The organism is Pseudoalteromonas sp. NZS71_1 (assembly GCF_015864305.1).
GTDB classification, from domain to species: domain Bacteria; phylum Pseudomonadota; class Gammaproteobacteria; order Enterobacterales; family Alteromonadaceae; genus Pseudoalteromonas; species Pseudoalteromonas arctica.
The window spans coordinates 115,344-173,014 of sequence record NZ_JADYXM010000006.1 but is presented as its reverse complement, the minus strand read 5'-3'; the positions used below and the strand labels follow the sequence as shown (position 1 = coordinate 173,014).

At 38.5% G+C, this 57,671-nt stretch carries 48 protein-coding genes (1 of these 48 only partly in view); 29 read left to right on the top strand and 19 right to left on the bottom strand.

Annotation, left to right across the window (positions count from 1 at the left end; all coding sequences use genetic code 11):
• Positions 1–213: 213 nt before the first annotated feature.
• Together I6F43_RS11390 and I6F43_RS11385 are read left to right on the top strand one after the other, a co-directional pair.
• The gene (locus I6F43_RS11390; protein WP_197102387.1) at positions 214–1,488 is read left to right on the top strand and encodes a sugar MFS transporter; all 1,275 of its coding nucleotides are present in this window, start codon (positions 214–216) and stop codon (positions 1,486–1,488) included.
• Positions 1,488–4,040 (top strand): glycoside hydrolase family 3 protein, encoded by a 2,553-nt coding sequence (locus I6F43_RS11385; protein ID WP_197102386.1) that lies wholly within the window; start codon positions 1,488–1,490, stop codon positions 4,038–4,040. The genes I6F43_RS11390 and I6F43_RS11385 overlap by 1 nt, the downstream gene beginning before the upstream one ends.
• A gap of 189 nt (positions 4,041–4,229) precedes the next feature.
• On the opposite strand, the gene I6F43_RS11380 is transcribed toward I6F43_RS11385, so the two are convergent.
• Positions 4,230–5,183 carry a GGDEF domain-containing protein gene (locus I6F43_RS11380; protein WP_002959792.1) on the bottom strand — a complete coding sequence of 318 codons (954 nt, stop codon included), beginning with the start codon at positions 5,181–5,183 and terminating at the stop codon, positions 4,230–4,232.
• A gap of 354 nt (positions 5,184–5,537) precedes the next feature.
• Entirely contained in the window at positions 5,538–6,428 is an 891-nt protein-coding gene (locus tag I6F43_RS11375) for a TIGR01777 family oxidoreductase (RefSeq protein ID WP_197102385.1), read from the bottom strand.
• A 170-nt stretch (positions 6,429–6,598) separates the two neighbouring features.
• On the opposite strand from I6F43_RS11375, the gene I6F43_RS11370 reads away from it, so the two are divergent.
• A complete protein-coding gene (locus I6F43_RS11370; protein ID WP_170070738.1) occupies positions 6,599–7,636 on the top strand; it encodes an AI-2E family transporter in 1,038 nt (345 codons plus the stop codon).
• A 69-nt stretch (positions 7,637–7,705) separates the two neighbouring features.
• Here the strand turns inward: I6F43_RS11370 and I6F43_RS11365 are convergent, their stop codons facing one another.
• The 6 genes from I6F43_RS11365 to I6F43_RS11340 all read right to left on the bottom strand — a co-directional run bounded on the left by I6F43_RS11365 (position 7,706) and on the right by I6F43_RS11340 (position 12,194).
• Positions 7,706–8,785: a flavin monoamine oxidase family protein gene (locus I6F43_RS11365; RefSeq protein WP_197102384.1), complete on the bottom strand. Its 1,080-nt coding sequence runs from the start codon at positions 8,783–8,785 to the stop codon at positions 7,706–7,708.
• A 280-nt stretch (positions 8,786–9,065) separates the two neighbouring features.
• A complete protein-coding gene (locus tag I6F43_RS11360; protein ID WP_007585278.1) occupies positions 9,066–9,476 on the bottom strand; it encodes a hypothetical protein in 411 nt (136 codons plus the stop codon).
• On the bottom strand, positions 9,463–10,800 hold the full coding sequence (locus I6F43_RS11355; RefSeq protein WP_010552535.1) for an ATP-binding protein: 1,338 nt from the start codon (positions 10,798–10,800) through the stop codon (positions 9,463–9,465). Before I6F43_RS11355 ends, I6F43_RS11360 begins: the two co-directional genes overlap by 14 nt.
• Positions 10,794–11,468 (bottom strand): response regulator transcription factor, encoded by a 675-nt coding sequence (locus I6F43_RS11350; RefSeq protein ID WP_007375447.1) that lies wholly within the window; start codon positions 11,466–11,468, stop codon positions 10,794–10,796. Before I6F43_RS11350 ends, I6F43_RS11355 begins: the two co-directional genes overlap by 7 nt.
• Before the next feature lie 3 nt (positions 11,469–11,471).
• Positions 11,472–11,729, bottom strand: a complete 258-nt coding sequence (locus I6F43_RS11345; protein WP_002959808.1) for a PepSY domain-containing protein — start codon at positions 11,727–11,729, stop codon at positions 11,472–11,474.
• Positions 11,730–11,891: 162 nt separating this feature from the next.
• Positions 11,892–12,194: a YciI family protein gene (locus I6F43_RS11340; RefSeq protein ID WP_010552536.1), complete on the bottom strand. Its 303-nt coding sequence runs from the start codon at positions 12,192–12,194 to the stop codon at positions 11,892–11,894.
• Between the two features lie 189 nt (positions 12,195–12,383).
• Here I6F43_RS11340 and I6F43_RS11335 point away from each other — a divergent pair, with 189 nt between their 5' ends.
• On the top strand, positions 12,384–13,808 hold the full coding sequence (locus I6F43_RS11335) for a sodium-dependent transporter (RefSeq protein WP_010552537.1): 1,425 nt from the start codon (positions 12,384–12,386) through the stop codon (positions 13,806–13,808).
• Positions 13,809–14,083: 275 nt separating this feature from the next.
• Entirely contained in the window at positions 14,084–14,536 is a 453-nt protein-coding gene (locus I6F43_RS11330) for a DUF1311 domain-containing protein (protein ID WP_165726361.1), read from the top strand.
• A gap of 53 nt (positions 14,537–14,589) precedes the next feature.
• On the opposite strand, the gene moeA is transcribed toward I6F43_RS11330, so the two are convergent.
• Positions 14,590–15,807, bottom strand: a complete 1,218-nt coding sequence (gene moeA, locus I6F43_RS11325; protein ID WP_197102377.1) for a molybdopterin molybdotransferase MoeA — start codon at positions 15,805–15,807, stop codon at positions 14,590–14,592.
• Positions 15,808–15,852: 45 nt separating this feature from the next.
• Between moeA and modA the strand changes: the two genes are divergently transcribed.
• The 3 genes from modA to I6F43_RS11310 are packed head-to-tail and all read left to right on the top strand — an operon-like array spanning position 15,853 to position 18,299.
• A complete protein-coding gene (modA, locus tag I6F43_RS11320; RefSeq protein ID WP_197102375.1) occupies positions 15,853–16,605 on the top strand; it encodes a molybdate ABC transporter substrate-binding protein in 753 nt (250 codons plus the stop codon).
• Positions 16,592–17,269, top strand: coding sequence for a molybdate ABC transporter permease subunit (modB, locus tag I6F43_RS11315; RefSeq protein WP_002959821.1), 678 nt, complete (start codon positions 16,592–16,594; stop codon positions 17,267–17,269). Before modA ends, modB begins: the two co-directional genes overlap by 14 nt.
• 1 nt (position 17,270) lies before the next feature.
• On the top strand, positions 17,271–18,299 hold the full coding sequence (locus tag I6F43_RS11310; protein ID WP_197102372.1) for an ATP-binding cassette domain-containing protein: 1,029 nt from the start codon (positions 17,271–17,273) through the stop codon (positions 18,297–18,299).
• Here the strand turns inward: I6F43_RS11310 and moeB are convergent, their stop codons facing one another.
• Positions 18,300–19,058: a molybdopterin-synthase adenylyltransferase MoeB gene (gene moeB, locus I6F43_RS11305; protein ID WP_197102363.1), complete on the bottom strand. Its 759-nt coding sequence runs from the start codon at positions 19,056–19,058 to the stop codon at positions 18,300–18,302.
• Between the two features lie 288 nt (positions 19,059–19,346).
• Between moeB and I6F43_RS11300 the strand changes: the two genes are divergently transcribed.
• The 12 genes from I6F43_RS11300 (at position 19,347) to I6F43_RS11245 (ending at position 33,177) form a co-directional block, all read left to right on the top strand.
• Positions 19,347–20,816, top strand: coding sequence for a NarK family nitrate/nitrite MFS transporter (locus I6F43_RS11300; protein ID WP_007585259.1), 1,470 nt, complete (start codon positions 19,347–19,349; stop codon positions 20,814–20,816).
• Positions 20,817–20,829: 13 nt separating this feature from the next.
• Positions 20,830–22,587, top strand: coding sequence for a bifunctional protein-serine/threonine kinase/phosphatase (locus I6F43_RS11295; RefSeq protein WP_197102361.1), 1,758 nt, complete (start codon positions 20,830–20,832; stop codon positions 22,585–22,587).
• Positions 22,588–22,596: 9 nt separating this feature from the next.
• Positions 22,597–23,790 (top strand): alginate export family protein, encoded by a 1,194-nt coding sequence (locus I6F43_RS11290; RefSeq protein ID WP_197102359.1) that lies wholly within the window; start codon positions 22,597–22,599, stop codon positions 23,788–23,790.
• Between the two features lie 227 nt (positions 23,791–24,017).
• Entirely contained in the window at positions 24,018–25,541 is a 1,524-nt protein-coding gene (locus I6F43_RS11285) for an FAD-dependent oxidoreductase (RefSeq protein WP_197102356.1), read from the top strand.
• Between the two features lie 26 nt (positions 25,542–25,567).
• Positions 25,568–28,264, top strand: coding sequence for a nitrate reductase (locus I6F43_RS11280; RefSeq protein ID WP_197102354.1), 2,697 nt, complete (start codon positions 25,568–25,570; stop codon positions 28,262–28,264).
• 16 nt (positions 28,265–28,280) lie between these two features.
• Positions 28,281–29,252 carry a GTP 3',8-cyclase MoaA gene (moaA, locus tag I6F43_RS11275; protein ID WP_197102352.1) on the top strand — a complete coding sequence of 324 codons (972 nt, stop codon included), beginning with the start codon at positions 28,281–28,283 and terminating at the stop codon, positions 29,250–29,252.
• Between the two features lies 1 nt (position 29,253).
• Positions 29,254–29,964 carry a molybdenum cofactor guanylyltransferase gene (locus I6F43_RS11270; RefSeq protein WP_197102350.1) on the top strand — a complete coding sequence of 237 codons (711 nt, stop codon included), beginning with the start codon at positions 29,254–29,256 and terminating at the stop codon, positions 29,962–29,964.
• On the top strand, positions 29,961–30,500 hold the full coding sequence (gene moaB, locus I6F43_RS11265) for a molybdenum cofactor biosynthesis protein B (RefSeq protein ID WP_024607910.1): 540 nt from the start codon (positions 29,961–29,963) through the stop codon (positions 30,498–30,500). Before I6F43_RS11270 ends, moaB begins: the two co-directional genes overlap by 4 nt.
• Before the next feature lies 1 nt (position 30,501).
• Positions 30,502–30,972: a cyclic pyranopterin monophosphate synthase MoaC gene (gene moaC, locus I6F43_RS11260; RefSeq protein ID WP_197102441.1), complete on the top strand. Its 471-nt coding sequence runs from the start codon at positions 30,502–30,504 to the stop codon at positions 30,970–30,972.
• Positions 30,950–31,249, top strand: a complete 300-nt coding sequence (locus tag I6F43_RS11255; RefSeq protein WP_197102348.1) for a MoaD/ThiS family protein — start codon at positions 30,950–30,952, stop codon at positions 31,247–31,249. The genes moaC and I6F43_RS11255 overlap by 23 nt, the downstream gene beginning before the upstream one ends.
• Complete coding sequence (gene moaE / locus I6F43_RS11250) at positions 31,249–31,707, top strand: molybdopterin synthase catalytic subunit MoaE (RefSeq protein ID WP_197102346.1); 459 nt, start codon at positions 31,249–31,251, stop codon at positions 31,705–31,707. Before I6F43_RS11255 ends, moaE begins: the two co-directional genes overlap by 1 nt.
• 150 nt (positions 31,708–31,857) lie before the next feature.
• Positions 31,858–33,177: a hypothetical protein gene (locus tag I6F43_RS11245; RefSeq protein WP_197102344.1), complete on the top strand. Its 1,320-nt coding sequence runs from the start codon at positions 31,858–31,860 to the stop codon at positions 33,175–33,177.
• A gap of 143 nt (positions 33,178–33,320) precedes the next feature.
• Here I6F43_RS11245 and I6F43_RS11240 read toward each other — a convergent pair whose 3' ends face one another.
• Both I6F43_RS11240 and I6F43_RS11235 read right to left on the bottom strand, forming a co-directional pair.
• Positions 33,321–34,490 (bottom strand): zinc-binding metallopeptidase family protein, encoded by a 1,170-nt coding sequence (locus tag I6F43_RS11240; protein ID WP_169044822.1) that lies wholly within the window; start codon positions 34,488–34,490, stop codon positions 33,321–33,323.
• Positions 34,491–34,559: 69 nt separating this feature from the next.
• Complete coding sequence (locus I6F43_RS11235) at positions 34,560–35,333, bottom strand: SHOCT domain-containing protein (protein WP_169044821.1); 774 nt, start codon at positions 35,331–35,333, stop codon at positions 34,560–34,562.
• Positions 35,334–36,354: 1,021 nt separating this feature from the next.
• Between I6F43_RS11235 and I6F43_RS11230 the strand changes: the two genes are divergently transcribed.
• The 6 genes from I6F43_RS11230 to I6F43_RS11205 all read left to right on the top strand — a co-directional run bounded on the left by I6F43_RS11230 (position 36,355) and on the right by I6F43_RS11205 (position 46,698).
• A complete protein-coding gene (locus tag I6F43_RS11230; RefSeq protein ID WP_197102342.1) occupies positions 36,355–39,666 on the top strand; it encodes a transglutaminase family protein in 3,312 nt (1,103 codons plus the stop codon).
• A 112-nt stretch (positions 39,667–39,778) separates the two neighbouring features.
• Positions 39,779–42,298 (top strand): circularly permuted type 2 ATP-grasp protein, encoded by a 2,520-nt coding sequence (locus tag I6F43_RS11225; protein ID WP_024611321.1) that lies wholly within the window; start codon positions 39,779–39,781, stop codon positions 42,296–42,298.
• A complete protein-coding gene (locus I6F43_RS11220) occupies positions 42,295–43,173 on the top strand; it encodes a transglutaminase family protein (protein ID WP_024590933.1) in 879 nt (292 codons plus the stop codon). The genes I6F43_RS11225 and I6F43_RS11220 overlap by 4 nt, the downstream gene beginning before the upstream one ends.
• A gap of 46 nt (positions 43,174–43,219) precedes the next feature.
• Complete coding sequence (locus tag I6F43_RS11215) at positions 43,220–44,674, top strand: circularly permuted type 2 ATP-grasp protein (RefSeq protein ID WP_007585223.1); 1,455 nt, start codon at positions 43,220–43,222, stop codon at positions 44,672–44,674.
• Position 44,675: 1 nt separating this feature from the next.
• Positions 44,676–45,608, top strand: a complete 933-nt coding sequence (locus tag I6F43_RS11210) for an alpha-E domain-containing protein (RefSeq protein ID WP_007585221.1) — start codon at positions 44,676–44,678, stop codon at positions 45,606–45,608.
• A gap of 436 nt (positions 45,609–46,044) precedes the next feature.
• Positions 46,045–46,698 (top strand): MOSC domain-containing protein, encoded by a 654-nt coding sequence (locus tag I6F43_RS11205; protein WP_197102340.1) that lies wholly within the window; start codon positions 46,045–46,047, stop codon positions 46,696–46,698.
• 6 nt (positions 46,699–46,704) lie between these two features.
• Here the strand turns inward: I6F43_RS11205 and I6F43_RS11200 are convergent, their stop codons facing one another.
• A complete protein-coding gene (locus tag I6F43_RS11200) occupies positions 46,705–47,613 on the bottom strand; it encodes a LysR family transcriptional regulator (protein ID WP_197102338.1) in 909 nt (302 codons plus the stop codon).
• Between the two features lie 129 nt (positions 47,614–47,742).
• Here I6F43_RS11200 and I6F43_RS11195 point away from each other — a divergent pair, with 129 nt between their 5' ends.
• From I6F43_RS11195 to I6F43_RS11185, 3 genes are all read left to right on the top strand, one after another.
• Complete coding sequence (locus tag I6F43_RS11195) at positions 47,743–48,180, top strand: PACE efflux transporter (RefSeq protein WP_007585216.1); 438 nt, start codon at positions 47,743–47,745, stop codon at positions 48,178–48,180.
• Between the two features lie 290 nt (positions 48,181–48,470).
• Complete coding sequence (locus I6F43_RS11190) at positions 48,471–49,925, top strand: sensor histidine kinase (RefSeq protein WP_197102335.1); 1,455 nt, start codon at positions 48,471–48,473, stop codon at positions 49,923–49,925.
• Positions 49,922–50,371 (top strand): response regulator, encoded by a 450-nt coding sequence (locus tag I6F43_RS11185; protein WP_010552557.1) that lies wholly within the window; start codon positions 49,922–49,924, stop codon positions 50,369–50,371. Before I6F43_RS11190 ends, I6F43_RS11185 begins: the two co-directional genes overlap by 4 nt.
• 153 nt (positions 50,372–50,524) lie before the next feature.
• On the opposite strand, the gene I6F43_RS11180 is transcribed toward I6F43_RS11185, so the two are convergent.
• From I6F43_RS11180 to nirB, 6 genes are all read right to left on the bottom strand, one after another.
• Complete coding sequence (locus I6F43_RS11180; RefSeq protein WP_197102333.1) at positions 50,525–52,243, bottom strand: two-component system response regulator; 1,719 nt, start codon at positions 52,241–52,243, stop codon at positions 50,525–50,527.
• A gap of 58 nt (positions 52,244–52,301) precedes the next feature.
• Positions 52,302–53,492, bottom strand: a complete 1,191-nt coding sequence (locus tag I6F43_RS11175) for a sensor histidine kinase (protein WP_197102331.1) — start codon at positions 53,490–53,492, stop codon at positions 52,302–52,304.
• Positions 53,493–53,771: 279 nt separating this feature from the next.
• The gene (locus I6F43_RS11170; protein WP_007585210.1) at positions 53,772–55,034 is read right to left on the bottom strand and encodes a nitrate regulatory protein; all 1,263 of its coding nucleotides are present in this window, start codon (positions 55,032–55,034) and stop codon (positions 53,772–53,774) included.
• A 274-nt stretch (positions 55,035–55,308) separates the two neighbouring features.
• Entirely contained in the window at positions 55,309–56,172 is an 864-nt protein-coding gene (cobA, locus tag I6F43_RS11165) for a uroporphyrinogen-III C-methyltransferase (protein ID WP_197102329.1), read from the bottom strand.
• Between the two features lie 9 nt (positions 56,173–56,181).
• Complete coding sequence (gene nirD / locus I6F43_RS11160) at positions 56,182–56,535, bottom strand: nitrite reductase small subunit NirD (RefSeq protein WP_002959861.1); 354 nt, start codon at positions 56,533–56,535, stop codon at positions 56,182–56,184.
• Positions 56,522–57,671, bottom strand: partial view of a nitrite reductase large subunit NirB gene (gene nirB / locus I6F43_RS11155; protein WP_197102327.1) — the 3' end only. Its footprint extends 1,424 nt past the window's final position; only the last 1,150 of its 2,574 coding nucleotides appear in the window; its start codon lies off the right edge, out of view; its stop codon occupies positions 56,522–56,524. The genes nirD and nirB overlap by 14 nt, the downstream gene beginning before the upstream one ends.

The window sequence follows — 57,671 nt, the reverse complement described above, 5'->3', positions numbered from 1 at the left end:
TTTTTACTGACTTTCAGCGGGTACAAAACATTATTAAAAATAAAAGTTGTTGAAATATGTAACATGTTCGTATTTAATTAGCCGTGAAAGCGCTTACATTTTTAGATTAATGTTAATTAATCTTCAGGTCAACTCTTAAATACTGCGCCTTAGCGGGGGTTGTATTAATTACTTACTGAAGATCAATTTATAATAATAAATTGCGGAGAGCACATGGCTAGTTCAGCACCACTGACATCACACACACAGTCGCAAAACCACCAAGATAAAAACTATGGTTTTGCACTTACATCTTTAACTTCACTGTTTTTTATGTGGGGTTTTATTACCTGCTTAAATGATATTTTGATTCCGCATTTAAAAGCGGTTTTCGATTTAACGTATGTACAAGCAATGCTTGTGCAGTTTTGCTTTTTTGGCGCTTACTTTTTAATGTCACTCCCTAGTGGACACATTGTTAAAAAGCTTGGTTATAAAAAAGGAATCGTGGTTGGGCTTTTAATTGCGGCAGTAGGGTGTGTCTTATTTTACCCAGCAGCGTCTTTACATAGTTATCCTGTATTTTTATTCGCTTTATTTGTACTTGCCAGTGGCATAACGTTATTACAAGTATCTGCAAATCCTTATGTAAGTTTGTTGGGTTCAGCAAAAACTGCGTCGTCTCGTTTAACGCTTACTCAAGCTTTTAACGCGTTAGGTACTACGGTTGCGCCATCATTTGGTGCTCTGTTAATTCTGGACTCAGCGTCAGAAGCCTTTTTAACACCTGCACAAAATGCAGAGTCAGTTCAACTTCCTTACCTCCTTTTAGCTGCAATGCTTATTTTACTAGCCGGTATTTTTGCTTGGCTTAAATTACCAGACATTATGAGCGAGCAAAAAGAAGCGGCTAAAAACTCAGAAAAAATTGAAGGCAGTGCATGGCAGTATCGCCATCTTGTATTAGGTGCTGTGGGTATATTTATGTATGTTGGCGCAGAAGTGGCAATTGGTAGCTTTTTAGTAAGCTTTTTAGCGCAAGAACATATTGCAGGACTAAAAGAGCATGCTGCAGCTCATTACATCACTTATTATTTTGGTGGTGCTATGGTTGGGCGTTTTATTGGTGCTGCTGTAATGCAAAAATTACCCGCTGGTAAAGTACTTGGCTTTAACGCGACCATGGCTATTATCTTAGTCGTTATTGCCATGAGCACGTCGGGTCAATTAGCAATGTGGTCAATACTATTGGTTGGTTTATTCAATTCTATTATGTTCCCCACTATTTTTAGTTTAGCGTTAAATGGACTTGGTAAGCATACCGCTCAAGGCTCTGGTATTTTGTGTTTGGCGATTGTAGGTGGTGCAATAGTGCCACTTTTACAAGGTGCACTTGCTGATAGTGTGGGTGTTCAACTTTCGTATGTTTTACCTATTTTATGTTACATATTTATCGTGTTCTATGGTTTAAGCGGTAGCAAACCAGTTCAAGCGCAGGAGACTCTATAATGAAAACCCCTTTTACACTTAATAAAATAGCCTTAGCAACATTAATTGCATCAGTAGGTACTTTATCGGCTTGTTCAAACGACGCAGTAACATCGGTTGAAACTAATGAAACGTTATCTAAAACAGCGCAAATTTGGCCAAAACTTAATATTGCCGTTAAAAAAGATGCCGATATTGAAGCTAAAATAGTTAACTATTTAAAAGCCATGACACTTGAGCAAAAGGTTGCTCAAATGATTCAGCCAGAAATTCGTGATATTACCGTTGAAGACATGCGTAAATATGGCTTTGGTTCATATCTTAATGGCGGTGGTGCATTCCCTAATGGCGACAAACATGCAACACCAATGGACTGGGTAGCCTTAGCAGAGAGCTTTTATCAAGCTTCTGTCGATGACTCAGTTGATGGCAGTAGTATCCCAACTATGTGGGGCACCGATGCAGTACATGGCCATAATAATGTAATTGGTGCCACGTTATTTCCGCACAACATTGGTTTAGGCGCGGCGAATAATCCTGATTTAATCGAGCAAATAGCATCGATTACTGCAGTAGAGGTAATGGCTACGGGGATAGATTGGGTATTTGCACCCACAGTTGCCGTAGTGCGCGACGATCGCTGGGGCAGAACGTACGAAGGCTACTCAGAAGATCCAAAAATTGTACATGATTACTCAGCAGCCATAGTAAATGGCTTACAAGGTAAAGCCGATGGCGACTTTTTAAGTGACAAGCGTGTAATTAGTACCGTTAAACACTTTATTGGCGACGGTGGCACGGTTGATGGGGATGATCAGGGAAATAATATAGATAGCGAACAGTCGCTATTTGATATTCATGCCCAAGGTTATGTAGGTGGCTTGTCTGCAGGTAGCCAATCGGTTATGGCATCGTTCAATAGCTGGAATGGCGTTAAAAATCACGGCAATAAATATTTACTTACTGATGTATTAAAAACACGAATGGGTTTTGATGGATTCGTAGTAGGCGATTGGAATGGCCATGGGCAAATTGAAGGCTGTACTAACGAAAGTTGTGCACAAGCCGTTAATGCTGGCCTTGATATTTTCATGGTCCCAACAGGTGCCTGGAAGCCTCTTTATAACAACACAATTGCGCAAGTTAAGTCAGGCGAAATTAGTATGTCGCGTATTGATGACGCAGTGAGCAGAATATTACGCGTAAAACTTCGCGCTGGTTTATTTGATAAACCAAGCCCGGCTAAGCGTCTTTACTCTGGAAAAACAGAGCTAATTGGTGCCCAAGAGCACCGCGAAGTAGCACGTCAAGCTGTGCGCGAATCGCTTGTATTACTCAAAAATAAAAATAACCTATTGCCTATCGCAGCTAATCAACGCGTACTTGTTGCAGGTGATGGTGCTGATAATATAGGTAAACAGTCGGGTGGTTGGAGTATTACGTGGCAGGGGACTAATAATAAAAATGCTGATTTCCCTGGAGCAACGTCAATTTACAAAGGGCTTGAAGAGCAAATATCTGCAGCAGGTGGAAGTGTTACTTTAAGTGCTGATGGTACGTTTGAACAACGTCCTGATGTTGCTATTGTTGTATTTGGTGAAGAACCTTACGCAGAAGGGCACGGCGATAAAGATAACCTTGAGTTTGAGCGCGGAAATAAAAAGTCATTAGCACTTTTAAACTCGCTAAAAGAGCAAGGCATTCCTGTTGTATCGGTGTTTATATCAGGTCGACCTATGTGGGTTAACAGCGAACTTAACGCATCTGACGCGTTTGTAGCTGCATGGTTACCAGGTACAGAAGGCGCAGGTATTGCTGATGTTTTATTAAAAGCGGCAGACGGCACCATTCAAAATAACTTTAAAGGTAAATTATCGTTTTCTTGGCCTAAATCAGCGGTACAAACTGCGGTTAATAAAGGCGATGAAAATTACGACCCATTACTCCCTTATGGTTTTGGTTTAACGTACGGCGATAAAAACGTGTTAGCTGACGACCTTGATGAAGACTCTAAACTTGATAACTCAGGGCTTACGAGTATGGATATACTTGTTGGTGCACCTGTAGCACCATGGCGCTTATTGTTAAAATCGGGCAATGAGCTTTTAGATGTATCGAGTAGTACTCATGAATTTGGTGCAATTAAATACCGAACTGAGGACAAAATAGTACAAGAAGACGCGCGCCAATTTAACTTTAGCGGTGCAGAAAAAGCCAGTGCTGAAATAGTAACAAGCTTTGCAGAAGATACCATTGCCTACGTTGAAGCCGATAGTGTGATTAGCTTTGATATTAAATTAAACGAAGCACTAACGAGCGATATAGCACTTGCTATGACTTGCTCGGGCGAATGTGGTGCAAGCATTGATTTAGCAAACGTTGTAGATAAAAGCATTGAGAATAAATGGCAGTCAGTATCAATCGATTTAGGTTGTTTTGCTGATAAGGGTGTTAATTTTGCAAACCTAACAAGCCCATTTAGCTTACGCAGCAATGGTAAAGCGTCAATTTCTGTGGCTAATATTCAGTTTGTGCCAAATAAGGCAGGCGAAGCTACACTGTCTTGTAAGTAGTTTATTAACTCTATTGTGTGTATACCAAAGCCCTTCGAATGAAGGGCTTTTTTTATGTAGAGGATTAATACTAACCTGCATAAATACTTGAGCTAATTGATATAACTAAATAGGAACAAGTCGCTATAAATACAAAGGGTTACCACGTTTTTATAGGAGGAACCTTTTTTATAATAGCTTGTAAAATAATTAGCACTGCATTAAGAGGTTTTTTTCGTCAAAGCTAACTACTTTATCTCTGCCGGTTTCTTTAGCAAGATAAAGGCGTTTATCAGCCAACGACAGTAAGTCTTTTACACTCATTTTACCATTTACAGAGTGACTCACTCCCGCGCTCACAGATAGTTTTATATGCGCGTTTTGATAATAAAACGGATGCTTAGAAATATTTTCACGTAAGTGCTCTGCATATTCTTTAGCTGCTCGTAGGGAATAGTCTGGTAGTAATATTGCAAATTCTTCACCGCCTATTCTGGCGCAAATACCCTCATCAATAAATTGCTCTTTTATGTGCTGCGCAATCCATTTAATTGCTTGATCGCCCGTGTCGTGGCCGTACTTATCGTTTACATGCTTAAAAAAGTCAATATCTAGAATAATTATAGATACATTTATATCATTGTTATTAGGTTGTTTAAGGACTGCTTTGGCGTTATTAAAGAAACCTCTGCGATTAAATAACTGTGTAAGAGAGTCGGTATTGGCAAGGTTCGATAGCGTATATTCACTATTAGAAAATAACAAAAATGGCAGTATAAGAGCACTCAGTGTGGCTAATAGTAAATGACTAATAAGCACAATTTGCAAAGGGGTTGCTACATCTTGAATACTCGAACTAAGTACCGGTATTGATAGAAATATAGCATTTAAAAACATAACTCCACTGTGCACTAAAAAGCAGGTAATTAACGCCTTTTTCTGGGCTTTAGCAACAAAGCTCATGCTTTTGATTAAATACGCTGTGTAAATAAATAATCCGGCAATTACTAAACTCGTTAGCATTTTTGCTGCACCGAAAGGATAAATTGCCAATAACAATAAGCTAGAAAAACCAAATATGCAGTAAAGAGGCATTAAGCTAATATTTTGTACGTTTTTGTATTTATATAGTCCAACAATAATTAAAAGTGGGCTAGTAATCATTGAAACACTAGCTAAATAGTGGGTTATTAAAGGAAGATCTATGTATAAGCGCAAACATGCCAGTATTTCGGCTAATGCAAATGTGGCACAGGCTAAACCAAATAATAAAAAAGATGTTTGTTTTTTATATTTATAAATTGAGAGAAAAAATAAGCTTATGAACAAGTTAAGGATAAAAGAGAAGAAGATCACAGTAGGCAAATGAAACATGATTTATTCTCTTTATTATAAAATGATGAAATATATATTTAACTAACTGTTGTAATTATTATGTATTAATAAGAAAAGGTCAATTCAGTTAAAAGGATTGCTTTTTCAATTTTTATATTTTACCTCAAGAATTATTAACGCCCGCTAAACCAAACTCTCTAAAGCTGATTTAATATCAGGATGATGAAAATGATAATTATGAACGAGTGCTTTTTTAGGGACTACAAATTGCCCCGTTGTTAGTAAGTCTGACATTTCACCCATTAATAGTTTAAGTGCTGCAGTGGGCATAGGGATAAATGCAGGTCGTGATAACGTCTCGCCTAAGCTTTTACTAAATTGAGCGTTGCTCACAGGGTTTGGTGCAGTTGCGTTAACAGGACCTGATATTTCAGGATGTCTAATAATAAAAAGTATTAGCTGAATCATATCGTCGATGTGTATCCACGACATACCTTGCTCGCCATCACCAATAGGGCCGCCTAAACACAATTTAAAAGCGGGTAGCATTTTACTTAATGCCCCACCTTTTTTGGCCAAAACAATACCCGTGCGTAATAGGCACACTCTGGTTTGTTCTGATTGCGCAAGTAGCGCTGCATTTTCCCAGTCTTTACAAAGCTGGTGGCTAAATTCATCATGCGGATTTTCACAGGTTTCATCAATAGGGTTACTATTTTGTCGACCATAAAAGCCAACAGCACTTCCAGAGATAAAAGTATGCGGGGGAGTGCTACAAGCTTTAATAGCTTCGCTAATTTGTTGTGTAATACCAATACGGCTGTCGCGTATTATTTGCTTTTGCTTGTCGCTCCAGCGTTTATTTACAATTGGTTCGCCAGCTATATTAATAACAATATCAACGGTGTTAAAATCTACTGTATTAACATTGCTTACGGCTTTAACTTTATGTCCCAGTAATACGTTAGCTTTAGTTGGATTTCGGCTAAGCACAGTAACAGTATTATGATGAAGTAAAAAAGGGCATAAGTGCTTACCAATTAATCCCGTCGCGCCAGTAACAAATATATGCATTATTAATCCTTACAATAAAATAGTAGCAAGTGATTAAAAAACATACTCGCTAGCAAACAGCTTTGCAAATTTATACGTAAAACAGGCTTTTATGATCACTTCGTCATTATTTCATTTAATTACCTTTTGCCTTACACTAAGGCCATATAATTAATAAAAGGATTAATAAATTGGCAAGTTTAACTGGAGTAAATAAAAGCTTAATAGTTTTTGCTTCCTTAGTGGTCGTACTCGCGGGGATAAAAGCAGCAAGTGTAATTATTATTCCGTTTATTTTGGCAGCGTTTATTGCCATTATTTGTAATCCGCTAATCAAGTTTTTTGCGCGCTACCGAATTCCTAAAGGCATTGCTGTTATGTTGGTGGTGCTTATTATAGTTGGCTTAGGTGTGAGCCTTGGCGGGCTTGTAGGGCAGTCAATAAATGATTTTTCGCAGCAACTTCCTGAGTATAAAACACAACTCAAAGAAGAATTTGTATGGCTGGTAGATTTAGCATCTCAATACAATATATTGATCAATAAAGATCAGTTAATCAATATGTTCGACCCAGGTAAAATGGTTGATGTAGCCACCAATATGCTCACCGGTTTAGGTGGCGTAATGGCAAACATGTTTTTAATTATTTTAACTGTTGTTTTTATGCTGTTTGAAGGGCCAATGCTGAGCAAAAAAATACACATGGCACTTGAAGATCCTGATAGCAAAATGAAGCAAATTGACCGCTTTTTAGAGTCTATTAATTCATATTTGGCAATTAAAACGCTAGTAAGTTTAGGTACGGGTATTATTGCTGCGTTTTACTTATGGATTTTGGATGTAGACTACTTTGTGCTTTGGGGCGTATTGGCGTTTATGTTCAATTACATTCCTAATATTGGGTCAATTATTGCGGCTGTACCGGCAGTATTACTTGCACTTATTACTCAAGGCCCGTTAATTGCGGGATTGGTTGCTGCAGGCTATTTAACAATAAATACGGTAATGGGTAATATTGTAGAGCCTAAATTTTTGGGCAAAGGGCTAGGTCTTTCAACGCTAGTAGTATTTTTATCATTAATATTTTGGGGCTGGTTATTAGGTACTGTAGGTATGCTTTTATCTGTGCCATTAACGATGATTGTAAAAATAGCCCTAGAAGCCAGTGCAGAAGGTAAGTGGGTTGCCACTCTACTAGGCAGTGGCGAAGACGTTGCTAAAAATAACTAACATCTATAACCATCAAGGGCTGTAAAATTAAAGCCCTTGATGGCTACGTTAACAGTAAATACAAGACTATTAATTAACAAACAATTTAATAGCGTCATCCACCGCGTTTATTGCGCCTTCTAAATATCCCGCTTCTTGTTTTGCAAACTCACTCGCTACAAAATGAATATTTAGGTTATTTAATTGCTCATCCAAGCCAGAAAAATCAAATTCTGGGTGCTGTGAAGGCTGAGTTTGATCGTCTCTATTCGCTACAAACTTATCGTCTGCCCAGTCTTTAATAAAGTACCCCGTTGCCTTTTCTGCATCTTTACCATAAAAGTAGCTAAGCTGCTGGGCACAGGCTTGAATTAATTGCTCTTGAGTTACTTGGTTTCGTGATAAGTAGGGCACACCTATAAAGCCAAATAATGCGGCGTAATTGCCATCTTCAGCACTGGCGTCGTGAATTTCGACCATAGGGCCTACGCGGCTAAAGCACTGCCCTGATAAGTTTTTATCACGCCAAAATGCATGTTCAAAAGTAGCTATAAATTTGGCTTGTCCTGCCATCCATGTAGGTACACTACTAAGGCGGTTTATGAGTGCTGGAGTCGCCCATAGTTCAGGTGTTAAGTGTGTTGTAACCATACGAGCAGGAACTGCTGAAATTAGTTTTTCAGTAGTAAAGTGCTTAATATTACCTAAGTGATTAACCGTAATTTGCCAGTTGTTATCACCTTTTTTAAGCTCAGTGACATTGTGTTCTAATAACACAGAATCAGGATTAAGTTGCGCGTATAAGGCAGTTATTAAGGTATTCATGCCGTGCTTAAGCCTAAATAACTGCATATCTCCAGCACCTGCAATTTGTTGAGGCTGCTTGGAATTAGGTGCTTGATATAACACATCACCTTTGTTGTATTGCTCAAATATACTCAAGTTGAGTGACTTTACTAAAGCTTGAATTTTTGGTTGGTGGGGAAATATCCACGTAGGGCCCAAATCAAAACTAACATCGTTATTTATTGGTGATTGCGCGGCAAAAATTCGACCGCCTAATTGCGATTTAGCTTCCAGTAATAAGAACGGAATATTAAGTTGTTGTAATTTATACGCACAGTATAAGCCGGCAAGTCCGCCACCTATAATTATTACTGGTTTAGTCATTTTTATTACCCATTTAGCAATCTACTAGTAGGTAGTTTGTTTTGATATGAATAAATTGTCAAGTAGACTAAAGGGAACTAGTAGTGAAACGTAATACCAATCTGCTTATATACGAGGTCTATTTAACGTTAAGAAAATTACGCTAGAACTAGGCAAAAATTTTTGTATCTAGTTGTTCTAAATAAAAAATTTTTAACGACGTTATAGTGCAATTTAATTCGTTAAATTGATCAAAGATTTATGCAGGTTGGTATAACTAGTCTAGTGCGCTTAAGTTACGTTAAAATGGGTGTTTTAGTGATTCTGTAAATTGATTTATAAGCTCAATTTCACAGAGTTTATAGCTAATGGCCGCTGTTGTCGCATTAGGAAGTTTTATTAAGTAACGCCATTGGCAGGCACTCTCAAGGTACTTTTCGTTATTTTTAATGCTGCGCATAAATAACGGCAATACTTGCGTATTGCCTGTGCTTTCTTGTGATTTAGTTAGCTCATATTTGCGCTTTTGTATCCAACTGCCTTGTGCTTGCTTTGCTTTATCGATCTGGCTATCTAGGCATTGAATATACCGCTTAGCTTCATCGGTTGTTGCTTTAGCGGCTAAAGTACATGCTTCATCTGCAAAGCTGTACTGGCTTGTAGTTAATAGCACAATGGCAGTTAGTTTTAATAAATAGTTACTTTTTGTCATTGTAATTAAACTCTAAGATAAATTGAGCGCCGGCTAAGTTATCAGCATCGGTAATGGTAAGTGTCCCGTTATACGACTTAACTAAATCAGATACAATCGCCATGCCTACGCCGTGTCCGCTTTCGTATGTATCGAGGCGAGTACCACGTGTAAGTAAAGATTCACGTTTATCCTCTGGCACACCAGGGCCATCATCGCTAATTCCAATACACAGAGTTTTACTTTGGATTACTTGTATTTCTACTTGCGAGCGACACGCTTTACAGGCGTTATCAATCAAGTTACCGAGTAATTCCATTAAATCTGTTTGGTCACCTAAAAAGTAATCTTTTTCGGTTACGGTGCAGGTAAAAATAATATCTTTATCACGGTATACTTTTGCCATAGCACTGAGTATTGAATCAAGTACTGGCTTAATGGGTGTTTGCTTTTTCCACGTGTCTGATGCACCGGTTGCAGCACGCTTTAATTGGTGCTCGATCATCACATTAATTCGGTCGAGTTGTTCTTGTGCATCGGCATCGTTTGCCAATGGACTTGATTTTAGTACTGCAAGCGGTGTTTTAAGTGCATGAGCAAGGTCGCTTAATGAGGCTCTGTAGCGCTCTTTTTGGCGCTGTTGCGACTCAAGTAGCAAGTTTAGGTCTGCTTTTATTGTTTGCAGCTCTACAGGGTAGAGGCCTTTAATTTCTTGAATATCACCCGATTCAATCGCTTTTATTTCTTTATCGAGTCGTTGGAGTGGGCGAGCGCTCCAAATAAAACCAATCGCCATTAGGCCTGCAATTGCAATCCCCATGATAAACATCCAATCTACAAGGGTTTGCTTAAAGCCATCCATTATACGAAGTAGAGCGTCGTTACGTTTGACTAATATAAAGCGAGCTTGTTCTGATTGATCTATGTTGTTTAAAATTACAGTCAGGCTAAGTTGCCAGTACGCGGTATTATTATACTCCACACGCCTGAAGTCGGCGGCACCTGCTTTGGTTTCTATTTGTTGAGGTACATAGTTTAAATTTACAGCCGATTCTGAGTTCCAAACAGGGTCATCATCGCGGTAAATCATTGCGTAGGTATCTGAATTTAATCTGTTTAACTCAGGCGCTAAAATAGTGCTGGGCATAATAATACCATGCTCAGTAAAGTCGACTTCAGATATTAGCGAGTAGAGCTGCGCCTCGAGGGTTTTTTCTGTCGCATCAACAAGCGAAGCGTAATACGCTTTGCCAATTGAATAAAATAAGATAGGGAGTGCGACTAATAAAACAAAGACAAGGATAAATCCTTGCCTTATTTTTAACGATATTTGCGGTATTACCACTGGCTTTTAAGCCTGTAACCACGCCCACGTAGTGTTTCTACTGGGTTTAGTACGCCTTCAGGGTCAAGCTTTTTACGCAAACGTAGTACAAATACTTCAATTACGTTTGAATCAAGGTCGAAGTCTTGGTCGTAAATATGCTCAGTAAGTTCTGATTTTGAAATTACTTTTTGCGGATTTACCATTAAGTATTCAAGTACTTTATATTCGTAAGCTGTAAGGCTAAGCTCTTTATCATCAACCCATACCTGTTGTGAACGTGTATGAATTTTAATTGGACCCGCAGTCATTTCTGGATTTGCTTTACCAGCACTGCGACGAATTAATGCATTACAACGTGCAATAAGTTCTTCAACATGAAATGGTTTAGTAAGGTAGTCATCTGCACCTGCATCTAAACCTTCTACTTTATCCTGCCAGCGATCGCGCGCTGTTAAGATTAAAATAGGGATAGTAATGCCTTGTGCTCGTGCTTTATTGATTAGCTCAATACCGTCTATTTTAGGTAAACCTAAATCAACTACGGCCATATCAAGCGGGTATTCTGTAATGTGGAAAAGACCTGCTTCACCATCGTGACATAAATCCACGCTGTAACGTTCTTTTTCTAAAGCATTACGTAGGTTATCTGCTAAATGTAAATCGTCTTCAATAACTAAAATTCGCATTTGTTAATCCTTTTTCACTTCGCCGGTTTTTTTATTTATATGTAAATCAACGACGTGGCCGTCAGATTTGAGTATTCGTACGGTATAAAAATCTGTTTTTTCGGTAATTTTTAAGGTCTTACCGCCTATTGTTTTCTTTGCAAGTATTACGGCTTTCTTTTTGTCCACCTCAGCATGAGATGCTTGGGTGGCCGTCGCTGCTTGAGCAAAGTTAGCTAAGCTAACACAAGCAATAAAACCGAGGCTTAATAATACGCGCATAATGGAAAACTCCTAGACCAGACCCACTTAGTTTAATTAACTAAGTTACTAAAATTCAAGTAAAAACGCTAAATTCGCTTTTATCTCAGCAATTTTAATTAAAATCTTGTGAACAAACCCTGAATTACAGTGCAACACACGCTCTTAGGGTTTAATACACTTTTAAGCAGGGAACACTTTTTTGAAAGGTTTAACAATTGTATTTTCATAGATGCCAGCGGCAACGTAAGGGTCAGCTGCTGCCCACTCTCGAGCTGCTTCTATTGACTCAAACTCAGCAACAACTAATGAACCGGTAAAACCTGCTTCTTGAGGATCTTCACTATCGACTGCCGGAAACGGACCCGCAGTTAATAAACGGTTTTGTGAATCAAGCTCACTAAGGCGTGCTAAATGTGCCGGGCGTGCTGCTTTTCTAAGCTCTAAGCTGTTTTCAACGTCTGTTGAGTGAATCATGTACAACATAAGGAATCTCATAAAAATTGTTAAATTTGATTAACGCAATACTACCACAGCGTTGAAAATTGGTGAATTAAAAGCGTATTTACACAGGTTTACACTTCGATTTTATTTTTAAGCTGTAATTGCTTGAAAATCTCTGTGTAACACTGGTAGAGTCGCTGAAATATACAAAATAATAAAAAGGTTTTATGCATGAGCGAAAATAGAGAACGATTTAGTTCCCGTCTCGGATTCATAATGGCAGCGGCAGGTTCGGCTGTTGGTATTGGTAATTTAGTTGGTTTTCCGGTTTCTGCTACCAAAAATGGTGGTGGCGCATTCTTATTAATTTACGCTTTATTTGTCGTATTTATTTGTTTACCAGTCATGATGGCTGAAATGGCAATGGGTCGTAACGCTCAAAAAGATCCACTTGGTTCGTACAAGCTATTATCTAATAACGATAAAAAATGGAAGCTAGCAGGTTTTTTAGCGGTGCTTACACCATTTATGATTGCTGTGTTTTATATGGTAATTACGGTTTGGATTTTTGGTTACTTAACGCAAACAGGCCTCGGTAATTTAGATTTACTTGCAGATCCTGGCCACTTTGGTGTTTTTATTAATAGTTACACTGTGTTTGGTTATATGGCCGTTGTGGTTATTATTGTTAACTTAATTTTATTAGGGGGTGTTAAACAAGGCATAGAAAAAGCCGCTAAATTTTTAATGCCAGCCTTACTTTTCATGCTACTTGCTTTAGTTACTTATGTATTAACGCTTGATAACGCAATGGCCGGTGTTAAATACTACATTATTCCTGATTTTTCTAAGATGAGTGCAAGTGTACTTAATGGCGCATTAAGCCAAGCGTTTTTCTCGCTATCGCTGGGTATGGGTATATTAATGACTTACGCGTCGTATATTTCTAAAAAGGATGACATTGTAAGTAGCGCGAAAATGGTCGCTATTACAGACTCACTCGTTGCGTTTGTAGCGGGCCTAATGGTGTTGCCCGCTATATTTAGCTTTGATCCAAACACAGACCCATCAGCACTTTCTGACTCGTCTGTATCAATGATTTTTGTATACCTACCTAAAATATTATTAGCACTGCAAAATGATATTGGTTATGTAGGTGCGTCTATTGTTGCGTTCTCATTCTTCTTATTAGTATTTTTTGCAGCGATTACTTCACTTGTTTCAATAGTAGAAGTACCGACAGCAACACTAAGTGACCGTAAAGGTATTAGCCGTAAAAAAGCATTGGGCATCCTTACACTTTCAACCGGTGTACTTACTATTTTATGTACAATGTCGTTTGGTATGATTGACAGCCTTACTTCGTTCACCAGTTATGGCGGCGTTAATAAGAGCTTTTTTGATATTATTGTTGATGTATTTTACGACACAATTTTACCGCTTAATGGCTTAATGGTGTGTTTGTTTGTAATGTACCGCTGGAAAAAAGCACGCTTAACACAAGAGCTAAGCTTAGGTTCGCCTAATTATGCGGGAAGCTTGATGGAAAAGTACGTTAACTTTTCACTTTCAACGTTTATTCCTGTCATTCTAGCTGTGATATTTATAAATACAGTGGCGACTAAGTTTTTTGATTTAAAAATATTTGGTTTTTAAATAGACCTCTTTAAAAGCTTATTGAATAATATAATGCCGCTCAGCTAAGCTTAGCGGCATTTTTTATAGGCGTTTTTTACAGGTATCTGGTCTAACTATTATACCAACCTGCATAAATCTTTGATCAATTTAACGAATTAAATTTCACTATAACGTCGTTAAAAATTTTTTATTTAGAACAACTAGATACAAAAATTTTTGCCTAGTTCTAGCGTAATTTTCTTAACGTTAAATAGACCCCATATATAAGCAGATTGGTATTAAAGAGATTTAAAATGAATAAAATTATTATTGGGTTTGCTTTTGCTATTTCATCATTTGGCGCATTTGCACAAAGCGCTGATGGTTGGCCAGAAGGCGGTGCAATGCACACGGGCAATACTTATAATTTAGAGGGCAATAGATACAAAACTAAAATCAGTAAAATGATGGATGAAATCTACCCACAACTAAATGACGATTACCAAGTAGATGCAGTTAAAGCACAAATAAAAGCATGGGAGCAGTATATAGATGCTACATGTAACGTTGTTGGCATAGCAACGGGTGCCGGTGGCTCTTGGCCCTCAACGTATAGTGTTAAATGCGAAAGAAGCCTAAGTTATGATAGATACTTTGCGACTAAAAATGCGCTAAAGTGTGTTAATAGATTAAGCAAAGAAGAGTTTGTAGGACATAGCGAAAAGTTAAATTGTTTAATTCAAACATTAAATATAAAAATATTTTAAGACCTACATAGCGCTACAGCTAAATTATACAGTTAGCTGTAGCATTTTAGGCTTTATAGCAACTCAATACTTACTGTTGCGCCTTTTTCGATATTGCCGCTTTGTGCTGGCACTACAATTAAGCAGTTAGCTTTACTAAGCGACGAAAGTACACCCGAGCCCTGTTTATTAAACGGGGCAACCACTAAGTCACCTTGCTCGTTAATTGTTGCAGTACCGCGTTGAAAGTCAGCTCTGCCAGGGCGCTTTTTAATAACGGATGTAGTAACCGCGTTAAATCGCATTTTAGGGTTTACTTCACCAAGCCCCGACAGCTTTTGCAGTGCAGGCTCTACTAACTGATTAAACGTAACAGCAGCCGACACAGGGTTACCTGGCAAGCCAAAAAAGTAACTGTTAGCTAGTTTACCAAAGGCAAAAGGTTTGCCTGGTTTCATGGCTATTTTCCAAAAGTGTATTTCGCCAATTTCGTTGAGCACTTCTTTAGTAAAGTCGGCTTCACCAACCGATACACCGCCTGAGCTTATTACGGCATCGGCAAGTTCGTTCGCTTTCAAAAATGCATTAGTGATGAGTTCTTTGTCATCAGGGATAATTCCTAAATCAAGCACGTCTATATTTTTTTGTTGCAGCGCACTAATAATAACAGCGCGGTTGCTTTCAAAAATAGCGCCTTGCTTAAGCGGCTGACCAGGTTCTATTAGCTCATCGCCGGTAGAAAGCACGGCTATTTTTAAGGTTCTTACCACGTCTATATTGGCAATTCCCAAAGATGCAAGTAACCCCACATCAACGGCTTTTAATTTATCGCCTGCTTTTAAAATAACGTCGTCTATAGCAATATCTTCGCCAGCAAAACGCACGTTTTCATTTAGCTCAGGTTGCGCAGTAAACGTAATTTTATCGCCATCAACCGAGGCGTTTTCTTGCATTACAACGCCGTTAGCGCCAGGTGCAATGGCAGCGCCGGTCATTATTCTTACGCATTGACCAGGGGTAAGTGTTCCTTCAAAAACTTGACCTGCAAACACACTACCTACTTGTGTGTAGGTTAAGCTTTTATCTGAAATACACAGCGCATAGCCATCCATTGCAGAGTTGTTATGAGCTGGTACGTTTATAGTTGATTTAACATCGCTTGCTAAAACGCGATCAACGCTTTGCATTATAGTGATGGTTTCAACGTCTTTAACTGGCGTTATTGAGCCAAGTATATTTTGTATTGCAGTTTCAATTGGCAATAAACCGGGTGCATTGCAAACATCGTTCATATATATTGCTTACTTAAATCATTTTATTTTGAAACAATACTTATAATGTCAAAGCTTTACAATACATGGTTGGGTTATTTTTTGCTTATCGCATGCATGCTTTCGTGCGGCGTAAACGCAAAAGAAACGCTGCAAGTAGCCGTAGCGAGTAATTTTAAAACTGTATTGCAAACCCTACTAAAAAAATCCCCATTACCTAATGTTGAAGTGAAAATATCAGCCGCTTCTAGCGGTGTTTTATATTCGCAAATAGTGCATGGCGCACCATTTGATGTGTTTTTATCGGCCGACGATTTTCGACCGCAATCACTTATTAAAGAAGGCTATGCCGAGCAAAGCAGCTTAATCACTTACGCGTTAGGCGAACTTGCTTTGTGGCAACCCAAAGCTGAAAAAGTAAATGATAAAGTAGCCATTGCTAATCCGCGTTTTTCACCATACGGGCGTGCCTCAGAGCACTACGCGAATAACCATTTTAAAAAGCCAGTAAATTATGTGTACGGTAATAATATTACGCATGCATTTCAGTTTGTTGAAAGTGGTAATGTAGGAATAGGGCTGGTGGCTGTTTCATCACTAAAGGCAGCTTACAGTAACACGCAAGATCAAAAATATTTAGATTACACCGTGCTGCCTACAAATCAATATCCCGATATAATTCAACAAGGCGTTATTATTAGCTCGACTAAAAAGCGTGCTAGCGCTAAGCAACTCATGCAATTTCTAATGGCAGAGGCTACGCAGCAACAGTTAATTGAATTAGGTTACAGAATAAAGGACAACAATGCTTCAAAGTGATTTAACCGCGCTGTGGTTAACTATAAAACTTGCCTTTATAACCGCAGTGCTCCTTCTTGTTTTTTGTATTCCACTGGCTTACAAGCTTGCTGGCTATAACGGTAAATTTAAACCATTTTTAGAGGCATTAATTGCAATGCCTTTAGTGCTGCCGCCTACGTTGTTAGGGTTTTACTTACTTGTTTTGTTTTCGCCTGATCACGCTTTTGGGCAGTTTTGGTTTTGGCTAACGGGTACTCAGCTTGCGTTTAGTTTTCAGGGCGTGGTTATTGGCTCGCTTTTTTATTCGCTGCCTTTTGTAATGCAGCCTCTTGTGGCTGGGTTTAAGCATATTAATCAAACCTATAACGAAGCTGCCATTGCGCTTGGGTTAAGCCCGTTTAAACGCTTTGTGCATTTAATTATTCCGCTTTTAAAACCCAGTATTGGTAGCGCATTTGCTTTAGGCTTTGCGCACACATTGGGTGAGTTTGGTTTGGTATTAATGATTGGCGGCAATATTCAGGGGCAAACACAGGTGGTGTCTATTGCGCTTTATGACCATGTTGAATCGTTAAATTATACGGCGGCGCATCAGCTTTCACTTATTTTACTGGCTATTTCGTTTGCCTGTTTAGTGCTGTTATTTAAGTTTAATAAAAGCATTGTAGGGGTTAAGCAATAACATGATTAAGTTAAGCCTTTTTAAAGCACTCAATAACTTTGATTTAGATATAAACCTTGAGCTTGAGTCGTTTAATGTATTGGGTGTTTACGGGCCTTCTGGCTCGGGTAAGTCAACATTACTGCGTTGTATTAGCGGTTTAGAGCCTGCAAAAAGTGTTTATGTAAACAATCAGCCAGTGCATGAGTTGCCAAGCGATAAACGCGGTATTACGCTTCAGTTGCAATCGTGCCCGTTGTTTCCTCATTTAGATGTGGCAGGTAATTTAGCGTTTACACAAAAACACTGTGGGAATAAGCAAACCAGCTTAACGCTAGAATACGTTGTTAAAACACTTGAATTACAAGACTTACTAAACCGTGATGTACAAAGCTTATCGGGTGGCGAGCGCCAACGTGTAGTATTTGCGCGCACTTTGCTTGCCGGTCAAAAATTTATAATGCTTGATGAGCCTTTTAGCGCGCTTGATTGGTCATTGCGTTTTAAAACGCTCACTAAACTTAGCGAGTTTGCAGTTAAGTTTAATATTAAATTTATAATAGTAAGTCACTCATTAAAAGAGCTGCTATTTTGCTGCGATACCCTTATTCAGCTTGATAAAGGTAAGGTGATAAACCAAGGTGCAAGTGCACACGTTGCAAAAGCTATTTATGCAAACGATAGACAAACACCGCTGAGCTTAATTAATTACAATGTGGTTAAATTTGATGAAGACTACGGGCTATATCAACTGCAATTACAGCAAAGTGAGCAACCGCTTTTTGTGCTTCCTGCACTTATAGATAGCAGTAATAAGCTAATTATAGAAAGTGAGCAAATGTCGTTTAGTGCGTTAAAGCCTGAGCAAACAACGCACAGTAATGTTTTAAAGTCGATATTAACTCAGGCTGAGCTTATTAATAATAAGTGGCAGCTAACGCTTAATGTAGATGGGCAAACATTGTATTGCTTGGCTTCAAGACGAGTGTGGGACAAAAACGACTTTAAAGTGGGCGATGTGCTTTATACAACAATCAGCAATCTAGAATAACTAAATGCTGCACACCGCACATTGACTGTTTTTAGCTATTTTAAAACGATTAAACTCCATGCTTAAACCATCCACCAGCAATAAGTGTTCGCTTAAGCCGCTGGGTAAACCAGCAAGCATTTTTAGCGCTTCAGTAGCCTGAATACTGCCTATTAGCCCCACAATTGGGGAAAGTACGCCGGATTCAGAGCAGCTTTGTGTTTGTTCACTAAAAAATTGCGATAAACAACCATAACAGTGGCTGTTTTCATCCATAGTAAAACACGCGACTTGTCCTTCCATACGTATTGCAGAGCCTGACACTAGCGGAACTTTAGCTTTAAAACAGGCGCTATTAAGTGCATTACGCGTTGCGAGGTTATCTGAGCAATCAATTACTATATCAATGTTATTAAATAATTGTTCTGTAGAGGTACTTGCATCAAAAAATGCCTCAATAGTGTTTATGTCTATTTCACTATTAAGCGCGTTAAGCTGTTTTTTAGCAGCACTGCATTTTGAACTACCAATATCACTTTCTTTATACAGTATTTGCCTTTGCAGGTTGGTCACGTCTATTTCATCGTTATCAACTAAGGTAAGGGTCCCAACGCCAGATGCCGCTAAGTATTGACCTACCGCACACCCAAGCCCACCCACACCAATAATTAAAGCATGCGATTGCCATAGTCGCTCTTGTCCGTCTATATCAAGCTGCGGCAGCATAATGTGCCGAGAATAGCGCAGTTGCTGCTGGTAAGTTAATGGTGGCTTTTGCATTTTTAAAATCTCAACCTTTTTTTGAACAATACCAAGTTGTTAAATCCAAGAGCAAGTAGTAACGCTTTTTATTTGCACTCTAACAACCCAGAGCCCTTCACTCATATAGTGCAACTATAACGTATAAAAACAACTGTTGCATGTAACCATATGAAATTTATGGTTTTTAATTAGTGGCTCAGTAATTGCTATATCGGGTTAACTTAAATTTAACAAACATTGGGCTGCTACTCATATAAAAGGGTGGGGCATTAATAAAACAATAATACGTTTACGAGGAAAATAAACATGCAACCGAGTTCTGGGTTTAACCTAATATCGTTTAGCGGAAAAATGAAAGTATTACATCTAAGTTGGATGGTCTTTTTTGTGTCATTTTTTGTATGGTTTAACCATGCTCCTTTATTAGGTGCCATAGCGGGTTCACTTGGGATCACCATGGCACAAGTTAAAACATTACTAATTTTAAATGTAGCGTTAACTATTCCAGCGCGTGTTGTGGTGGGTATGCTAACCGATAAATTTGGTCCCCGTATTGTTTACGCGGCACTACTTATTAGCTGTAGTATTCCATGTTTTATGTTTGCTATGGCAACTACATTTGAGCAAGCAGCAATAGCGCGTTTTGCTTTAGGCTTTATTGGTGCTGGCTTTGTTGTAGGCATTCGAATGGTGAGTGAATGGTTTCCTGCTAACGAGCTGGGTATAGCGGAAGGTATTTATGGCGGTTGGGGTAACTTTGGCTCAGCAGCAGCGGCTATGTTATTGCCAATTATTGCTCTTATGTTTGGTGGCGAAGACGGTTGGCGTTACGCAGTAGGTTTAACGGGTGTATTAAGCGTTATATTTGGTGTTATTTGGTATTTAAATGTAACCGATACGCCAAAAGGCGGTACATACTTTAAACCTAAAAAAGTAGGCGCAATGGAAGTTACCAGTAAAGGCGACTTTGTATTACTGCTTATTATGAAAATTCCTATGTACGGCGCATTAGCATTACTTACTTGGAAGCTTTCGCCAACCGGTGCTAACTTAATTTCGGCTAATTTTGTACTTGCTGTGTATGCTTTTTTAGTCCTACTTTATATTTACGAAGTGTATAAAACCTTTGACGTAAATGGTCATATTTTTAAAGAGCCTGTACCCGAGTCGCATCGTTATGAGTTTAAGCAAGTAGCTGTTTTAAATATTTTATATTTTACAACCTTTGGTTCTGAGCTTGCGGTTGTTTCTATGTTGCCGCTGTTTTTTATGGATGTGTTTGCGCTTGATATGGTGTACGCGGGTATTTTAGCCTCTGCTTACGCATTCATGAACTTAGCATCTCGCCCTGGTGGCGGTTGGATTTCAGATAAATTAGGTCGTCGTATTACCCTTATTGTACTTACAATGGGTCTTGCTGTTGGTTATTTTGTAATGGGCTTAGTTGATGCATCTTGGCCTTTATGGCTTGCAGTTGTTGCAGCTATGGCATGTTCGTTCTTTGTGCAAGCTGGTGAAGGCGCTGTATTTGCCGCAGTACCACTAATTAAGCGTCGTTTAACTGGGCAAATAGCTGGAATGACAGGTGCTTACGGTAATGTTGGTGCAGTAGTGTACTTAACGGCATTATCACTTGTTGATTATCAAACCTTCTTTTTCATTATTGCGGGTAGTGCATTACTTGGCTTAGGCGCACTGTTTTTTATGAAAGAACCAGACGGACACATTACCGAAGTAAATGAAGACGGCACCGTTGAACTTATTTCAGTGACTTAAGGCATTATTGACTATGTTTGATGAAACACACCAAGCTAAAGCGCTTGAAAATGAACTCAACGTTTCATTTGGCGGGCACAGCGCTAAAGGGTTAAAAGCAGAAAACCAAGATGCGTTTGCTGCTCTTAATACCAAAGCGCAAGAAAAAGAGTCTAAAGGCGTTATTGCCTGCTTAGCCGATGGGTGTTCATCAGCAAAAAATGCTAAACAAGCGTCTCAACTTTCGGTTACTCATTTTATAAATGAGTATTTAAATACCCCCGAAAGTTGGGCGGTTAAAAAGTCAGTGTCGAAGGTGTTAGCAAGTTTAAATCAGTGGCTTTATTCGCAATCAGTTAATTACAATCACTTAGGTCAGCGCCAAGCCGATTGGATGACGACTTTTACAGCACTTATTTTAAAGTCGGCAACGGGTTATATATTTCACTTAGGTGATACGCGTATTACCCGCCTACGAGGAAATAAAATAGAGGCAATAACACGGGATCACAAAGTAAACGATACGCTAACGCGTGCACTTGGCGCACAACTTCATCAAGAAATAGATGTATACGAAGTTGACCTAAAAGCAGACGATATTTATATATTAACCTGCGATGGCGTACACGATGTGCTCCCAAGTAGTGATATAGCTAAATTAATTAATGAGCACGTTAATTTAGAGTATGCTAATTTAGAAAATGCAGCTAAAGCAATTACCGAACTTGCATTAGCGCGAGGCAGTGACGACAACGTAAGTTGCTTACTGGTAAAAGTAGAAAACATTGCTGAGCAAAAACTAGATGAGCTTTATCATTCGCTAACACGACGCAAAATTCCACCTGCGCTTAATGTTGGACAAAAAATTGATGACTACACGGTTATTCGTAAATTGCATGCCAGTAGTCGCTCGCACATTTATTTAGTGCAACAAGCGCCCGATATACCGCCAGTGGTTTTAAAAGCACCTTCGGTTAATTTTGAAGATGATGTGCACTACCTTCAAGGCTTTATAAGAGAAGGCTGGGTGGGGCAACGCATAAACCACCTTAACGTGATGAAAGTGCTAAGTACGCAATCGCAGAGTCGTTTTTTGTATCATATTTGTGAGTACATGGACGGGCAAACACTCAGTGATTGGAAGCACGACGTCCCGCACCCAGAAATAACCCAAGTACGCAGTATTATTGAACAAATAGTACATGCACTAAGGGCGTTTCAGCGACTCGATATGGTGCATCGCGATTTAAAACTTGATAACGTAATGATAGATGCGCACGGTAAAGTAACGCTCATTGATTACGGCACCGTAAGTGTTGCGGCTATGGACGAGTCGGTTAAACAAATTGCGGATGATTGCCCGCAAGGCACTGCCGACTATACGGCACCCGAAACACTTATTACTATGCACGCCGATTTTAAAAGTGATTTGTTTTCACTTGGCGTGATTGCATACGAGTTATTGTGCTCAAAATTACCTTATAAACCACTGCCACTTAACCACGTAGCGCCAAAAGATTACAGCCATTGGCATTACACAAGTATTCGTAAATACAGAGCCGATATTCCGTTTTGGTTAGATCAAGCCCTTATGAAAGCGCTTGCCCCTAAACCAGAGCTCAGATACCAAGCTTTTTCTGAGTTTATAAACGATATCAACAAACCTAATCCTTATTTAGAAAGTACCGCTAATAAAAGTTCAATAATGAAACGCGATCCAGTTATGGTGTGGAAATGTATTTCGCTGTGTTTATTTATTGCTTTGGTATGTGTATTAATAATTAAAACTTAGAGAACCATAATGCTTAACTATAAGAACAACTTACCTATTATTTTTATACTGGGTTGCTTCACTGCGCCTTCAATAAGCTTTGCTGCGCAAACTGATCTTGATTTTAGACTGCGTTTTGAAAGCGTTGATCAAGAAAATGCCTTAAAAGATGCAAGCGGCTTAACACTTAGAACCCGCTTAACGCATCAAACAGACGAGGTTAATGGTTTTTCAGCCGTTATTGAAGTAGAAGACACTCGCAGCCTATTGGGCGTAGATGATTACAACAATACGGTGGGGAAAAACACTAATTACTCTGTTATTGCAGACCCAGAAAGCACTGAGATAGACCAAGGTTTTGTTAAATATGCCCGCGATGGTCTATCGCTAAAAGTAGGACGCCAAGTAATAGCCCTTGATGGGCAGCGTTTTGTTGGACACGTAGGTTGGCGCCAAGATAGGCAAACCTTTGATGCAGCAACCATTAATTACGCATTTAATAACATAGATTTACAGTACAGTTATTTAAATAAGCGTAACCGCATATTTGCTGACGATAAAGACATTAAATCGTCCGATCATCTAATTAATGCAAGCTTTAAAACAGACTTCGGCAAAGTGGTTTTATACAGTTACTTATTAAGTGACGATGCACTACAAGACGACAGTTTAGACACTTATGGCGTTTCTTTTAACGGTAATAAAACCCTAAACGACATAAAGTTTTATTACAAAGCGGAGTATGCAACGCAGTCTGCCTCAACAAGCGTGAGTGATTTTGATGCCGATTACTATGCACTTGAAGGCGCTGTTGATTTAAATGGTTTGGGCAATAAAACAGTAACATTAAAAGTTGGCATAGAGTCACTTGGCTCTGATAATGGCGATTACGGGTTTGCAACACCACTTGCCACGTTACATAAATTTAATGGTTGGGCAGATACGTTTTTAAATACACCCGCACAAGGCTTGGACGACACTTACATAAGCTTAAATGGTAAAGCGTTTGACGGAAAATGGCTGGTGGCTTATCACAGTTTTGATGCTAATGAGCAATCAAATGGGGTTGACGATTTAGGCAGTGAGCTAAACGTACAATATGTTAAACCTATTAATAAACAATACGCAGTGGGTGTTAAATACGCTGATTACTCAGCGGGCGATACCGCTGCTAATAAAGTCGATACTCAAAAATTATGGGTATGGATGAGCGCTAAATTTTAACCCTCACTATCTTCTAAAATCCTCTTGTAATTTATAGCGACACAAGATGGTGCAGTTGCACCATCTTGTGGGGCTTTACGCTTTTCACCACTGCACCAATGTAGGCAACTTGCTGATTTTAAATGCTTATATATTTGGCTTACATATTGCTATAACAAACCTATAACAAATAATTCGATTTCAATTTTAGCCAATTACTAAAGTAGATATCATTTTAAGGTGAGTAAATGCTAAGCAAGCAGCGTGTTGTAGTAGTAGGAAACGGAATGGTGGGGCACCATTTTGTGCAGCAGCTGGTTTCTCAAAATCAAGCTGATGAGCAATTTGAGATTACGGTACTCAGCGGTGAAGACCGTTTAGCGTATGACCGTGTGCAATTATCGTCTTTTTTTAAAGGCAAAACCGCAGACGACCTCGCACTTACATGCAATAAAACCTATGACGATTGGCAAGTACGCTTTCATACTCATTCTAAAGTGGTTGATATAAATCGTGATGCGCAAACTGTAACGACCGCTAAAGGGGAGTCGTTTGAATACGACAAGCTTGTGCTTGCTACAGGTTCATTTCCATTTGTACCGCCTATACCGGGTAAAGATCGTGAGCATTGCCTTGTTTATCGGACCATAAACGATTTACACGCAATAAAAAACTCAGCCCACGGTAGTAAAGTAGGCGTGGTAATTGGTGGCGGTTTACTGGGTCTTGAGGCTGCAAACGCATTAAAGCAACTGGGTTTACAGACTCACGTAATAGAATTTGCACCGCAACTTATGGGCGTACAAGTTGATGCGGGTGGCGGTCGGCTACTAAAAAACAAAATTACAGATTTAGGCGTTACTGTGCATACATCGGTAGCAACTGAGGAAATAGTAGAAGGTGAAAGTTGCCGTTACAAAATGTGTTTTAAAGGCGGTAAAACCCTTGAAACCGACATGATTGTATTTTCGGCGGGTATTCGCCCTTATGATAATTTAGCCCGCGAGTTTAATTTAGAGTTAGGTGAGCGCGGCGGTATTGTAATTAATAACCACTGTCAAACGAGTGATGAAAACATATACGCGATTGGTGAATGTGCACTATGGAATAACTTTATTTTTGGCTTAGTGGCACCCGGTTACGCCATGGCTAAAATAGCAGTTGGGCATATTTTACAAGATACGCAGCAAGGTACTTTGCAAAGTACTGGCTTAGACAATAAAGCCGATGAATTTAGCGGTGCCGATATGAGCACTAAGCTTAAATTAATGGGTGTTGAAGTGGGCTCTATTGGCGATGCGCATGCACGCAGCGAAGGCGCAATAAGCTATTATTTTGAGGATCAATCCAATGGCATTTATAAAAAAGTAGTCACTAATTCACAAAGTAATAAGCTGATTGGCGCGGTACTTGTTGGCGATACCAGCGATTACGATAATTTACTGCAATATCATTTAAACGACATTGAACTTACCACCGCCCCCGAAGCGCTCATTATGCCCCTTGCCGGCGACATAGCAGAGCTAAGCGCCGACGACTTGCCTGATGACGCTATTATTTGCGCTTGTCATAAAGTAACTAAACACACCATTGAACAAACAGTCGCTAAAGGCTGCATAGATTTGGCAAGTGTGCAGCAAAGCACCAAAGCCAGTACAGGCTGTGGAGGTTGTGAAAAGCTCGTTCAAAACGTAATAAACAGCGCACTCGCTAAAGCAAGTAACACTATTAACGTAGTTACTATTAATGAGCCTGTTAAACAGCCCGCATAAATTAAAGCACACTAAAAGAGAGCAGTATGGCAACCGCAAACACGTCACCAACTATAAATAAAACGAGTTTAAAACAAACAACATGTGCTTACTGTGGTGTAGGGTGTGGTGTTGATATTTCACTTTTTAATAATGTGCCAACCAAGCTTGAAGGCATGCGAGAGCATCCCGCAAACTTTGGTCGTTTATGTGTAAAAGGCACGCATTTGCTCGACACAACAGGCAGTGATAATCGCTTAACGTCGCCTCTTATTAATAACCAATCCGTTACATGGGATGAAGCAACCGACCATGTTGCCAATAAATTTAACGATATAATACAAAAGCACGGACCCGATGCGGTGGCATTTTATGTGTCGGGGCAGTTACTTACTGAAGATTACTACATCGCGAATAAATTAATGAAAGGCTACATAGGCTCAGGCAATATTGATACAAATTCGCGCCTGTGTATGTCATCTGCTGTGGCAGGTTATAAACGCGCTTTTGGTGAAGACGTAGTGCCGTGTACCTACGAGGATTTAGAGCAAACTGAGTTACTTATTTTAATTGGCTCTAATGCCGCATGGACTCATCCTGTTTTGTATCAGCGAATGGAGCGTGCAAAGCAACTTAACCCAAATATGAAAGTAGTGGTTATTGATCCGCGTAAAACCGACACCGCTGAGCTTGCCGACACATTTTTAAATATAAAACCAGGCAGTGACGCTGCGCTTTATAACGGCTTACTTAATTATTTAATTGAGCATGACCACCTCGACACGCAATTTATTGCTCAGCACACAAACGGCTTTGAAAGCGCACTGCAAGAGGCAACAAAATGGAGCTGTGAGGCAGTTAGCGACTTTTGCGATATAGCAATTGAGCAAGTCACTGAGTTTTACGCGCTATTTGCTAAAAGCCCAAGTGCGATTAGCTTTTATTCAATGGGTATAAATCAATCAAGCTCGGGTGTAGATAAATGCAACGCCATTATTAATGCGCATTTAGCCTCAGGTAAATTACTTAAGCCAGGCAACGGTCCGTTTTCGATTACTGGGCAGCCCAATGCGATGGGCGGGCGCGAAGTAGGTGGTTTGGCTAATCAGTTAGCGGCGCATTTAGATATTGAAAACGAAGCGCATCAATCACTTGTACAACGTTTTTGGCTCTCGCCAACGATCGCTAAAAAAGCAGGCAGCAATGCCATTGATATGTTTGATGAAATAGCCGCAGGCAAAATAAAAGCGGTGTGGATAATGGCAACAAACCCAATGGTGAGCTTGCCCAATAACGCCGCTATTAAAAAGGCATTAGAGACCTGCGAGCTGGTAGTTGTATCTGACTGTATTGCAAAAAGTGATACGTTAAAATTTGCCGATGTTGTTTTTCCATCAACCGGATGGGGCGAAAAAAACGGCACAGTAACCAACTCAGAGCGCAGAATATCAAGGCAGCGCCCGTTAGTAGCGCCTTATGCGGGAGCTAAAAACGATTGGCAAATTATGTGCGATGTAGCTAAAAAAATGGGCTTTGAAGGGTTTGATTTTACAGACCCAAGTGGCATTTTTGAAGAATGGGCACAATTAACCGACTTTGAAAATAACGGCAGCCGATTATTAAATCTCTCTGGTTTAGTTGGGCTCACAAAAAGCCAGTACGATAATTTAAAACCCATTATGTGGCCTGTTGTTAAAAATAAGCCTTATAAAAATGGTCAGGTTTTTACAGATAACCAATTTAGCACCGCTGATAAAAAAGCGCGTTTTATACCTATAACGCCGCAATTACCGGTGCAAAAAACATCAAATGATTATCCGTTTGTAATGAACTCAGGGCGTATACGCGACCAATGGCATACCATGAGCCGCACGGGTAAAAGCACTGCGCTTTCATCGCATATTACACGCCCGTATATTGAAATTAATCCGCTTGATGCCAGTAAATTAGCAATTAAACAAAACGATTTAATAAGTGCAATTGCCCTAACTGGGCAGGTTACCGCGCATGCAAAAGTAACCGATGCCGTGCGCAAAGGTGAATGCTTTATGCCTATTCATTGGAATAAGCAATTTGCGTCATCAGCAACAGTAAGTGGGTTGTATCAATCGGTAGTTGACCCTCTATCTGGTCAGGCTGAGTGCAAACACGGTGCTGTTAATATAGTTAAAGTACCCTTTGTGCAATATATGCAGCTGTTTGCTAAAAACGAACTTGTTATAAACAGTGATTTTTGGCTCAAAGTTAATGCTAGTAATTGCTTTAATTACCAATTGGCGCTTAATGAGCCACAAAGTGATTTACTGTATTACTGCCAAACCTTAACTGGTTTACAAGGGCAGTGGTCGGCTATGAATACGGCAAAAGCCATGCATGTGCAGTGTATTCAAAACGATCAATTAGCGTTTGTTGGTGTTATTTCTAATGAACAAAAAGAAATATCACTTGAGTGGATAAACCATTTGTTTGCAGAGCCATTACTGACTTTTACACAGTTACAGTCTTTGCTTTATGCAACCCCCGATGAAGAATTTACCCAAGGTGTGCAAGTGTGTAGCTGCTTTAAAGTAAGAGAGCAGCCAATTATAAACGCCATTAAAAACGGTGCAAACACAGTCGAGCAATTGGGGTCTGAACTTAAATGTGGAACGAATTGCGGTTCGTGTAAAACACAATTAAGCCAATTAATAAAACAACATTACAAAGCAGGTTCTAGCAGCATTGATGTTGCGGTTGTAATGTAAAGAAAAAAGGAAGCATATGCTTAATGATCAATTTGGTCGGCAGTTTAACTATTTGCGCCTCTCAATAACCGATGTATGTAATTTTAGTTGTAGTTATTGTTTACCAAACGGGTATCAGTGCGATACGCCGCGTAATTTTTTAAATAAAAATGAAATTAGCACGCTTGTAAATGCGTTTGCAGAACTAGGTACTAAAAAAGTGCGTATTACAGGTGGCGAACCATGCTTACGAAACGACGTAACCGATATTATAAAGCTTTGTAAAAACACGCCCGGCATAGAAAAAGTAGCCATTACTACCAACGGCTTTAATTTATTAAAGAAAATTGATGAATTTGCAGAAGCAGGGCTTGATGCGCTCAACGTCAGTATTGATAGTTTAAATCCGAGTATGTTTAAACTCATAACAGGGCACGACAAACTTAACCTTATTTTAAAAGGAATTGAACGCGCGGTAGAGCTGGGAATAAAAGATATAAAAATAAATGCGGTGCTTGCCAAGCAGTTTAATAAAAACCAATTGAAGGATTTTTTAGCGTGGGTAAAACACCACAGAGTTACGGTGCGCTTTATAGAACTAATGGAAACAGGTGACGGCGCAACCTTTTTTGAAGAAAACCACTTAAGTGGACAAACAGTTAAAGCCCAATTACTCGACCAAGGTTGGTTACAAGTCGTTAGGGGAAAATTAAATGGACCCGCTGAGGAATTTTGTCATCCTAATTACGATGGCCGTATTGGTTTAATAATGCCGTACAGTAAAGATTTTTGTAAAAGCTGTAACCGATTAAGGGTGTCGGCGCTGGGTAAATTACACTTATGCTTGTTTGCCGAGCAAGGTATAGATTTACGCGAACTACTAAATGAGGACGATACTGCAGCGACCGTAAAGGCTATTCGAGCTGCTATGGGCAATAAAGAAATAAGCCATGAGCTAGATAAACGCTTAACAGGCGCGACAACTCACTTAGCTATGTTGGGCGGCTAACATGGAAGCTGATGTGAATACTCATATAAAAGCTAATATGAAAGTTAAGCGAGATTTTACAGGTGTTGTGCTTGCTGGTGGTAAGTCATCAAGAATGGGCACAGACAAAGCCGATTTAGTTTTAAAAAATAAAACACTATTGCACAATGCGTGTGATTTATTAAAAGACGCAGGTGCTAAAAATATACTAATAAGCCGCAATGTTATAAATCCGCTCAAGTCATCGAGCCATTATTCGCCGAGCGATTATCCTTCAGAAAAGTACGTTAAAGATATATACCCCAATAGTGGACCCCTTGGCGGTATTTACTCAACATTAATAGCCACCGAGTACGATTTACTTATTACTGCGGTAGATATGCCTCTACTTACGAGTAGTTTGTTAAGCACAATAGTGCTGGCTTCTCAGTCAAATAACGTACAAAGTGTGAGCAATCAATTAAATCAGTCACAAATACATGCTTGGCACTTTGAAAATGAACCACTACCGCTGTATATTCGTAATACAAGCAGTGTAAAAAATCATTTAAAACACATACTCACAAACGCAAACAGTCATAAATCAATAAAACAGTTTACCCAAAGCATTGGTGTGCAAACGCTTTTATGTAGTAAAGCGCATGCATTAATAAACACCAATACACCGGCGCAATTTAAAGCTGTAAATGAGCATTTTGACCAAAGCATTAACCAATTGAGAAGAACATTATGAGCCACACAAGCGAGTCACAAATACCTTTAAACATTGCCGTACTTACAGTAAGCGACACGCGCGATGCGATTACCGATACTTCTGGTCATTACTTAATTAAAGCGCTAACTGAGGCGGGTCATCACTTAGCGGATAAAGAAATTGTAAAAGATGATGTTTACCAAATGCGCGCTATTGCATCGCAGTGGATAGCCGACGACACCATTCACGCTATTTTAGTGACTGGTGGTACAGGATTTACTGAACGTGATTCAACACCTGAGGCATTTGCGCCGCTGTTTGATAAAAGCGTAGATGGCTTTGGTGAGCTATTTAGACATATATCGTACGGTGAAATTGGTAACTCAACTATTCAATCGCGTGCACTTGCAGGACTTGCTAACAACACCGTTATTTTTTGTATGCCGGGCTCTACTGGCGCATGTAAAACAGCGTGGACAGGCATTATAAAAGATCAACTTAACTCAATGCATAAACCGTGTAACTTTGCACCGCACATTACCATTGGTAAAAAGTGTGAATCGCGTGAGCAATAGTATGCTAAGCCACGTTGACGAAAACGGCCAAGCTAATATGGTTGATGTATCGCTCAAAGAAGTAACCTTGCGCGATGCCTCAGCTGAAGCCTTTATTAGCATGAGCAAGCTTGCCTTTGAACAAGTAATGCTTAATCAAAACAAAAAAGGCGATGTGCTAGGCGTGGCACGCATTGCAGGTATTCAAGGCGCTAAAAAGTGCGCTGATTTAATTCCGCTTTGTCATCCCCTTGCACTTAGTAAAGTCGCTGTTGATTTTGAACTTGATGAAGAAAACAGCCAAATTAAAATAACCAGCTACTGCAAACTTGCCGGTAAAACCGGGGTCGAAATGGAAGCGTTAACAGCGGTATCTGTGGCTAGCCTTACTTTGTTTGATATGTGTAAAGCAGCCGACCCACTAATGGAAATTAGCGGCATGCGCGTTACTCAAAAAGCAGGGGGCAAAAATGGCAGTTGGCAACGCGATTAATCCAAACAATGTTATATCTAGCGCCCAAAAAGTAGAGTTATTGTTTTTTGGGCAACTAAAAGAGCGGTTAAAGTGCAGTAAATTAAGCCTTGAGATTACGCAGCCGCTTAGTATTTCAGAGCTTAAATTAAAATTAGTTAGCCAATACCCGCACTGGCAACCGTGGCTGGAAGAGCGTGAGCTACTTGCAGCGCTTAACCAAACTATGTCATCAAGCGACGCAATAGTGAAAGCAGGGGATGAGCTTGCCTTTTTCCCGCCGGTTACAGGTGGTTAATGAGCATACATATTCAAGTACAAACCGATGATTTTAATGTAGGTGACGAGCACAATACGCTTTGTAGTAATAATAAAAGCGATGGCGCTGTTGTCACCTTTACAGGATTGGTAAGAGAGTTCAGCAGTGGCGATAACGTTATTGCACTTGAGCTTGAACACTACCCTGGTATGACCGAACAACTGCTTCAATCTATAGCAGAGCAAGCACAAACGCGCTGGCAACTGGCGAGAATATGCATTATTCACCGCGTTGGTTACTTAGCACTTGGCGAGCAAATTGTATTTGTAGGCGTAACTTGCCGCCATCGCCAAGCCGCGTTCGAAGGCGCACAATTTATAATGGATTACTTAAAAAACCATGCCACGTTTTGGAAAAAAGAGCACTTTAAAGACTCATCAAATTGGGTTGAGTTTAAACAAAGTGACAAACAAGCGCTGGGCAAGTGGGAAGAGTGATACAAATATTTAATTATTTACGTTCAGTAAAGGCTTCACCGCTCGATAATAAATAACTTATGTAACTCTCAGTTTGCGTGTGAAGTCTGCGTTTTTCGTGTTATAAATCAGCAATATTAGATTGTATCTCGACCCAAGTCTGGAAGACATATGCGCACATCAAAAATGTTATATTTTACAATATTATTACTTGTTCTACTTTCAGCTTTTCTTGCTGTATGGGTATATGATTTAAAAGAAGGTAAAGATTTACTAAGCTTTACCATATCAACAGTAAGCTTTTGTATAGCCGTATTAGCTTTATTTATTACTGTTAGAACATATACATCAATTGATAGTGTAAATAATATTAGCAAAATGGAAGGTAACATTTTAGATAATGAAAATTACGTAACCTCACTTCCAGAGTTGATTAACCAGTTTAAGTCCCAAGATGAAAATACACTAGAGAAAGAAATTTTTGACTCTATTGAGCATAAACTAAAAAAAGAGTCAGAAACCGCCGTTCTTTTTGCCGATACCCTGCAATATATAATTGACCTAATTGTTTTATTTCCAGCTGTTTTTAATGCATCAGAAACTAACAAAGTACTTTATAAAAAGCGTATGGATTCAATTTTGTCAGAAGTTGATAGGCGCTGTGAAATATTGCACTCGGTGAGTAAAGGTAATTCAATTCAAATAACGGAAACAATAAAGCTATTTAAAGCTGTTGTGTCTTACCAAAGTTTTGTAGCTGATGATAATTTTAATATTCATGCAGACTTACTTCATGTGAGAGGTCCAATTCTTCGTAATCCAGTGACAAAAACCATTTACCATAATTACCTAGGTTTGTATTACAACAAAAAAGGCATGCATTTATTACGAGAGTCGCTAAATATGAACTCTGTAGATATTTTGTCGATTGATGGTTTAGAGCTGGCTCAAAAAAATATTAATACCATAGAGCCATCAATACTTGAAGAAGTAAGTATGTATCTTAAATCTGCCGCTGAGCAGTTCGATAAAGCACTTACAGTATCTAGCGAAGATGTTATGTGGCCTGGTTTTATTAATTACAATAAAGCACGTACGGTATATTTTTTATCTTTACTATCAAATACAAAGCTTAATTGGTTAGATATTCTCGACGAAGCAATAGAGTCTCGCAGCAGGTTAAATCGACTAATTGACGAAATTTTAATGATAGACAGATCAAAATCAGCCAATATTGTTAGCACACATTTAAGAGAGTTTTTTCTGTATCAAGAAGAGTTAGCACGTACAGTAAAATTGAATATTTTACTGTCGAATAATCTAACCAGACAAAATAATGCACCTATTATATACAAAGGGATTAATATCTCTGATATATCTAACGAAAAACTAACTGACTTATTTGTTTCAATACAAAAGTTTTCTACAGTTAGTATTTACCAAGAAAAAATCATAAGTCGACTTAAGAATAACCTCGCTGTGACAAACTAACAAAGCTTCAGCGAGAAAGTAGGGGATATACTATTTTTACGGCTTTTTTCTCATCATAAAAAAGCCACCTACCTATGCATGAAAAGTCATAGCAAGAATAAATGGCTCTTTATTAAAATGTTTTTTGGACTGAGCTTATTTTATTACACTTTTCCAATGCTCAAATCAGGCATTAAATTGAGCCTGTTATGAATGGCATGATGGATGAAAGATAACTTAGTTCGCACCGCTTGAGTAAGTACAAATGGGTAGGCATCGGCAAGTCCCATGCTGCGATTTAGTGAATTTAGAATGATCGAAAATTCCATCCAAGTATCTAAAATAGCATCAATCGATGTTTGTGAATTAAAGTAATAAGCACTTTGTGGCAATCGAAGCTCGTCTGCTTCATCTAATTCAAACTCATTACCCGTTGTTGAGCCTGTAATTGAAAAGTTTTTGGCTGTTTCTAAAGTATCGATAATATGCATGTAATGCGCCCATGTTTCTGCCCAGTCTTCATAAGGGTGCATAGTAGCGTATTCACTAATAAAGGTTTCATGCCAGTTAGCTGGCGCACCTTGCTTGTAATGAGTATCGAGCGCTTGCTGGTAATCTAATTCGTCATCACCAAAATATTGCTTACATAAAGTATGTTTTTTTGGTGAATTTGCGATTAGTTGATCAAAATAATAATGACCAAGTTCATGGCGAAAATGACCAAGTAAAGTACGGTAACGCTCACCCATTGCTATTTTAGCTTGAGAGCGTGCTACGTCGTCTGCCTCGGCTAGGTTTATAGTGATATGCCCGCAATCGTGCCCTGTAAATACAACGTCCTGACCTATAATAGGGCTTACAAAGTGATCGCTTACGTTACGGTCTGCTATAAAATCGAAGCTTAATCCGCTTTCAGGTTCTTGAATCGTTGTATTTAAAGGGAGTGATAATGATTTTAATGTATACAAAGCGCGACGTTTTGCTGTCTCCATTTTTTTCCATAATGGAATATGTTCAACAATACTTAAATCGGGCACCGTTTCATTAAAGCGGCACGAAAAACACAGCACTTCGTCTTTATCGGCAACAGGTATAAATGTGTCTAAATTAACCATACCATTGCATACGTGATACTGAGCGTTGTTATCACATTTTTTATAAAAAACTTCAGGCGCTTCTGCTTTGTAAAATAACCCCGATTGCTCATCAATTTCATAGGGTTCAACTTGATCGAAATCGTCATCAATACCCACGGTTCTGCCGCAAGCCAAACAATGGCTGCTTTCAAAAAATAAAATAAGTTGATCTGTGCAATTACATTTAAATGTTTTCATATGTTACCGAATAAAAAAGAGACCGTATAAACCACTTTTACTTAGCGCTATGCTATTGGAGGATAGTGGTTAAATCCTTTTTAAAAGTTCAGACTTTTTAATATTAAATTCATCATCACTCAACGCATTAGAGTCGCGAAGTTGTGCTAACTTTTCAATAATTTGAAGTGTTTCGTCTACCGAGTATTGCCCCACAGTATTATTAGCCGGTGCTTCAACTTGGTTTGGTGTTAACGATGCAAAATTCGGCTGCGTTACTTGCTGCGTAAAATCTTTTTTAGGTTCTGGAGGCGTTGGCGTTTGCCCTGAAATTAATGGCAGGGTATTTACATTAATTGTCCCCCACTGACTGTTAAATGTAAGAGAGGTATTATTGCCTTGCTGTTGGCTTACACCACCAATATTATGATCTAACGTGTCGTATACGCTCACTTGTCCATTTAATTCAACGGCTAAGCGATTAGGGAATATAGCGTAGCGAATATTATTTTGCGCACCACTGCTAAATGGGCTGCCTAGATTACCTGGCCACCATTGATTGCTGCCAGGCGTTCCTGCAGGAATAACCGGAAATATTTGGTTATTGCTCAATATATTAGCAAGTTCGTTGCACAAGTTATCAACGGTTGATTTTAAACCGTTGTTAAACATGTCGCCAACCATTGTCATTCCGCCACGCATCCATTGACCAGAACCACCAAGTTCTGGGCAATTAAACTGTGCCATTGAGCAACCGCCGTTATTAACGCTAACTAACATGTGAATTACTGCATCGTGACTGAGGTTATAACGAGATGCTATACCATTAACTAAGTTTTCACCGACATCTGTTAGCTTTTGCATAAGAAAATATCCTATTAGGTAGATTGGGTTGATTTAAAAAATCTGAAAATACGCTAGGCCGTGTTGATTTTTGGGATTGAAATTTGTTCAATCTAGGGGCGATTTAATCGCGGCGCGAGGTTTGTAACCTAGTGGGCTAAGTAAAAACCGAGCAACAAAGAGTCAATCGTCCCTAGAAAGAACCCAGGGGCAGCGCATGTTTGGCATTTATGCTGCGTTATCGCCTATGTATGGGGAACAACCACACATCATAGACTCTGCCTTGCTTAAATACCAAACACACTGCTGCAAATTCAACCACCAAAGAACAACACGCCCTAGTGCTGCATTACCTTTAGCATTGATGATAATGAAAAATTAACAGGTTAGTGAGGTGTGTTGGTTTTTCTAATTGGACGTGTTCTGTTTTGTCTGAAATTAAAACACACCGCTGCAAAACTAATCTTTAAAATAAGCATCTTTATATTAAAAGTTGCTTGTTTTATCTCATCGAGATTGTTAGTTTTGCTGTAACGTAAGCGGTTAAAAATCGATCTAGTATAGCACCGTTACTTACTTTAACAGCAGCTTTATTGTGAACTATTTCTTACTATTTAATGATTATTTTTAATGATTTTTAAACTATAAATAAATACTTTTAATTATACCCGTTTAGCGTTATAAATAACGGAGTAAGTATTTTAAAAAATTAACATTATTTGTTTTATTTCAATATTTTAAATTAACTAGTTTTAATTGTAAGTTATTTTTAAGCACTATTTTGGTGCATTATCTGCACCATTAAAAATCTAAAATTGATGGTATAAATTACACTAAGTTTAATTTTTACAGAGTTGGTGTGTTTTTTCTATTAATTTGGTCAAAACCTTTATGCATGGCGTTGCTTTGTGTATGAGTCGGCAAATGGATGAGGAGCACTAATTTATAAGTTTGCTGGTATAAAAATTGCACAAGTGAATTAGTCCAAATAATTTTTTCAGCGTTATATTGTGGCCATACATTATTAAAGGGGAATTAATAGATGACAATTACAGTTGGGATTTCGCACCATACTCAGTATAAATACGATCGGTCAGTTAATATGGGGCCGCATATATTCCGATTACGTCCCGCGCCACATAGCCGTACTAAAATTAAAAGCTATTCTTTAAAAATAGTACCAGAAGATCATTATATAAATTGGCAACAAGACCCTTTTGGTAATTACCAAGCAAGGGTAGTGTTTAACAAGCCAACTACCGAATTTAGTTTTACAGTTGATTTGGTCGCCGAACTAACGGTTATTAATCCTTTTGATTTCTTTTTAGAAGATTACGCCGAAAACTTCCCATTTGTTTACGATGCTATTTCAAAATCAGAACTCACTCCTTATTTAAAAAAACGCAAAGCCAGTCCAAAATTTAAAGAATTAATTGAATCTTTAAATCCTAAAGAGCCGCTTAGAAGCGTTGATTTTTTAGTCGCTGTTAATCAAGCTATATATGAATTAGTTGGTTATGGCATTCGTTTAGAACCTGGCGTACAAACAGCAAACGAAACAATAAGTAAAAAAACAGGTTCGTGTCGTGATTCCGCTTGGTTGTTAGTACAACTGTTTCGTCATTTAGGGTTGGCATCTCGCTTTGTATCGGGCTACTTAGTACAGCTAACCTCAGATCAAAAATCATTAGATGGTCCAAGTGGCCCAGAAGAAGACTTTACCGATTTACATGCATGGACCGAAGTGTATATTCCGGGTGCTGGCTGGATAGGGCTTGATCCTACCTCGGGTTTATTTGCCGGTGAAGGGCATATTCCATTGGCATGTACGCCAGAGCCAAGCTCGGCGGCGCCGGTTACAGGCGGTATAGACGACTGTAAATCTGAGTTTAGCTTTTATAATAAAGTAACGCGTGTACACGAAGACCCACGTGTAACTAAGCCTTATTCTGAGGCGCAGTGGGCGGCAATTAACCGCCTAGGTCAGCATGTTGATAATGTTTATAACGAAGAAAATATACATTTAACCATGGGTGGCGAGCCTACGTTTATTTCTATTGACGATATGGAACATCCTCAGTGGAATACTGATGCCGATGGCAAAGAAAAAAGAATATTAGCTCAAAATTTATTTGTAGAAATGAATAAAGTATACACAAAAGGTGGCTTTACTCATTACGGACAAGGTAAATGGTATCCGGGTGAGCCATTACCACGTTGGCAATATGCGTGCTATTGGCGCAAAGACGGCGAGCCTTTATGGCAAGATGCCGCACTATTAGCCGATCCTAATAAAGACTATAAATTTGATCATACCGATACTAAAAAGTTTGCTGATAAACTATGTGACTCACTTGGTCTTGAAACCAAGGCACTTACTACGGCTTATGAAGATATTTTATATCATATGTGGCAAGAAGCCTCATTACCTACCGAAATAAAGCCAGATCAACCAGAGCTTCTCCATGCAATGAGCCGAAAAGGCTTTTTAGCAAAAATGGATAAAGGTATAGAAAAGCCAGTTGGCTATGTTCTCCCTTTAAAATGGAACGATAGCAAAAACTGCTGGCAGTCGTGTACGTGGGAGTTTAAACGAGGCAATTGTTTCTTATTACCTGGTGAATCCCCAATGGGGTATCGCTTGCCTTTAGATAGCCTTGAATGGAGCGGCAATATTATTGACCGCGACCCGTTTGATATTCCAGAAAATTTTACCAAAGCTAAAAAGCTTAAAAAGGGCTTTATTGGTAAAGAAATGGTTAAAACTGCGCTTGTAATGGAAGTGAGAGAGGGGCGTTTATATATATTTATGCCACCAACAAGTCATTTTGAACATTACATGGGTTTAATAAGTAGTATAGAGAGTGTGGCTAAAGAACTTAAAATGCCGCTTGTTATTGAAGGCTATAGCCCACCTAAAGATAGCCGCGTAGAAAAATACGCTGTAACGCCAGATCCAGGTGTTATTGAAGTAAATATTCATCCTTCAACATCGTGGGATCAATTAGTCAGTCGAACCACAACGTTATACGGTTTAGCAAAAGAATGCCGATTAGGTACCGATAAGTTTATGGCAGATGGTCGCCATACTGGTACTGGTGGTGGTAACCACGTAACGCTTGGTGGCGAAACACCTGAGCAAAGCCCATTTTTACGCAGACCTGATATTTTAAGAAGTTTTATTACCTATTGGCAGCATCATCCTGGTTTGTCGTATTTATTTTCGGGGCTTTTTATTGGTCCTACAAGCCAAGCACCGCGAGTGGATGAAGCCCGTGATGAAGTTTTATATGAGCTAGAAATTGCCTTTTCGCATATGCCCGAAGGTGAGGTGCCTGAACCTTGGTTAGTTGATAGGTTACTGCGTAATTTATTAGTGGATTTAACGGGTAATACACACAGAGCAGAGTTTTGTATAGATAAGCTCTATTCACCCGACTCAGCCACAGGTCGTTTAGGGATTGTAGAATTTAGAGGCTTTGAAATGCCTCCACATTCACAAATGAGTTTAGTGCAAATGCTACTGTTGCGTACTTTACTAGCTTGGTTTTGGAAAAAACCTTACCACAAGCCATTAATACGTTGGGGTACAGAGTTACACGATAAGTTTTTATTACCACAATATGTAGAAAACGATTTAGCTGAAGTAAGCCGCGATTTACAACAGGCAGGTTTTCAATTTCAGTTAAGTTGGTTAAATCCATTTTTTGAATTTAGGTTTCCGGTATGTGGAACGCGAGAACTTGATAACGTTACACTTGAGCTTAGAACCGCAATCGAGCCTTGGCATGTACTAGGCGAAGAGGCAAGTGCGTCGGGTACGGCGCGCTATGTAGATTCGTCATTAGAAAGAGTACAAATAAAAGTACAAGGAACAATGAGCGATCGCTATGTTGTAACGTGTAATGGTCGAAGAGTGCCGCTTAAACCGGTTAAAGGTAAAGCAAAAGATGAAATGGTCGCGGGTATACGATACAGAGCTTGGCAACCACCTACAGCGCTTCACCCAACTATTGGCGTACATGCTCCATTAGTTTTTGATTTAATCGATACGTGGGAAGGTCGTTCAGTTGGAGGCTTTGTATATCATGTGAGCCATGCTGGGGGTCGTAATCCTGAAACGCTACCGGTTAATGCATTTGAAGCTGAAGGGCGCAGGGTTGCAAGATTTTGGGAGCATGGGCATACACCATCGTTACTTGCATCAGCAGAACCAAGCTGGAGCCCATCGGCGGTTACGCATAGTTTTCAATCGGCGCAAAGCGCAAGTGAATACGTGGTACCTGATGAAGAAAGTAGTAATCCTGATTATCCAAATACCTTGGATTTACGCAGGCAGCCCAACTTTAAATAATAATTGATAGTTGTGTCATTCCACTTTGAAATTATTTAAAGTGGAATGACTAAATATTTTTAAAGCATCATTATGAACACGGCTATTTACTATAAATTGGAGCGCTTTCAGCTTGTATATTAACAATAACGCGATGCCGGAATTGCCTGAGTGGTTGTCTTTATACCTTGATAAATCACATGGACATGATGAACTAGCAAACCACAGTGGTTTAAACCCAGACCATTGGGATACTTTATTTAAGCGTTTAGCTAGTCTAACAGCAGATGATGTTAGTAGCCGCGCTACAGAAATTAGCCAATTGCTACAAAATGGCAATATTAAAAATGAAAGCAATAAGCAGTGGCACTTCGACCCATTGCCATTTATGTTATCTAAAGCTGATTGGGCATTGCTCGAAGAGGGAATAAAACAAAGAACCCTTTTATTAAATAAAATTCAGCAAGATATTTACGGTGACCAAACACTATTAGTTGATGGTCATATTCCTGCAAAGCAGCTTTTTCAAGACCCTAATTACTTACGCGAAGGTTTTAGTTTACCTAGTAATGAATTAACACTTTTTTTTACTGCATTAGATGTTTACCGCACGCCAACAGGCGAATTTAAAGTATTAAGCGATCATTGTCAGTGCCCGCTGGGCTTAGGGCTATTAATTAAAAGCCGTATTATTGCAAGGCGTGTAATGGCTGAAGAATTTGCCGAATGTAATGTTCAGCAAATTAAAGAATTTTTAAACCTATTCCAAGAGGGTATTAACGAATATACCCACTATATGGATGACCCACGAATTGTAATTCTCACCCAAGGAATTGATGACCCTAACTACAACGAGCATGCATTCCTATCTACCTACTTTGGCTATACATTAGTACAAAGCGCCGACTTAACCGTACGTGGTGGTGACGTTTGTTTAAAATCGTTACAAGGCTTGGGTAAAATTAATGTCATTTTACGCTGGGTTTCTGATCGTTGTATTGACTCTTTAGAGCAAACTGAATATTCACTTCATGGTATTCCGGGCTTATTACAATCGGTACGACAAGGGTCGGTTAAGGTTTTAAACCCGTTTGGTAGCGGTGTGCTCTCGTCACCTTCAATAAAGTGCAACTTAGAAAAGTTATCGCAGCAAATTTTAAAACAACCGCTGTTGTTAGGTGAGCCAAATTACTTAAGTGTAAAAGAAGCGCAAGCCGTTGATTGGAATAATCTCGAACTACTATCTGCTATAGACCCTACACTTAAGTTAGATGGAGTGTTAGACGAGCAAGAAATAAAGCTACTTATTAGCAAAGAACCCGATAATTACTTTTTCCAAGAAAAACCTTCTTTTAGCAGTGCACCATTTTGGCATGACGGGCAATTAATCTCCAAGCCAGTGGTGTTTAGGTGTTATGCATTAACCACTGAAAATGGCGTAGAAGTACTTCCTTCAGCACTGTGCTTTTCGAACGAAAAAAGTAACAATCCGAGAATATCTGGTTGGATCAAAGATACATGGATAAATACAGCCGATAGAGTTGATTTAGGCGAGCATAATCCACCGGTGCCCATTAGAAAAAGAATGGATGTAACGCTACTTGAAGGGGTTATTTCGAGCCGTACGGCTGAGCACCTTTTTTGGTTGGGTCGATACTTAGAACGCTGCGAAAACACCATACGTATTTTGCGTATTTTTATAGACAAGTACACCGAGTTTTCTGTTTACCCAGATTCAATACGAAAAAGTATAGTTGCACGGCTTTCTAATGCCATTAGGTCGCAATATATTGTTTATCCCTATATAGAACCTGATTTAAAACTAGATGGCATTGATGTAAATCTGTCTAAAGAAACCGCCTTTCAACTCCTTGCAGACGAGCAATGCGCTGGCAGTATTATTAATACATTAAAGTACATTGCAAATGCGTCGGTGCAAATTCAAGAATTACTATCTCATGATAGTCGCCGAATAATTGATGATATTAATGAGCAAATTAAAGTATTTAAAAATGTAAATATTAATATTCCAACGCGTGCAATGCAAAGCAGTCTAGATAGAGTTATAGGCTCAATTATGGCTTTTAATGGCTCGATTACAGATTGTATGCCAAATAGTAATGGCTGGTTTTTACTCGAAATGGGCAGAAGAGTAGAGCGTAGCTTACAAATAACATCATTAAGTGCGGCTTTATTAACCAAAGAGTTAGACGAGCCCGAAGAGCTTGGCTTACTTGAAGCAGTGCTAAGTTGCCAAGTTAGTTTAGTTACGCATAAGCGCCGATACAGAATGTATCAAACCATTGGTACAGGGCTTGAGCTATTACTTTTAGATGCCGAATACCCACGTTCTTTATTATTTCAGTTAGAGGAAATTAATAAGTTGTGTAAGCATTTACCTACAAAACGCAGACAAGGCGTAATTGCGGCACACGAAAAAGCAATTTTACTTTCTAAAACAAGTTGTTATGTAACTGAGAAAGATTACCTACAAAAAAGTGAAAATGGACAACGTAACCAGTTAATCGAATTTAACCATAATACGCGTATGAACTTAGATACATTTTGTGATGTATTATTACTACAGTATTTTTCTCATACCCAAACGGCAAATAAATTGAACTGGACTAACATTGAGCAAGCTCAATCGTGAAATATAAAATAAAGCACTCGACTACATACAATTATTCTGACTTTGTTAGTTTGTGTCAAAACCAAGCGCGATTAACGCCAAAAACGAATCGCGGGCAAATATGCCACAGTAGTCGTGTAGAAATTGAACCTACACCGACTTACTTACAAACATTTACTGATTATTTTAATAATCAGGTAACAGCGTTTGAAATAGCAATACAGCATAAAAAACTTAAAGTAACGATGATCAGCGAGGTAGAACTGTTAGTCGGCGCTAATAGTAATTTAGAGAGCGTTGATATTGCTTGGCGAAAAGTACGTGATTTATTGGTTAAACCAAATACAGCGGAATTATTAAAAACGTCTGAATTTGTACTACCTTCACAGCTTATTCCAATAGATAAAGGAATTAAGGAATACGCATTAATTTCGTTTGATGCACACAAAAATATAATTTCTGCATGCAAAGATTTAATGGCACGGATTTTTCATGAATTTCATTATGATCCTGGTTTTACAACAATTAGTACGCCTTTGAGCACTGTTTTTGCACAAAAAAGGGGCGTTTGCCAAGACTTTGCACACTTTGCGCTTGCATGCTTACGCAGCGTAGGGTTAGCAGGTCGATACGTAAGTGGGTACATAGAAACCATGCCGCCAGAAGGCGAAGAAAAGCTAGAAGGTGCAGATGCAACTCATGCATGGTTTGCGGTATTTGTGCCAAACTTTGGTTGGGTTGATTTTGATCCAACAAATAATGTTTTACCACGCGATCAGCATATTACTCTAGCCGTAGGGCGAGACTTTTCTGACGTAACTCCTTTAAAAGGAGTGGTATTTGGTGGCGGTAGTCAATTGCTTGATGTAGCGGTTGATATGATTCGAATGGAATAGCAGTTTAACTACGTCATATATGATGATGGATAAGGTGAAAGAGTGTATGAAAATTGATTGGAAAGCGTACCAAACAAAAGGTTTCTTTGATGAATTAATTGATGCACAAGGAAACGTTAGATCGCATGGAACACAATTAGCACAATTTTTTGCTAATTTATCAGCAGAAGAATTAGTAAAAGCCAGAGCGGTTGCTGATTTAGCTATTAAAGAAATGGGTATTACTTTCACGGTTTACAACGAAGGTAATATGATAGATAGAGCCTGGCCGTTTGATATTATTCCGCGAACTATTGGTAAAAAAGAATGGCAAAGCGTAGAGGTTGGTTTAAAGCAACGTGTTGAAGCGCTTAACCTTTTTATAGATGATTTATACCACGACCAAAAAATAATAAAAGATGGTGTTTTTCCAAAAGGGTTACTAGAAAAATCAGTTAACTTTCGCCAGCAATGCGTGGGAATAAACCCGCCAAATAAAATATGGGCGCATATTTGTGGCTCAGATTTAGTACGCGATGGTAGCGGTACAATGTATGTGCTTGAGGATAACCTGCGTGTTCCTTCGGGTGTATCTTATATGCTTGAAAATCGCTCTGTAATGAAGCGTGTATTCCCTGAATTATTTGAGCAAGTATCGATTTTACCTGTTGATGATTACCCTTCACAATTATTTGATATGCTAGCGGCAATGTCGCCTCGTCCACAAGATAAACCAGAAGTCGTGGTACTTACTCCTGGGGTGTTTAACTCCGCTTATTTTGAACATTGTTACCTTGCCCAAGAAATGGGTTGCGAACTGGTAGAAGGGCGCGATTTAGTTGTTGAAAAAGATGACTGTGTATACATGAGAACAATCACAGGGCTACAACGAGTTGATGTTATTTATCGTCGTATAGATGATTTGTTTTTAGACCCAGAAGCCTTTTTACCAGAATCCCAACTTGGCGTTCCTGGATTAATGCGTGCTTGGTCTAAAGGTAATGTTGCTTTGGTTAATGCACCAGGCGCAGGTGTTGCTGATGACAAAGTAGTTTACGCCTATGTACCTGAGATGATTAAGTACTACTTAGGCGAGGAAGCTAAACTTGCTAATGTCCCAACGTTCAAATGTTTAGATCCGAAAGAATGCGACCATGTGATTAAAAATATCGATAAGCTTGTTGTTAAACCAGCAAATGAATCTGGCGGATATGGATTATTAATTGGTCCTAAATCGACTAAAAAAGAACAAGAAGCGTGTATTGCTCAAATTAAAGCGGACCCACGAAACTGGGTAGCTCAACCAACATTAGATTTATCAACAGTACCAACATTTGATGGTAATAAACCAGATGGTCGACATACCGATTTAAGACCGTTTATTTTATCATCAGGTAAAGATACGCAAGTTACCACTGGTGGATTAACGCGTGTTGCTATGGTTAAAGGCTCTTTGGTGGTTAATTCATCACAAGGTGGTGGCAGTAAAGATACTTGGATTGTTGACGAAGAGGCTAAATAATATGTTATCAAGAGTAGGCGAAACTTTATATTGGGTATCTCGATACATTGAGCGCGCGGAAAATGTAGCTCGTTTAATCAACGTTAACAATTTACTGATGATGGATTTACCCAAAGGCGTATGTACTGGCTGGGAGCCATTAATTGATATTATTGGTGTGCGTAAAGCGTATTCAGAAAACCATACTGATTTTACTGAACAAAAAGCATTAAGGTATTTACTTGTTGGTAGTGATAACAGCTCGTCAATTTTAAACTCTATTACTTCGGCACGAGAAAGCGCGCGTACAATCCGCGATGTAATACCTCGAGATGTATGGGAAGAAATTAACTCTCTTTATTATTATGTAAAAGATAATCAAAAAGAAGGGATAACAAAGCGCGGACGTTTTGATTATTTAAAAAAGATTATAGATTCAGCCCATCAAATATTTGGGGCGTTAGATGCCACAATTAATCATGATCAGGGCTATGTTTTTATCCGCTTTGGTTCGATTATAGAGCGCGCAGATATGACATCGCGAATTTTAGATATTCGCTCTGCTACGTTAATTACTAATGAAGAAGAAGTGAAGCCGTTTGATAATATTCAGTGGATCAGTTTATTGCGTTCGTTAAGTGCTTATCAAATGTATCGCCAAGAAATGGGCGTTAGAGTACAGCGTGCTGATGTAATAGAATTTGTGATGCACAGCAAAGTATTCCCACGATCTATTTTATTTTGTATGAATGAATTAAAAGCATTGGTTTTACCTTTGCCAAACTCAACAGAAATTATTAAATCAATTGATGATGCAATTGTTGAGTTAGAAAATAAAGACGTACGAGTACTTAAAAATGGTCTGTTGCATGACTTTATCGATGAAATACAAATAGACTTAGCTGGAATACATAACGGACTGGCCGAAACGTATTTTTTAAAACAAGCAGAATAATAAAAGCTGTATATTGTGAAATGACTGCTTAGGGCGTGTTGAACTTTGGCGGTTGAATTTACAGCAGACTGTTTGGTTTTTAGGCAAGACAGAGCCTATGTAGTGTGGTTATTCCCCATTAATGGGCGATAACGCAGCATAAATACCAAACATGCGCTGCCCTCTGGGTTCTTTCTAGGGACGATTAACTCTTTGTTGCCTACATGGATGTAGGTAAGGGGCGTGAGCAGGACGCGGAAGCTTTGCTCGGTTTTTACTTAGCCCACTAGGTTACAAAATTCGCGCCGCGATTTAATCGCCCCTAGATTGAATAAATTTCAATCCACAAAGATAAACACGCCCTAGTCTTGAGCGGTCATTTTTTTGCTTAAATTTATTTATAATAATTTTAAAACCTGCATAATTAATCTTTACTTCCTCATCCGTTGGTATCGCAATGAAAATCATCTCGACTAATATCTCTAAAATTAAAACTCTTATTCATAACGGTAAAGAGGTGAAAACGGGAATATTCAAAACCCCAACTAACGAACCTGTAGTGATTGAAAAGCTAAACATTATAGGTGACGAGCAAGCTGATTTAGTTAATCACGGCGGGGTAGATAAAGCGGTATATGCTTTTTCTCACAATCATTATGAGTATTGGAAACAAACCCTCGAGAATGATGACTTGGCAGTAGGTGCCTTTGGCGAAAACTTCACGATTTCTGACCTTGATGAAGCGAATATACACATAGGTGACCATATTCGAATTGGTACTGCACTGCTTGAAGTAAGCCAGCCTCGTGTACCCTGTTTTAAACTCGCTATCGCCCTTAATAATAAAAACAGTCTTAAACTGTTTACGCAGCATTACTGCACTGGCGTTTATTTTAGGGTACTAGAGCAAGGCGTTGCAAAAACGGGTGATAGTGTTGTTATCGAGAAGAAAGCATCGCACGACATATCAGTTAAAAAACTGTTCCAGGCATTTTTTGATAAAAAATACGTAGGTTATGAAGACATACTTTTAAAAGCATTAACTTTGCCAGAGCTTGCTGTAGAGTGGCAAGAAAAGCTAAAGAAGAAGCTTGCTATTAAAAGTGAATAAAGCAGTTTAAAACTGTTTTATTCCCGCGCTAGCACTCTTTAAAAAGTGTTGCTGCAACCTATTTATTAAACTTTGAAGAACAGGTCCTGCTGATTGGCTTCTTGAAACAACGCATCCTACAGGAGTAAGCCAACCGCCTTGTTCATGAGTAACGGGTAGCGTTACCACTTCAGCTTGGTTTATATACTTCTTAATAGCAAGCTCGGGTACAAGCGCCCAACCAATATCCTGAACTACTAAGTCGATAAGAGTTTGATGTGTATTTGCGTACCAAATTCTAGAGCTAATTGCGTAGCTAAACCATAACTCTTTTTGGCTAAGGCTGCGATGAACACATTGCCTATGGGCTTTTAAATCATTGCTTGTTACAGCCTTTAGCTTTGCAAGCGGGTGTTCTGGTGATGAAATCGTTAAAAATCGAGCTTGGCCCAATAGAAAAAAATCCATATCAACTTTTAGTTCCCCATCACTATAAATGATACCTACTTGTGCTTTTCCTATTTTTACTAAGTTTTCTACATCGTCAGTTGTTGTCGATATTATTTCGAAATTAGTAATCGGGAACTGATCAGCAAGTGGGGCAATCACTTTTAAAATATCTTGATTATTTAGGCTTTCATCAATAGCTATAATTACCTCATGCTCATAATTTTTTGCTAATGCATCCACTTTTTGGTCAAAATACTTTTGCTGATGAAGTATAGAGTATGCGACAGGTAACAATGCCTTACCACTGATCGTTAAGCTGGGTATATTTTTATTACGCGTAAACAATGTTTGATTAATCGCTATTTCAAGATTAGAAATAGCTTGGCTAATTCCCGATTGTGCACGGTTAAGCTTTCGGGCTGTTGCCGAAAAAGATCCTGTTTCTACCACGGTTACAAAAATTTTTAGTTGCTCAAAACTATACATATCATTCAACTTAAAGGTGAGTACTTATTTGCTCATCTTATCACTAAAGGTGATGGCTACTAACTTTGCAAATAATTAAATTATGTCACTATTATTTTCTTTAATTATTTGGCGTAAAAGGGGTTAATTATGGATGCAAAAATGGGGTCGCTAGAGAGGATGTTTCAGGCTGTTTTGTTTGAAGTATTAGCGGTAACGCTGTCGATTATTGGTTTGGCTGTATTTACAGAGCATGCAATATCGGCTTTATCAGGCACTATGATTATAATTGCAACGATTGCGATGTGTTGGAATTTTGTTTTTAATTGGTTTTTTGACAAAGTAGCTACCGGTGCAAAAGAGCAACGTTCTGTATTATTCCGTATTTTTCACGTGATTTTATTTCAAGGCGGGTTACTTGTTTTTACTATTCCCGTAATGGCGAGCATTTTAAACGTAGGCTTATGGGAAGCATTAATAATGGATATCGGCGTAACTTTTTTTATAACCCTTTACGCTTTTACTTTTAACCTAGTGTACGACCACACACGAGCCTATATTTTTCATTCAAAAAATGCTGCATGTTAATACACTTTTTAAATATGGGATGACTTAACAAAGTTTTGTATTTAGCTACTGGTGTATTTGCCAATGCACCAGCACTTTTAGAGGCGTAATATTACCCAAGTTTGCTTTATAGTGGCAAAAAACTAATAAAGGATCTTTTTATTAAAAGTGAATAAAGCTAAATATCAACTGTTATTCATAGAGGAGCTAGTAAAAAAGATAAAATCTGCTATACCTAAGGTTATAAATACTATAATTATTATAGTGTTATTTAAAAATTGTTGGGTTAGTAGCTAAAATAGGTGTCGTATATGAATATCTCAAGAAAACTGATGCTTATTGTAATATTAACTGCAGCAGAGATAAGTATTACTGTCTACTCAGCTTTTGAAATTGCTAAAGGAGCTAAGTTTCATCAACTTAACTTTCTTCATTTAAAGTATACACATCAACTTACCAAGTCAGTTAAAAAAATAGAAAATGATATCCCCATAGATATAAATACCATTGAGTCGGATATATTGTTAATTAGGCAGCAACCGATTGAATGTATTGAACAAATAAACCCGTTAAATTATGCTGTTATGAAAGTTATTAACACAGATCATACATTAACAATCTGTGAAAACGATATTGAAATTGCTGATAAAGCCTTATTGTCAGTTAATCAGTATAAAAAGGGGAAACTTAGTAGAGACGCTTTTTTACTAAATCTTAATACTTCGCTAAGTGGCTTTAATAAAAACACGGAGCTGTTTGAGGAACCAATTAGAAAAACAGTATCGTTTATACTAATGACGTTAATTCCACTTGTTATAATCATATCTTTTTTTAATATTCTTTTTATAAGTTATCTTTCTCGCACAATATCGAGCTCTATTCGAAATCTAACTCTACTTTTATCAAGTAAGCCCGAAAGCAATATTAATCTAGACGATGAACTTGATATAAAAACGTCGGGTGAATTAAAAGCACTCGTTATCGCGGCCAGACAGCGAATTAAAAATGATCTTTTAAATATTGAAAACAGTATTGAACTCAAAGAGATTATAAACAGCCAAACAGCTTCCCTGCAGCAAGCAAATGATGAGCTTGCCCAGTTTGCTTATCGGGCTTCCCATGACCTTAAGTCACCGCTGTCAGGGGCTAAATCCCTAGCGCATTTTGTTATCGAAGATATAAAAGCGGGAGACACAGAGGAGGCAAGCCGAAATGCACTGGTTATTTATCAACAAATGGAAAAGTTAGAAACACTCGTTGTTGATATTTTATTGTTAGCCAAAGCTGAAATTGGTAATGAAGATAAAGATTTAATTAACTTTAATCAGTTAATTATTGATATGAAAGAACGACTGTCTTGGCTCATGAAAGATAATCCTTGTACGCTCGAAACAACAATTAATCTATCAGTACCTATAAGGTCGGAAAAAGCGCGTTTTGCTCAAATTATTGAAAATTTGATATCAAATGGGCTGAAGTATTACGATAGAAATAAAGACTCGCCTTATGTCCGCTGTGATATTTTTAATGAGCAAGAGACGTTTTTTATTACTGTTACAGATAACGGAATGGGAATACCACAAAAGCATCAAAGTGAAGTGTTTGATATGTTTAAGCGATTTCATGCACAGACGAGCACAGGCTCTGGTTTAGGGATGGCGCTGGTTAAAAAACATATTGAGTATTTAAATGGTGAAGTATCACTGCAAAGCTCTGATGAAGGTACGACGTTTAAAATAATAATACCAATGGATAAGCTAACATGACAAAAATTAAACCCCCTATATTAATTGTCGATGACAATGAAGTTGACCGGTATATTCTTAAAAGATTAATTAAAGAGGCTGAATTAGATCTTACAATTTTTGAAAAAAAAGATGGTCAGGAAGCATTAGAATTTCTAGAAAATTATGAAGCTAACAGAAAAGAGTACCCTGATGGATTTCCTCCAATACTCATATTTTTGGACATCAATATGCCAAGAGTCAATGGTATTCAGTTTTTAGAAGAGTTTTCTAAACTGAGAAAGATGATAGAAATCAGCTCTTGTGTGGTTATGATGTTTAGCTCATCAGAAAGAGAAGAAGAAAAAAAGATTATAATGTCACACGATTTTGTTAAAGGTTACCTTGTAAAAGGAAGCTTTCAGGCAGCAGAGTTAAAAGAAAAAGTTTTGGCTGTCATCGGTCAGCATTTGGAAAAACACAGCTGATTTGCATGTGTTTTAGGTTTTAACCCGCTAGGCTGTGCCAATTAAAGAGCCTTTAGTTTGAGTATGTGGCACAAACCAAAGGTTTTTAGCTTAAGGTTATAAAGGTGTTTGATTTAAGCTTCAATTTTACAAAGGCTCAAAATAACCTATTTATTAAAGGCTTATTTTTTTACTATAGTCATCGAGCAGCAAATTAATTTCGTTTACAGGCATAGGCTTTGAAAAGAGAAAACCTTGTAAGTAGTCTATATTTAATTTTTTACACAGCTGATGCTGAGTTTCAGTTTCGATTCCTTCAGCTACCACAGAAAAATCTAGTTTCTTCAGCATTAAAGATAAGCTCTCGATTATTTTTAATCGCTTATTATTTTCTCCACCTATCGATTGCATGCTTTTGTCTAATTTTACTATATCAATAGGGTAGGAAATAAGGTGAGATATGGATGAATAACCCATACCAAAATCGTCCAAAGCAATCTTAAACCCTTTATTAGACAAAGAAGTTAATATTTCAATCACTTCTTTACTATTTTCCATAAAAGCTGTTTCTGTTATTTCCAGAATAATACTACTGGTTTTTAAATTGTATTTTTCGACCGTCTCTAATAGATACGTTTGTAAAACTTCTCTTTGCAGCTGTATCGGTGAAATATTAATAGATAGAGTTAACGGCGTTTGATAGTCTTTCTGCCACAAAGATAACTGCTCTAAAGCGCTCGCAATTATCCATTTTCCAAGGGGCGCTATTAATCGGCACTCTTCAGCAATAGGAATAAACTCATCGGGGGTATAATTAACGGTTGTATCTGGCCAACGGATAAGGGCTTCGACACCTGTCATTATTTGTGTTTTTGAACAATAAACAGGTTGATAAAATAACCTAAAGTTTTTTTCCTCTATATGCTCTTTTATACTATTTTGAATATCTACCCGACGACTAAATTCATATTGATATTGCTCTTTGTAAAAGCTTATTCTACTTTTACCACTTTGCTTTGAGCGATACATTGCAATATCAGCACATTTTAGCAGTTCATGAGATTCAGTAGCATCATTTGGGTATATGGCGCTTCCAATGCTAACACTGCAATTTAAAGTTCTGCCTTCATGTAAAAAGGGTTTAGAAACTTCAGCTAAAATTCTATTTGCTATCATACCTATTTGATTAATGTTGCAAATTCCACCTATTATAACTGCAAATTCATCGCCTCCTAAGCGTGCAAATCCTTCGTTTTGCCTCAGGCAACTATGAATCCTTTCTACTGTTTGTATTAAAATTTCGTCACCGACACTATGCCCAAGCGTATCATTAATATTTTTGAAGTTATCTAAATCTAAAGCAAGTAACGCCACGCAGTTTTTAGCACGTTTATTGTTAGCTATCATTACTTTTAGTATTTCTTCAAAATGATATCGATTAGACAAACCAGTAAGCTGATCCCTCTCAGCCATGTGCTTTACAGCAAGATAACTGTTGTGCATACGTTGTTCTGCTTCGAAGCGTTTTTTGGCATATATAAGCGCTTTATTTAAACTATCCCTCGTTATATCACCTTTTGGTAAAAAGTCTTGAGCGCCTGCTTCTATACACTCAATAGCCAAAGCTGAGTTCTCTGAGGAGCTAATCATGATAATTGCGGTGTTACCGAGTTTAGGCTTTGCACGCATTTCAATTAGCATTTCAATGCCATCTTCTTTAGGCATATTATAATCGAGTAGTATTATATCAAAGTGCGTGTCTTCAATGGCTTTCAAACCCTCGGATACGCACGTTACCTCGGTAATGTCATGATGATGAGAGCCATCAGAAATAAGCATTTTTTTAATTAATTTGCGATCAACTAAGTCATCATCAACAATTAAAATATTCATAAGTTCCTTCTAAGAGCAGCATCTACATGATGCTCGTTTATAATTGATAATTTCATAGTTAAACTTTGGGCCAAAAAATAGTGAATGTACTGCCAAGTTCCCCATCGGAGGCTACTTCAATTTTGCCCCCATAATTAATAATGAGCTTATTGGCAATACAGAGTCCTATGCCGCTCCCTTCAACATCATCTCGAGATTGCAATGTCTGAAATAACTTAAATATGAGTGAAAAATATTTAGGGTCAATTCCAGGGCCATTATCTGTTATCTCAATAATGTAATATTGATTAGAGGGGATAAGTGAAATATCGATAACCGGGTGCTCTTTATTGTTATGTTTTATTGCATTACTAATAAGATTTTGAAAAACAGTTTTAAAAGGGATCAGCGGTATATCGAGTACTTCGTTATTGGCGTGTATATCAACAGTGACAGCTTGTGGAACTTCTAAAATTTGTTCTATATCTTGGTAAATACTTTCTAAAGATATGTTTGCATGAGTTGAATCACAGCTATTTATTCTCGAGTAGCTTAGTAAATCTTCTAGCAGTACTTGCATTCTATTAGCCCGGCTGAGCACAAGCTGAAAGTTTTCTAGGTGCTCTTGAGGGAGTAAATCTTTACAGTCATCATAAATCCACTCTAATAAACGTTTTATAGCATTTAATGGTGACTTTAGATCGTGTGAAGCAATACTGGTAAATTCATCTAGTTCATCGCTCATTTTTTGTAATTTTTTGATTAGGCGATCTTTTTCAGTTTCGTCTTTTTTTAGCTCGCTAATTGTTGAGTGAAACTTAGAACTGTTTATTTTATCTAATGAATTTTTACGTTGGACTAACTGATTAACAAAGTTTTTTTGTAAACTATTTAAGATTAATTTTTCTTTTTCGGTAAGTAGTGAATCACTTGCTCGGTCAAATATAAACCATCCAAATTTAAGGTTTGAGGGCAAAATAATAGGTGATACCACTCTAAATATTTTAGGAGCATGCTCGATAATCGATTCATTAAAAACGTCATCAGATAGTTGCTCTTTAGCTACTGTTATTTTTGAACCTGATTTATATAGCTCGACAGCACGTTGAGGCAGGTTAGCAACAATAGAGAATGAGCTTGCATCAAAAATGTTTAAAATTAGCTCAGCAAAGCTTTTTAAGCTTGTTTGAATGTCATTATCAAGAGAAGTCGTTAATTGCTGCTCATCTATTAATGATACACCTTCTAAATAACTCTCTACATTGGGCATTCAAACTCCTACAACAGTATTAAATAAATATGCCTCATTAAAATGAGATGCAACAAATGATTAACTTATTGTAGTTGATTATTTTGAATGTGTTGAATTATTCACTTTATAAATTAACGCCAAATTAAAGCCTTACCTTATTATAGTCAGTAGCTTATGAATCTATTTTCTAATAAGGTAAAACTAAGTCTGATCGTGAAATTTATGACTGAATAAATAAGTATTATGTTGGGTAGTGTTCTTACTAAAGATCAACATGCCCAAGTAAAAACAGCATATTTAATCGCTCATTTGTATAATTGTTTGCGCTACGCTAAATAAGGTTTTATGCGTATCCATTGCTTGTTTTTGTAGCTGTTTATGGGCTTGCTCTTCAGTGAGCTTTAACTGCTCAATAAGTATGTACTTGGCTTGGTGAATTACCTTTTGCTCACTAATTACTTTTTTAGCATCAAGTAACGCTTGGTTTATTTGTTTAATATGCTGGCTTTGCTCGATAATTAAATCGTACATACTTTTATTACTATTGAGCTTATCGGCCGCTATGTTTTGGCTCACTTCTGGCTCTGGTTGCTTAACGGCTAATTGGCCAAAAGTAGGGGCTATGTGTTGCTCTACCATATTGTTAAGTACCTGCTTATTTGTATTTAAGCTACGTTGAGCACAGGCTATTTGCATTGCTGCGGTATCAATTAACTGATCTGCTATATTTTGTTCAATTTTGTGCATTATATCTATGCGCGTAGTGGTTACTTCGTACCATACTTCGCTCAGTTGTGAGAGCGGTTGAGCGTTCTCGTCATCGAGCTTTTGCAGTAAACTTCTAAGTTGCTCTACCTGATTATTAACCTGATGCGTTGTTAGTGTGCCAAAACATTTTAAAAGGTGCGCATCGGCGTACTCATTAAAAAAGTCAAAGCTGTGGTTTTGCTCTTGTACAAAATGCGCGAGTTGTTGTTTTTGTTCTGTGGTAAATTTACTCGCTGCAAATGCTTGTGCACCACAGGCACGCTCTTGTCCTGCGTATTCTTTACCTTGCATAAAATTAAAAAATGCGACTAATAAGCGCGTTATTTTGGGATCGCTTGCGCCATCAGCTGCCTCTAAAATAATATTGAGTAAACTAGCAATTAACTGAGTGAATGACTGCGTAGCATGTACCGCACTAATGTTTTGTTGTGCTATTTGCTTGCGCAATACCGGTAATGCATCGAGTGCTTGTAAGCTATAGGTAATTAAATTAAATAACCGAGTATGGCCAGTATCGGCGTTGTCGTTTATAAATGTTTGTTTAAGAGAATCATAAAATGCAGTTTGTGCGCTGTCGCTTAAAGGGATTTGTTCTTGTAATTGGGTTTTAAATCGCTCTCGATTTGAGGCCAAAAATATATTACTCATTGCGCGTTCTTTTTGTAACTGATGTACAAAATCGCCTAATTTAGTAAGCGAGGCACAACTGTTTTGTAATTGCTTTAGCGCGTGTATTTCTTGATACTTTGCTGCTAATAAAAACTGTTTTGTGAGAGGATTGCTTGTCGCCATTGGTATTATTCCACACTTTTTTGTTTTTAAAGTGCAACCACTGTTCCAATCATTAATAAATTTCATCATTGAATTTAAAATCAAGCTAATACAATTGCTTAAAGTGTAATTTTTGTTTATCACTGTATTTCTATAATTTAAATTGCCATTACTTTTAACTTATTTGGTGCATTTAAACATGTTATTGCACACAACTTGAACCCAAATTAAAAACAAAAAAAGCGCCTACTCCTGGGGAGGTAGTAAGCGCGAAAAGTGCATTATTCATTTTGTATCATGCGTTAACATTTATACTGTTTAATAACTCAGGGCTAATTGCCATTTTATGATTTATTACTTCACCAATCATAATAAGGGTAGGACCTTGAAGGTTGTGTTTAGCATGCTCACTTACAACATGCTCAAGCGTACTGGTAATTACTTTTTGCTTAGTGGTAGTGGCATTCTCTATTAGTGCAATGGGTGTATTACTTGGCCAGCCCACTGATTGCAAACCGTTGCTTAGCGTTTGTAAGCGCGAAAGCCCCATATAAACCACTAAAGTGGGGTTGTTGTTTGCAGGCATAAACGCGTAATTTTGCCAATGAGGTTGCTTGTTAGGATCGGCAAACTGCGCCGTTAAAAATGTAACACTACGCGCTACATCGCGTGCAGTGAGCGGAATACCCGTATAAGCAGAAGTAGCACAAGCTGTTGTTACACCCGGAACAATAGCAAAATTAATATTATGCTTAGTTAGCGCATCGGCTTCTTCGTTAATACGTGCAAATATACTCGGATCGCCGCCTTTTAAACGCACTACGTTTAAGCCCTGTTGCGCGTATTTAACCAGTAGTTCGCAAATGTTAGCTTGGGTCATCGAATGCTTACCAGCACGTTTACCTACAAATACTCGCTGTGCTTTTTTAGGAAGCGTTTTTAATAAATCATCGCTTACTAACCAATCGTATAAAACAATATCGGCGGTATTAATTAATCGCTGCGCTTTTACCGTAATTAGCTCTGCGTCTCCTGGGCCCGCACCAATTATATAAACGTTGCCGCTTTTAGCACTGCGATCATTTGAGCTTGTTAGCTTAGTAACAAGCTTATTTAGCCACACGTTTTCAATACCCGAAAAATAAGACAATACACTCATACTATTCCCCTAAGCCACAGCTGTTGTAACTTTTGGTTCAGAGCTTATAAATACACTTCCGTCTTCAATTTTTGCATTAAAAACCGGTAAGTGTATTGCTTCTGCTTCTAAACATTCGCCTGTTTCTAGGCAAAAGTGTTGCTTATATAAAGGCGATGCGACAACTAATTTATTGTCGATTGAGCCAATAATGCCACGCGATAATACATTGGCTTTGCCAATCGGGTCGTAGTTGCTAATGGCAAACACAGCCGTTGGATTTTGTGGAATGTAAAAAATAGCCACTTGCTGATTATTAACTAATGCGCATACGCCGCTATTAGCCACTAGGTTGTCGATTGTTCCAATATTATGCCAAGACATCAGCTTGCTCCTCTTCAACTTCCATTACTGGAATACGGTTTTGTGTATTACGTTGCTCACGTTTTTCGGCTTCTGTAGCAGGGCGAATTTGGTTACGCTCTTGCACAAATAAAATGTTGTCGTCGGTTTCGGGGCTATTAACAAACTGGCGGAATCGTTTGGCAGCATCTGGGCTTTCAATGGCTTTTTTCCACTCACACGCATAGGTTTGTGTAATTAATTCCATTTGCGCTTCTAGCTCATCGCAAATGCCTAAGCTGTCGTCAATGACGACACTTTTAAGGTAGTCTAAACCGCCTTCAAGATTTTCCATCCATACCGACGTACGTTGTAATTTGTCAGCTGTTTTAATGTAAAACATAATCACGCGGTCAATGTATTTAATCAGTGTTGGCGTGTCTAAATCGGTTGCAAATAAATCAGCATGGCGAGGGCGCATACCGCCATTACCACACACGTATAAGTTCCAGCCGTTTTCGGTAGCTATAATGCCAATATCTTTACTTTGTGCTTCGGCGCATTCGCGGGTACAACCCGATACCGCCATTTTAAATTTATGCGGTGCACGAAGTCCTTTGTAGCGGTTTTCTATTTCTATTGCGTGTCCAACGCTGTCTTGCACACCATAACGACACCACGTACTACCCACACACGATTTAACGGTTCTAAGAGACTTACCATAAGCATGACCTGTCTCAAATCCGGCTTCAATAAGTCGCTCCCAAATAACAGGGAGCTCTTCTAAGCGCGCACCAAATAAATCAATACGCTGACCACCAGTGACTTTGCAGTACAGGTTAAAGTCTTTTGCTACTTGTCCAATTACAATGAGTTTGTCGGGCGTTATTTCGCCACCAGCAATACGGGGTACTACAGAGTACGAACCATCTTTTTGCATATTTGCTAGGTACGTATCGTTAGTGTCTTGCAAGCCAACATGGGCGGGTTCTAAAATAAAGTCGTTCCATGTTGAGGCTAAAATAGAGCCAATGGCAGGTTTACATATTTCACAGCCATGACCGCTGCCGTGTTTAGTTAGTAAGTCATCAAAGCTTTTAATGCTTTCTACTTTTACCATGTGCAGTAGTTCTTGGCGTGAATACGCAAAGTGCTCACATACATGGTTGTTAACTTCA

Excerpts from the sequence above, each read along its gene's own strand:
- cobA (WP_197102329.1), bottom strand. The coding sequence starts at position 56,172 with ATGAGTGTATTGTCTTATTTTTCGGGTATTGAAAACGTGTGGCTAAAT.
- I6F43_RS11295 (WP_197102361.1), top strand. The coding sequence starts at position 20,830 with ATGTTTGATGAAACACACCAAGCTAAAGCGCTTGAAAATGAACTCAAC.
- moaA (WP_197102352.1), top strand. The coding sequence starts at position 28,281 with ATGCTTAATGATCAATTTGGTCGGCAGTTTAACTATTTGCGCCTCTCA.
- I6F43_RS11380 (WP_002959792.1), bottom strand. The coding sequence starts at position 5,183 with ATGATTACTAGCCCACTTTTAATTATTGTTGGACTATATAAATACAAA.
- I6F43_RS11185 (WP_010552557.1), top strand. The coding sequence starts at position 49,922 with ATGACAAAAATTAAACCCCCTATATTAATTGTCGATGACAATGAAGTT.
- I6F43_RS11200 (WP_197102338.1), bottom strand. The coding sequence starts at position 47,613 with ATGTATAGTTTTGAGCAACTAAAAATTTTTGTAACCGTGGTAGAAACA.
- moeB (WP_197102363.1), bottom strand. The coding sequence starts at position 19,058 with ATGCAAAAGCCACCATTAACTTACCAGCAGCAACTGCGCTATTCTCGG.
- I6F43_RS11240 (WP_169044822.1), bottom strand. The coding sequence starts at position 34,490 with ATGAAAACATTTAAATGTAATTGCACAGATCAACTTATTTTATTTTTT.
- I6F43_RS11390 (WP_197102387.1), top strand. The coding sequence starts at position 214 with ATGGCTAGTTCAGCACCACTGACATCACACACACAGTCGCAAAACCAC.
- I6F43_RS11350 (WP_007375447.1), bottom strand. The coding sequence starts at position 11,468 with ATGCGAATTTTAGTTATTGAAGACGATTTACATTTAGCAGATAACCTA.
- I6F43_RS11340 (WP_010552536.1), bottom strand. The coding sequence starts at position 12,194 with ATGTTGTACATGATTCACTCAACAGACGTTGAAAACAGCTTAGAGCTT.
- I6F43_RS11285 (WP_197102356.1), top strand. The coding sequence starts at position 24,018 with ATGCTAAGCAAGCAGCGTGTTGTAGTAGTAGGAAACGGAATGGTGGGG.
- I6F43_RS11300 (WP_007585259.1), top strand. The coding sequence starts at position 19,347 with ATGCAACCGAGTTCTGGGTTTAACCTAATATCGTTTAGCGGAAAAATG.
- moaE (WP_197102346.1), top strand. The coding sequence starts at position 31,249 with ATGAGCATACATATTCAAGTACAAACCGATGATTTTAATGTAGGTGAC.
- I6F43_RS11180 (WP_197102333.1), bottom strand. The coding sequence starts at position 52,243 with ATGAATATTTTAATTGTTGATGATGACTTAGTTGATCGCAAATTAATT.
- I6F43_RS11345 (WP_002959808.1), bottom strand. The coding sequence starts at position 11,729 with ATGCGCGTATTATTAAGCCTCGGTTTTATTGCTTGTGTTAGCTTAGCT.
- I6F43_RS11365 (WP_197102384.1), bottom strand. The coding sequence starts at position 8,785 with ATGACTAAACCAGTAATAATTATAGGTGGCGGACTTGCCGGCTTATAC.
- modB (WP_002959821.1), top strand. The coding sequence starts at position 16,592 with ATGCTTCAAAGTGATTTAACCGCGCTGTGGTTAACTATAAAACTTGCC.
- I6F43_RS11170 (WP_007585210.1), bottom strand. The coding sequence starts at position 55,034 with ATGGCGACAAGCAATCCTCTCACAAAACAGTTTTTATTAGCAGCAAAG.
- I6F43_RS11205 (WP_197102340.1), top strand. The coding sequence starts at position 46,045 with ATGAAAATCATCTCGACTAATATCTCTAAAATTAAAACTCTTATTCAT.
- I6F43_RS11360 (WP_007585278.1), bottom strand. The coding sequence starts at position 9,476 with ATGACAAAAAGTAACTATTTATTAAAACTAACTGCCATTGTGCTATTA.
- I6F43_RS11245 (WP_197102344.1), top strand. The coding sequence starts at position 31,858 with ATGCGCACATCAAAAATGTTATATTTTACAATATTATTACTTGTTCTA.
- I6F43_RS11190 (WP_197102335.1), top strand. The coding sequence starts at position 48,471 with ATGAATATCTCAAGAAAACTGATGCTTATTGTAATATTAACTGCAGCA.
- I6F43_RS11255 (WP_197102348.1), top strand. The coding sequence starts at position 30,950 with ATGGCAGTTGGCAACGCGATTAATCCAAACAATGTTATATCTAGCGCC.
- modA (WP_197102375.1), top strand. The coding sequence starts at position 15,853 with ATGTCAAAGCTTTACAATACATGGTTGGGTTATTTTTTGCTTATCGCA.
- I6F43_RS11290 (WP_197102359.1), top strand. The coding sequence starts at position 22,597 with ATGCTTAACTATAAGAACAACTTACCTATTATTTTTATACTGGGTTGC.
- moeA (WP_197102377.1), bottom strand. The coding sequence starts at position 15,807 with ATGAACGATGTTTGCAATGCACCCGGTTTATTGCCAATTGAAACTGCA.
- I6F43_RS11195 (WP_007585216.1), top strand. The coding sequence starts at position 47,743 with ATGGATGCAAAAATGGGGTCGCTAGAGAGGATGTTTCAGGCTGTTTTG.
- I6F43_RS11375 (WP_197102385.1), bottom strand. The coding sequence starts at position 6,428 with ATGCATATATTTGTTACTGGCGCGACGGGATTAATTGGTAAGCACTTA.
- I6F43_RS11215 (WP_007585223.1), top strand. The coding sequence starts at position 43,220 with ATGAAAATTGATTGGAAAGCGTACCAAACAAAAGGTTTCTTTGATGAA.
- I6F43_RS11210 (WP_007585221.1), top strand. The coding sequence starts at position 44,676 with ATGTTATCAAGAGTAGGCGAAACTTTATATTGGGTATCTCGATACATT.
- I6F43_RS11335 (WP_010552537.1), top strand. The coding sequence starts at position 12,384 with ATGAGCGAAAATAGAGAACGATTTAGTTCCCGTCTCGGATTCATAATG.
- moaB (WP_024607910.1), top strand. The coding sequence starts at position 29,961 with ATGAGCCACACAAGCGAGTCACAAATACCTTTAAACATTGCCGTACTT.
- I6F43_RS11310 (WP_197102372.1), top strand. The coding sequence starts at position 17,271 with ATGATTAAGTTAAGCCTTTTTAAAGCACTCAATAACTTTGATTTAGAT.
- I6F43_RS11235 (WP_169044821.1), bottom strand. The coding sequence starts at position 35,333 with ATGCAAAAGCTAACAGATGTCGGTGAAAACTTAGTTAATGGTATAGCA.
- I6F43_RS11280 (WP_197102354.1), top strand. The coding sequence starts at position 25,568 with ATGGCAACCGCAAACACGTCACCAACTATAAATAAAACGAGTTTAAAA.
- moaC (WP_197102441.1), top strand. The coding sequence starts at position 30,502 with ATGCTAAGCCACGTTGACGAAAACGGCCAAGCTAATATGGTTGATGTA.
- I6F43_RS11270 (WP_197102350.1), top strand. The coding sequence starts at position 29,254 with ATGGAAGCTGATGTGAATACTCATATAAAAGCTAATATGAAAGTTAAG.
- I6F43_RS11175 (WP_197102331.1), bottom strand. The coding sequence starts at position 53,492 with ATGCCCAATGTAGAGAGTTATTTAGAAGGTGTATCATTAATAGATGAG.
- I6F43_RS11330 (WP_165726361.1), top strand. The coding sequence starts at position 14,084 with ATGAATAAAATTATTATTGGGTTTGCTTTTGCTATTTCATCATTTGGC.
- I6F43_RS11230 (WP_197102342.1), top strand. The coding sequence starts at position 36,355 with ATGACAATTACAGTTGGGATTTCGCACCATACTCAGTATAAATACGAT.
- nirD (WP_002959861.1), bottom strand. The coding sequence starts at position 56,535 with ATGTCTTGGCATAATATTGGAACAATCGACAACCTAGTGGCTAATAGC.
- I6F43_RS11385 (WP_197102386.1), top strand. The coding sequence starts at position 1,488 with ATGAAAACCCCTTTTACACTTAATAAAATAGCCTTAGCAACATTAATT.